General features: G+C 42.4%; 51 protein-coding genes, 1 tRNA gene and 10 pseudogenes (2 of these 62 running past the window's edge). 34 read left to right on the top strand and 28 right to left on the bottom strand.

Annotated elements, in window-relative coordinates:
* Together AC6IZ0_RS17430 and AC6IZ0_RS17425 are read left to right on the top strand one after the other, a co-directional pair.
* Positions 1-313: pseudogene (locus tag AC6IZ0_RS17430) on the top strand (TldD/PmbA family protein); it begins 1,161 nt to the left of the window's first position.
* 119 nt (positions 314-432) lie between these two features.
* Positions 433-1,773 carry a TldD/PmbA family protein gene (locus AC6IZ0_RS17425; protein WP_497724084.1) on the top strand — a complete coding sequence of 447 codons (1,341 nt, stop codon included), beginning with the start codon at positions 433-435 and terminating at the stop codon, positions 1,771-1,773.
* Positions 1,774-1,866: 93 nt separating this feature from the next.
* Here the strand turns inward: AC6IZ0_RS17425 and AC6IZ0_RS17420 are convergent.
* The 4 genes and pseudogenes from AC6IZ0_RS17420 to AC6IZ0_RS17405 all read right to left on the bottom strand — a co-directional run bounded on the left by AC6IZ0_RS17420 (position 1,867) and on the right by AC6IZ0_RS17405 (position 7,212).
* Positions 1,867-2,890 (bottom strand): annotated as a pseudogene (locus AC6IZ0_RS17420) (aspartate carbamoyltransferase catalytic subunit).
* 33 nt (positions 2,891-2,923) lie between these two features.
* Entirely contained in the window at positions 2,924-3,970 is a 1,047-nt protein-coding gene (locus AC6IZ0_RS17415; RefSeq protein WP_271735014.1) for an N-acetyltransferase DgcN family protein, read from the bottom strand.
* Positions 3,954-5,006, bottom strand: coding sequence for a dipeptide epimerase (locus AC6IZ0_RS17410; protein ID WP_497724080.1), 1,053 nt, complete (start codon positions 5,004-5,006; stop codon positions 3,954-3,956). Before AC6IZ0_RS17410 ends, AC6IZ0_RS17415 begins: the two co-directional genes overlap by 17 nt.
* Positions 5,007-5,832: 826 nt before the next feature.
* The gene (locus tag AC6IZ0_RS17405) at positions 5,833-7,212 is read right to left on the bottom strand and encodes an IS4 family transposase (RefSeq protein ID WP_497724078.1); all 1,380 of its coding nucleotides are present in this window, start codon (positions 7,210-7,212) and stop codon (positions 5,833-5,835) included.
* 326 nt (positions 7,213-7,538) lie between these two features.
* Here AC6IZ0_RS17405 and AC6IZ0_RS17400 point away from each other — a divergent pair, with 326 nt between their 5' ends.
* The 4 genes from AC6IZ0_RS17400 (at position 7,539) to minE (ending at position 11,185) form a co-directional block, all read left to right on the top strand.
* On the top strand, positions 7,539-8,864 hold the full coding sequence (locus AC6IZ0_RS17400) for a four-carbon acid sugar kinase family protein (RefSeq protein WP_497724076.1): 1,326 nt from the start codon (positions 7,539-7,541) through the stop codon (positions 8,862-8,864).
* 73 nt (positions 8,865-8,937) lie between these two features.
* Positions 8,938-10,002, top strand: a complete 1,065-nt coding sequence (gene minC / locus AC6IZ0_RS17395; protein WP_497724074.1) for a septum site-determining protein MinC — start codon at positions 8,938-8,940, stop codon at positions 10,000-10,002.
* A 44-nt stretch (positions 10,003-10,046) separates the two neighbouring features.
* Positions 10,047-10,853: a septum site-determining protein MinD gene (minD, locus tag AC6IZ0_RS17390; RefSeq protein WP_271735008.1), complete on the top strand. Its 807-nt coding sequence runs from the start codon at positions 10,047-10,049 to the stop codon at positions 10,851-10,853.
* A 32-nt stretch (positions 10,854-10,885) separates the two neighbouring features.
* Positions 10,886-11,185: a cell division topological specificity factor MinE gene (minE, locus tag AC6IZ0_RS17385; RefSeq protein WP_271735033.1), complete on the top strand. Its 300-nt coding sequence runs from the start codon at positions 10,886-10,888 to the stop codon at positions 11,183-11,185.
* 112 nt (positions 11,186-11,297) lie between these two features.
* Here the strand turns inward: minE and AC6IZ0_RS17380 are convergent, their stop codons facing one another.
* Positions 11,298-12,572 carry a hypothetical protein gene (locus tag AC6IZ0_RS17380; RefSeq protein ID WP_497724070.1) on the bottom strand — a complete coding sequence of 425 codons (1,275 nt, stop codon included), beginning with the start codon at positions 12,570-12,572 and terminating at the stop codon, positions 11,298-11,300.
* A gap of 939 nt (positions 12,573-13,511) precedes the next feature.
* Here AC6IZ0_RS17380 and fmt point away from each other — a divergent pair.
* Entirely contained in the window at positions 13,512-14,513 is a 1,002-nt protein-coding gene (gene fmt, locus AC6IZ0_RS17375) for a methionyl-tRNA formyltransferase (RefSeq protein WP_271735006.1), read from the top strand.
* 3 nt (positions 14,514-14,516) lie between these two features.
* Here fmt and AC6IZ0_RS17370 read toward each other — a convergent pair whose 3' ends face one another.
* Positions 14,517-14,882, bottom strand: a complete 366-nt coding sequence (locus tag AC6IZ0_RS17370; RefSeq protein ID WP_271735005.1) for a DUF6464 family protein — start codon at positions 14,880-14,882, stop codon at positions 14,517-14,519.
* Positions 14,883-15,293: 411 nt separating this feature from the next.
* Here AC6IZ0_RS17370 and psaC point away from each other — a divergent pair, with 411 nt between their 5' ends.
* From psaC to AC6IZ0_RS17350, 4 genes and pseudogenes are all read left to right on the top strand, one after another.
* On the top strand, positions 15,294-15,539 hold the full coding sequence (gene psaC, locus AC6IZ0_RS17365; RefSeq protein ID WP_271735004.1) for a photosystem I iron-sulfur center protein PsaC: 246 nt from the start codon (positions 15,294-15,296) through the stop codon (positions 15,537-15,539).
* Positions 15,540-15,759: 220 nt separating this feature from the next.
* Positions 15,760-17,657: pseudogene (gene glmS, locus AC6IZ0_RS17360) on the top strand (glutamine--fructose-6-phosphate transaminase (isomerizing)).
* A gap of 435 nt (positions 17,658-18,092) precedes the next feature.
* Positions 18,093-18,350 carry a hypothetical protein gene (locus tag AC6IZ0_RS17355; protein ID WP_271735002.1) on the top strand — a complete coding sequence of 86 codons (258 nt, stop codon included), beginning with the start codon at positions 18,093-18,095 and terminating at the stop codon, positions 18,348-18,350.
* Positions 18,351-18,629: 279 nt separating this feature from the next.
* A complete protein-coding gene (locus AC6IZ0_RS17350; protein ID WP_271735001.1) occupies positions 18,630-18,962 on the top strand; it encodes a helix-turn-helix transcriptional regulator in 333 nt (110 codons plus the stop codon).
* Positions 18,963-19,216: 254 nt separating this feature from the next.
* On the opposite strand, the gene AC6IZ0_RS17345 is transcribed toward AC6IZ0_RS17350, so the two are convergent.
* Positions 19,217-19,918, bottom strand: coding sequence for a polysaccharide deacetylase family protein (locus AC6IZ0_RS17345; protein WP_271735000.1), 702 nt, complete (start codon positions 19,916-19,918; stop codon positions 19,217-19,219).
* 70 nt (positions 19,919-19,988) lie between these two features.
* Here AC6IZ0_RS17345 and AC6IZ0_RS17340 point away from each other — a divergent pair, with 70 nt between their 5' ends.
* Positions 19,989-21,098: an acyltransferase family protein gene (locus tag AC6IZ0_RS17340; protein WP_497724066.1), complete on the top strand. Its 1,110-nt coding sequence runs from the start codon at positions 19,989-19,991 to the stop codon at positions 21,096-21,098.
* Between the two features lie 135 nt (positions 21,099-21,233).
* Here AC6IZ0_RS17340 and AC6IZ0_RS17335 read toward each other — a convergent pair whose 3' ends face one another.
* Complete coding sequence (locus AC6IZ0_RS17335; RefSeq protein ID WP_497724064.1) at positions 21,234-22,625, bottom strand: malic enzyme-like NAD(P)-binding protein; 1,392 nt, start codon at positions 22,623-22,625, stop codon at positions 21,234-21,236.
* A gap of 148 nt (positions 22,626-22,773) precedes the next feature.
* Positions 22,774-23,148: a c-type cytochrome gene (locus AC6IZ0_RS17330; RefSeq protein WP_271734997.1), complete on the bottom strand. Its 375-nt coding sequence runs from the start codon at positions 23,146-23,148 to the stop codon at positions 22,774-22,776.
* A 208-nt stretch (positions 23,149-23,356) separates the two neighbouring features.
* Here AC6IZ0_RS17330 and petG point away from each other — a divergent pair, with 208 nt between their 5' ends.
* Entirely contained in the window at positions 23,357-23,470 is a 114-nt protein-coding gene (petG, locus tag AC6IZ0_RS17325; RefSeq protein WP_200320785.1) for a cytochrome b6-f complex subunit V, read from the top strand.
* A 93-nt stretch (positions 23,471-23,563) separates the two neighbouring features.
* Here the strand turns inward: petG and rsmD are convergent.
* Positions 23,564-24,123: pseudogene (rsmD, locus tag AC6IZ0_RS17320) on the bottom strand (16S rRNA (guanine(966)-N(2))-methyltransferase RsmD).
* Between the two features lie 108 nt (positions 24,124-24,231).
* A complete protein-coding gene (gene hisH, locus AC6IZ0_RS17315) occupies positions 24,232-24,867 on the bottom strand; it encodes an imidazole glycerol phosphate synthase subunit HisH (protein ID WP_271734992.1) in 636 nt (211 codons plus the stop codon).
* A gap of 58 nt (positions 24,868-24,925) precedes the next feature.
* Here hisH and AC6IZ0_RS17310 point away from each other — a divergent pair, with 58 nt between their 5' ends.
* The 4 genes and pseudogenes from AC6IZ0_RS17310 to AC6IZ0_RS17295 all read left to right on the top strand — a co-directional run bounded on the left by AC6IZ0_RS17310 (position 24,926) and on the right by AC6IZ0_RS17295 (position 28,796).
* Positions 24,926-25,447 carry a peptidase C15 gene (locus tag AC6IZ0_RS17310; RefSeq protein ID WP_497724060.1) on the top strand — a complete coding sequence of 174 codons (522 nt, stop codon included), beginning with the start codon at positions 24,926-24,928 and terminating at the stop codon, positions 25,445-25,447.
* A 31-nt stretch (positions 25,448-25,478) separates the two neighbouring features.
* Positions 25,479-26,834, top strand: a complete 1,356-nt coding sequence (locus AC6IZ0_RS17305; RefSeq protein WP_497724059.1) for a DUF3370 domain-containing protein — start codon at positions 25,479-25,481, stop codon at positions 26,832-26,834.
* Between the two features lie 98 nt (positions 26,835-26,932).
* Positions 26,933-27,849, top strand: a pseudogene (locus AC6IZ0_RS17300) (bile acid:sodium symporter family protein).
* On the top strand, positions 27,849-28,796 hold the full coding sequence (locus AC6IZ0_RS17295) for a 50S ribosomal protein L11 methyltransferase (protein ID WP_497724057.1): 948 nt from the start codon (positions 27,849-27,851) through the stop codon (positions 28,794-28,796). Before AC6IZ0_RS17300 ends, AC6IZ0_RS17295 begins: the two are co-directional and overlap by 1 nt.
* A 94-nt stretch (positions 28,797-28,890) precedes the next feature.
* On the opposite strand, the pseudogene AC6IZ0_RS17290 reads toward AC6IZ0_RS17295, so the two are convergent.
* The 3 genes and pseudogenes from AC6IZ0_RS17290 to AC6IZ0_RS17280 all read right to left on the bottom strand — a co-directional run bounded on the left by AC6IZ0_RS17290 (position 28,891) and on the right by AC6IZ0_RS17280 (position 31,891).
* Positions 28,891-29,887 (bottom strand): annotated as a pseudogene (locus AC6IZ0_RS17290) (DnaJ C-terminal domain-containing protein).
* 175 nt (positions 29,888-30,062) lie between these two features.
* Positions 30,063-30,521 carry an AAA family ATPase gene (locus tag AC6IZ0_RS17285; protein WP_271734985.1) on the bottom strand — a complete coding sequence of 153 codons (459 nt, stop codon included), beginning with the start codon at positions 30,519-30,521 and terminating at the stop codon, positions 30,063-30,065.
* 80 nt (positions 30,522-30,601) lie between these two features.
* Positions 30,602-31,891, bottom strand: coding sequence for a glucose-1-phosphate adenylyltransferase (locus tag AC6IZ0_RS17280; protein ID WP_271734984.1), 1,290 nt, complete (start codon positions 31,889-31,891; stop codon positions 30,602-30,604).
* A gap of 509 nt (positions 31,892-32,400) precedes the next feature.
* Between AC6IZ0_RS17280 and AC6IZ0_RS17275 the strand changes: the two are divergent.
* The 4 genes and pseudogenes from AC6IZ0_RS17275 (at position 32,401) to AC6IZ0_RS17260 (ending at position 34,768) form a co-directional block, all read left to right on the top strand.
* Positions 32,401-33,845, top strand: a pseudogene (locus AC6IZ0_RS17275) (glycoside hydrolase family 13 protein).
* Positions 33,846-33,948: 103 nt separating this feature from the next.
* Entirely contained in the window at positions 33,949-34,200 is a 252-nt protein-coding gene (locus AC6IZ0_RS17270) for a DNA-directed RNA polymerase subunit omega (RefSeq protein ID WP_271734981.1), read from the top strand.
* A gap of 77 nt (positions 34,201-34,277) precedes the next feature.
* The gene (locus tag AC6IZ0_RS17265; RefSeq protein ID WP_271734980.1) at positions 34,278-34,643 is read left to right on the top strand and encodes a DUF1818 family protein; all 366 of its coding nucleotides are present in this window, start codon (positions 34,278-34,280) and stop codon (positions 34,641-34,643) included.
* A gap of 51 nt (positions 34,644-34,694) precedes the next feature.
* Positions 34,695-34,768 (top strand) — tRNA-Pro (locus AC6IZ0_RS17260).
* A gap of 67 nt (positions 34,769-34,835) precedes the next feature.
* Here the strand turns inward: AC6IZ0_RS17260 and csaB are convergent.
* A pseudogene (gene csaB, locus AC6IZ0_RS17255) lies at positions 34,836-35,866 on the bottom strand (polysaccharide pyruvyl transferase CsaB).
* Positions 35,867-35,902: 36 nt separating this feature from the next.
* Between csaB and AC6IZ0_RS17250 the strand changes: the two are divergent.
* The 5 genes and pseudogenes from AC6IZ0_RS17250 (at position 35,903) to AC6IZ0_RS17230 (ending at position 38,737) form a co-directional block, all read left to right on the top strand.
* Positions 35,903-36,247, top strand: a complete 345-nt coding sequence (locus tag AC6IZ0_RS17250) for a DUF2499 domain-containing protein (protein ID WP_271731883.1) — start codon at positions 35,903-35,905, stop codon at positions 36,245-36,247.
* Complete coding sequence (locus tag AC6IZ0_RS17245) at positions 36,244-36,537, top strand: DUF3593 domain-containing protein (RefSeq protein ID WP_497724055.1); 294 nt, start codon at positions 36,244-36,246, stop codon at positions 36,535-36,537. Before AC6IZ0_RS17250 ends, AC6IZ0_RS17245 begins: the two co-directional genes overlap by 4 nt.
* A 64-nt stretch (positions 36,538-36,601) precedes the next feature.
* Positions 36,602-37,354: pseudogene (hisA, locus tag AC6IZ0_RS17240) on the top strand (1-(5-phosphoribosyl)-5-[(5-phosphoribosylamino)methylideneamino]imidazole-4-carboxamide isomerase); the annotation flags it as partial.
* Positions 37,355-37,396: 42 nt separating this feature from the next.
* Positions 37,397-37,957, top strand: a complete 561-nt coding sequence (locus AC6IZ0_RS17235; protein ID WP_271763491.1) for a hypothetical protein — start codon at positions 37,397-37,399, stop codon at positions 37,955-37,957.
* Positions 37,958-37,966: 9 nt separating this feature from the next.
* Positions 37,967-38,737, top strand: coding sequence for an ABC transporter ATP-binding protein (locus AC6IZ0_RS17230; RefSeq protein ID WP_497724053.1), 771 nt, complete (start codon positions 37,967-37,969; stop codon positions 38,735-38,737).
* A 5-nt stretch (positions 38,738-38,742) separates the two neighbouring features.
* Here the strand turns inward: AC6IZ0_RS17230 and AC6IZ0_RS17225 are convergent, their stop codons facing one another.
* Positions 38,743-39,513, bottom strand: coding sequence for a response regulator transcription factor (locus AC6IZ0_RS17225; protein WP_497724051.1), 771 nt, complete (start codon positions 39,511-39,513; stop codon positions 38,743-38,745).
* 561 nt (positions 39,514-40,074) lie between these two features.
* Here AC6IZ0_RS17225 and AC6IZ0_RS17220 point away from each other — a divergent pair.
* Entirely contained in the window at positions 40,075-40,323 is a 249-nt protein-coding gene (locus AC6IZ0_RS17220; RefSeq protein ID WP_271731893.1) for a DUF6761 family protein, read from the top strand.
* Positions 40,324-40,594: 271 nt separating this feature from the next.
* Here the strand turns inward: AC6IZ0_RS17220 and grxD are convergent, their stop codons facing one another.
* The 3 genes from grxD to AC6IZ0_RS17205 all read right to left on the bottom strand — a co-directional run bounded on the left by grxD (position 40,595) and on the right by AC6IZ0_RS17205 (position 42,099).
* Positions 40,595-40,918: a Grx4 family monothiol glutaredoxin gene (gene grxD, locus AC6IZ0_RS17215; RefSeq protein ID WP_271731894.1), complete on the bottom strand. Its 324-nt coding sequence runs from the start codon at positions 40,916-40,918 to the stop codon at positions 40,595-40,597.
* 78 nt (positions 40,919-40,996) lie between these two features.
* Complete coding sequence (locus tag AC6IZ0_RS17210; protein WP_271731895.1) at positions 40,997-41,254, bottom strand: BolA family protein; 258 nt, start codon at positions 41,252-41,254, stop codon at positions 40,997-40,999.
* A gap of 248 nt (positions 41,255-41,502) precedes the next feature.
* On the bottom strand, positions 41,503-42,099 hold the full coding sequence (locus AC6IZ0_RS17205; protein WP_271731897.1) for a hypothetical protein: 597 nt from the start codon (positions 42,097-42,099) through the stop codon (positions 41,503-41,505).
* A 118-nt stretch (positions 42,100-42,217) separates the two neighbouring features.
* Here AC6IZ0_RS17205 and AC6IZ0_RS17200 point away from each other — a divergent pair.
* A pseudogene (locus AC6IZ0_RS17200) lies at positions 42,218-44,316 on the top strand (S8 family serine peptidase).
* 18 nt (positions 44,317-44,334) lie between these two features.
* On the opposite strand, the gene AC6IZ0_RS17195 reads toward AC6IZ0_RS17200, so the two are convergent.
* From AC6IZ0_RS17195 to grxC, 3 genes are all read right to left on the bottom strand, one after another.
* The gene (locus AC6IZ0_RS17195; RefSeq protein ID WP_497726089.1) at positions 44,335-45,045 is read right to left on the bottom strand and encodes a lysophospholipid acyltransferase family protein; all 711 of its coding nucleotides are present in this window, start codon (positions 45,043-45,045) and stop codon (positions 44,335-44,337) included.
* 99 nt (positions 45,046-45,144) lie between these two features.
* Positions 45,145-45,639 carry a tRNA adenosine(34) deaminase TadA gene (gene tadA, locus AC6IZ0_RS17190; RefSeq protein ID WP_497724049.1) on the bottom strand — a complete coding sequence of 165 codons (495 nt, stop codon included), beginning with the start codon at positions 45,637-45,639 and terminating at the stop codon, positions 45,145-45,147.
* A gap of 21 nt (positions 45,640-45,660) precedes the next feature.
* On the bottom strand, positions 45,661-45,969 hold the full coding sequence (grxC, locus tag AC6IZ0_RS17185) for a glutaredoxin 3 (protein WP_271731902.1): 309 nt from the start codon (positions 45,967-45,969) through the stop codon (positions 45,661-45,663).
* 218 nt (positions 45,970-46,187) lie between these two features.
* Here grxC and glpX point away from each other — a divergent pair, with 218 nt between their 5' ends.
* The gene (gene glpX / locus AC6IZ0_RS17180; protein WP_271731904.1) at positions 46,188-47,225 is read left to right on the top strand and encodes a class II fructose-bisphosphatase; all 1,038 of its coding nucleotides are present in this window, start codon (positions 46,188-46,190) and stop codon (positions 47,223-47,225) included.
* Positions 47,226-47,326: 101 nt separating this feature from the next.
* Positions 47,327-48,613 carry a glutamyl-tRNA reductase gene (locus tag AC6IZ0_RS17175; protein WP_497724045.1) on the top strand — a complete coding sequence of 429 codons (1,287 nt, stop codon included), beginning with the start codon at positions 47,327-47,329 and terminating at the stop codon, positions 48,611-48,613.
* A 60-nt stretch (positions 48,614-48,673) separates the two neighbouring features.
* Here AC6IZ0_RS17175 and AC6IZ0_RS17170 read toward each other — a convergent pair whose 3' ends face one another.
* Positions 48,674-49,033, bottom strand: a complete 360-nt coding sequence (locus tag AC6IZ0_RS17170) for an ArsR/SmtB family transcription factor (protein ID WP_497724043.1) — start codon at positions 49,031-49,033, stop codon at positions 48,674-48,676.
* Between the two features lie 151 nt (positions 49,034-49,184).
* Between AC6IZ0_RS17170 and AC6IZ0_RS17165 the strand changes: the two genes are divergently transcribed.
* The 3 genes from AC6IZ0_RS17165 to AC6IZ0_RS17155 are packed head-to-tail and all read left to right on the top strand — an operon-like array spanning position 49,185 to position 51,291.
* Positions 49,185-49,871 (top strand): MBL fold metallo-hydrolase, encoded by a 687-nt coding sequence (locus AC6IZ0_RS17165; RefSeq protein ID WP_271731908.1) that lies wholly within the window; start codon positions 49,185-49,187, stop codon positions 49,869-49,871.
* 32 nt (positions 49,872-49,903) lie between these two features.
* Positions 49,904-50,440, top strand: a complete 537-nt coding sequence (locus AC6IZ0_RS17160) for a rhodanese-like domain-containing protein (protein WP_271731911.1) — start codon at positions 49,904-49,906, stop codon at positions 50,438-50,440.
* Positions 50,440-51,291: a sulfite exporter TauE/SafE family protein gene (locus AC6IZ0_RS17155; RefSeq protein ID WP_497726088.1), complete on the top strand. Its 852-nt coding sequence runs from the start codon at positions 50,440-50,442 to the stop codon at positions 51,289-51,291. Before AC6IZ0_RS17160 ends, AC6IZ0_RS17155 begins: the two co-directional genes overlap by 1 nt.
* Before the next feature lie 53 nt (positions 51,292-51,344).
* On the opposite strand, the gene AC6IZ0_RS17150 is transcribed toward AC6IZ0_RS17155, so the two are convergent.
* Both AC6IZ0_RS17150 and AC6IZ0_RS17145 read right to left on the bottom strand, forming a co-directional pair.
* On the bottom strand, positions 51,345-52,127 hold the full coding sequence (locus tag AC6IZ0_RS17150; protein ID WP_497724040.1) for an ABC transporter ATP-binding protein: 783 nt from the start codon (positions 52,125-52,127) through the stop codon (positions 51,345-51,347).
* Positions 52,128-52,189: 62 nt separating this feature from the next.
* Positions 52,190-53,326, bottom strand: coding sequence for a branched-chain amino acid ABC transporter permease (locus AC6IZ0_RS17145; RefSeq protein ID WP_497724037.1), 1,137 nt, complete (start codon positions 53,324-53,326; stop codon positions 52,190-52,192).
* Positions 53,327-53,551: 225 nt separating this feature from the next.
* On the opposite strand from AC6IZ0_RS17145, the gene AC6IZ0_RS17140 reads away from it, so the two are divergent.
* Positions 53,552-55,141 (top strand): glucose-6-phosphate isomerase, encoded by a 1,590-nt coding sequence (locus tag AC6IZ0_RS17140; protein ID WP_497724034.1) that lies wholly within the window; start codon positions 53,552-53,554, stop codon positions 55,139-55,141.
* A 119-nt stretch (positions 55,142-55,260) separates the two neighbouring features.
* On the opposite strand, the gene AC6IZ0_RS17135 is transcribed toward AC6IZ0_RS17140, so the two are convergent.
* The 3 genes in view from AC6IZ0_RS17135 to AC6IZ0_RS17125 are tightly spaced (at most 34 nt apart) and all read right to left on the bottom strand, a layout consistent with a single transcriptional unit that may run on beyond the window.
* Entirely contained in the window at positions 55,261-56,727 is a 1,467-nt protein-coding gene (locus AC6IZ0_RS17135; RefSeq protein ID WP_497724031.1) for a DUF1802 family protein, read from the bottom strand.
* Between the two features lie 2 nt (positions 56,728-56,729).
* On the bottom strand, positions 56,730-57,365 hold the full coding sequence (locus tag AC6IZ0_RS17130) for a hypothetical protein (RefSeq protein ID WP_497724028.1): 636 nt from the start codon (positions 57,363-57,365) through the stop codon (positions 56,730-56,732).
* A gap of 34 nt (positions 57,366-57,399) precedes the next feature.
* Positions 57,400-57,671, bottom strand: partial view of a P-loop NTPase fold protein gene (locus tag AC6IZ0_RS17125; RefSeq protein WP_497724026.1) — the final stretch only. 1,006 nt of this gene lie beyond the right edge of the window; only the last 272 of its 1,278 coding nucleotides appear in the window; its start codon lies off the right edge, out of view; the stop codon is at positions 57,400-57,402.

Below are 57,671 nucleotides of genomic sequence, written 5' to 3'. Positions count from 1 at the left end.
CACTGAAGATTTATTTAACTCTGTTGATAAAGGTATTTACTGTAAAAAGATGGGGGGCGGTAGCGTTGGCGCTACAGGTCAATTTAACTTTAGTGTAGATGAAGCTTATTTAATCGAAAATGGCAAAATCACTAAACCACTAAAAGGAGCCATTCTCATTGGTGAAGCCAAGGAAATTATGAATAAGATTTCCATGTGTTCTCAAGATTTGGAACTAGCTCCCGGCTTCTGCGGTTCTGTTAGTGGCAGTATCTACACCACGGTTGGACAACCCCACATTAAGGTTGATTCTATCACTGTTGGCGGCAGATAGAAATTCCTGCGTGTCTTGGTGTTTTCGTGTTTAATACAACATGGAATACACCACCAAGGCACAAAATCACAAACCAAACTTTTGGCGCAACACAATCTCAAATACGAAATCCTTTGACTATGCCGAATATTACAGAAATTGCCAATAACGCCAAGGAAAAAGCTAGTAAACTTGGTATTAAAAAATTTGACATTTACGGCTCAACAATAGATGAAACTAGCGTCCAAGTAGACCAAGGTGAGCCGAAACAAGTAAAAGCCTCAAATCGTTCTGGGGTAACTGTTCGCGTCTGGAATGATGAGAATACAATGGGTGTTACCAGCACCACAGATGTAGATCCCAAAGGCCTAGAATTAGCTTTAAAAACTGCCTACGAGGCGAGTTTTTTTGGTGTGAAGGAAAATGTCCCGGATTTTAGTCCAGAGTCCACTGTTCCTATTGCCTATACACCTCATGATAAAGCGCCCCAAGCACCTGTGGCTGAGTTGATTAACAGTCTACTGGCGGCTGAAAAGGAACTTTTAGCGGCTCATGGGGCAATTAAGGGTGTTCCTTATAATGGTTTAGCTCAAAGAGATATTGATAGGTTCTATGTCAATAGTGACGGTGCTACTAGAACTGAATCTCATTCTTTAGCATCGATTTATCTTTACAGCAAAACTGAGGAAGATGGCAAAAAACCACGCAGTGGTAGCGCTTTTAGAGTTGATCGGAGTTTAAATAGTCTCGACATTAATGGTTGTGTCCAGGAAACAGCCCAGAAAACTATTAGTCACCTGAACTATGAAAAAATCCAGTCTGGTAAATATCTAGTTGTTTTCTCTCCTGATGCTTTTTTAAGTTTATTGGGTGCTTTTTCTAACCTGTTCAATGCTCAAAGTATTCTGGATAATCAAAGCTTGTCTAATGCCGATGATTTAGGTAAGCAAATTGCTTCACCTTTGCTTTCAGTTTATGATGATGCACTACACCCAGCTAACGTGGGTGCGGAAAGTTTTGATGGTGAAGGAACTCCGACTCGCCAGGTGTCCCTGATTGAAAATGGCGTTTTAAAAAGTTTTCTTCACAGTGCGGGTACTGCGAAAAGAATGAATACCCAGCCGACTGGTAATGCTAGTATTGGGGCAAAAGTCAGCGTTAGTCCTAACTTCTATCATGTTTTTGCAGCTACATCACCCGCACAGGAGTTGAGCTTAGAAACTGCGGAAAATGTGGTTTTGATTGATGATTTACAAGCTCTCCATGCAGGGGTTAAATCTTTACAAGGTTCGTTTTCTCTGCCTTTTGATGGCTGGTTAGTTAATAATGGTGTGAGAACTAGTATTGAATCAGCCACTGTTGCGGGTGATTTCTTGGAACTCCTGAAGTCGATAGTTTATGTGGAAAAAGAAGTCGAGCTTACCCCTGGTGGAGTTTGTCCCAAAATTTGGGTTGACGGACTTTCTATTACTGGAGAGTAACAGTTAAGGGAAGTTATGGGTTGTTGATCAGCCTCTTCTCTTCGGTTGTAGTATATTGCTTTGCGGTCAGTGGGGGACTTAAGTCCCCCACTACTAAGCTGAATCTTTACCACTACCTAATAAATACAACAGTGCCATACGAATAGCGATACCACTGGTAACTTGGGACTGAATTAGGCTAAATTCTGGATCATCCATCAAATCTGAGCTAATTTCTACACCACGGTTGACTGGCCCTGGATGTAAGACTTTAACATGAGGCTGGCACAGTTGTAGTTTTTTGCGTGTAATGCCAAAGGTCTGATGATATTCTCGTAAACTTGGGAGTAGGTGAGCTGTCATGCGTTCCTTTTGCAGGCGCAAGGTCATGACTAAATCTGCATCTTTTAAGGCTGGTTCTAATTCCCAATGTAAAAATAGTTGACGGTTAAGTTTTGGGGATGAGTCAGTTTGACCGCTCTCTAAAACAAAGTCTTGGAATAACTGAGGTAGAAGGGTGGGCGGTGATGCTAGATGGACTTGAGCGCCACTGGCTGTTAAACTCCAGATATTGGATCGGGCGACGCGGGAATGTAAAATGTCTCCGACGATGGCAATTTTTTTATCTTTTAAGAGTTCTAGTCGGGGATGACTGGGGTCAATCAATGTACAGATAGTAAATAAATCTAGCAGTGCTTGGGAAGGATGCTCATGTTGACCATCACCAGCATTGAGCACGTTAACTCTTACTCCCAGACGATCCATTTCTTGCGCGATCGCATTGGGTACTCCTGCTTCTCGATGACGGATGACCATAATATCAGTTCCCATAGCCAAATAGGTTTTGGCTGTGTCAAGAATTGTTTCTCCCTTAGTCATGGAAGAACTGGCGGCGGTGAAGTTGAGGGTATCTGCACTCAGGCGTTTAGCGGCCAGTTCAAAACTGCTGCGGGTGCGTGTGGAGGGTTCAAAAAATAAATTCGCCACCACCTGTCCTTGTAGACTTGGTACTTTTTTTGTCCGCCGTGACAGCACCTCTTGAAAACTAGCAGCAGTTTGTAAAACTGTATCGTATTCATTGGTTGTGAAGTCAGTCCAGGGAAAGAACGTGATGACGATTCCAGGTGCTACTAGGCATAAAATTGTTTTTAATATTTAAATTTCGAGTTCCTTAATTATTCATAATCGCATCTAACAAAATCCCAGCCCCAAAACGCACAGGGTCACTGCAAGGTAAACCAGTTTCGGCTGTGGTTTGCGCGATCGCATCTTGAGCTGTCAAGTCGTCTAAATGAGCCGTATTCAAAGCTATACCCACCACAGGAACATCCCCAAAAGCACCTGCTGCACTAGCGACACTTTCATACAAGCGAATTACCTTGGATAAAGAGGGAATCACAACATGGGGATGATTACGCACTTGAGCCTGTCCCGCCCGATGTGCCAAAATTAATTGTGTTGGTTGGGAGCCACGAATTAAAGGCAAAGTAGCAGTAGAACCAGGATGCAGCAATGAACCTTGTCCCTCAATATAGAGAATGTCGTAGTCGTTACCACAACCCATCACCATTTGTTCCACAGCACCGGCCGCAAAATCTACCCGCACAGCATCTAAGGGTATCCCCTCCCCTGCTAACATCACCCCGGCTTGACCTGTAGCTAAAAATTTAGAACGCCACCCCCGTCGCTGTGACTCCCAATGTAATTCTAGGCTAGTGGACATTTTACCAATTGCCATATCAGTTCCCACAGTCAGCACCCGCCGACAGGGAAGAGTACTAGCCAAACCGCTACCAACGCCTAAATTAGCCGGTTCTTGACGTACATCCCAAATTAATTGTCCCGGTTTGAGCAGAGCATTTAACTCTGGTATATTTGCCAATGGTGTGTGTAAACCATTTACCAAAGACATCCCGGCTTGTAAGGCATTTTTAATGTCTTCCCAGTAATCATCCGGTAAGGCCCCACCTTTAGGAGCAATACCAATTACTAGTACTTCCGGTTTGTACTTGAGTGCTGCGGTTAATGATGATACAATTGGCACATTGTTCTTGATCCCAGTTAATTCTAACAAAGATTTGCCCGCACATTGGCGATCAATTAAGGCAACGATGGGGGCTTGACAGTAGCGTAAAAGTGATAGCCCGGTTTTACCCTGAGTTCCCGTAATTCCTTCATGTAGCAGAATTGCTATTTTTTGATTAAGCAGCAAACGCACTGTATTGTACCCCCAAGCCAGGTAAATCGTTTGGTAAAACTCTCCCCTCTTGCAGCAATGCACCGGTAAAGGGGTCATCAATTAAGTTAAGGTGACTGTCTAAATCTAAATAATCAGCTAATGGTGCTAACTGTGCTGCGGCTGTATTTGCTAGTGTACTGTCAGAATAGCAACCGAACATCACTTGTAACCCATAAGATCGGGCTGTATGTACCATACGCATAGCCTCTGTGAGTCCCCCTGATTTCATGAGTTTGATATTTATACCATCCACATAGTTTGCTAAATCAGGAATATCGCTGTTGGTAAAGCAACTTTCATCCACAAATATTGGTAAAGGGGATTTTTCTTTGAGTGAGGCTAAACTTGTTTCTTGCCCTCGTGGTAATGGTTGTTCTACATATTTTATACCCAAATCAGCTAGCCAATTACACATATAAATGGCATCTTCTAAACTCCAACCCCCGTTTGCATCTACGAATAATTCTAAATTTAGTGCTTCTTGTTGCACTGCTAACAGCATTTTCCGATCAGCCTCGATCCCATCAGGATTACCTAATTTTACTTTGAAAAGGCGAACATCCATAAATTCTAACCAGTTCCGCGTCCTCGCCCTGGCTGCGTCCGGTGAATTAATTCCAATTGTGACAGAAGTTGGAACTATAACATTAGGGTCAAATCCCCAAATTTGCCACAGAGGTAATTCCACAAGCTTACCTGACCAGTCACATAGAGCCATATCCAGCGCTGCCCTCACCGATGAGGGAGCCTGCCGTTGTGTTAAAATTACCTCAATTTGCTGTCGTTGTAACGGGCTAAATGTTTTTAATATTGGTGCTAGTTCCTGCAAATGCTGTTTAATCAGAACAGTAGATTGGGCATGATTACCTACACCAAATGGCGATGCTTCCCCCCAACCCTCAATGCCATCGTGTAAAATCTTTACCCATAGGTTTGTTGTTTGGGATGTTGTTCCGCGACTAATAGTCAAGGGAAACCTTTTATTGACAGTAAATGGTTTTATTTCTAGTTGCATGAGCAATATTGGCACAAAACAATTTATTAGCAATATCATATGATAATCGTGTTAAAAATACTAACGAAATACATTGATTTTTAGCTAAAATTATGACTAAAAAACCGAAGCCAGAAATTACATAGCACAGAAGATATTCAAAATCTTTTAATTCATTAACAAACACTTATATAAGAAATCATTCAATCATAAAATTATGTATTAGCCTGAGTCGGATATGCAAATATTTTCAGAAGATTAAAAAAATCTTTCAGATCAAGGTATGTACAAACTACTAAGCTACGTAAACCATAAATGTGATAAAATTAATTTTTTATCCTTCATAAAACTGATAAATGCTGTATTATTATATGTGTGTCAAGAAATCTCGAATATCAAAAAAATACCAGCAAATAAAACAACTTTAATAGTAAATATCCAAATTCCGTACTATCACAGCAACTTTTATTTAAGTCAGGTACAATAGTGCCGACAAAAGTTATAAGATTCTTAAAGGTTGTTTGATAAGTTTTAAACAGGTAATTTTTATCTTAGGGAACACAGGAAAACACCGAACACACCGAACAGGGAATGGGGAATGGGAAGGATTGCGGAACACACCGAACACACAAAAAACAATAAAATCCAGTCCCCTTCCCTTACAAGGCTATCCATTACCCACATCTTTCTTAACATTGCTGGAAGGCAAACACAATAAAGGTTGTAGAGATGTGCATAGTGGGGAGGATTGACAAAAAAGAATAAGTATGGACATTGAGAAAACCCAACAGGTGATTGAGTTTTTGAATACAGGGGCGAGGGGCTACCCCTCCGCCATAGGCGATCGCTAAATATCAAGATGAGATGGGGAATCGGAGTGAAGTAATTGCCAAGTAGCAGCAATATCGTGTAAGCGTCGTAGCCCACGCCAAATGGTTTTCACACCCGGTTCACCATCACCTTTGCGACCCAAAAAACCACCAAGAGTGGCAATCATTCGCACAGCATCATGCAAAGAAGGTGGCTGGTCTGGAGGAATAGGATTTTTGTTGATAGTGGCACATAAGGACTGCCATTCACTGTTTTCCAAAACAACATCACAAGGTAAATCAGGATGAACTCGTGCTTGATAAGTAAGCCATAACAATCGCCAAGCGACAATAGTATAAGTGGCTAGTGCCATGTGAATTCGGTCAGCAGTTTCCAGTTGTAATTTCTCGATGCCACAGCCACTTTTTAATGTGTAATGATAACGTTCTATCAACCAACGGTAAGTGTACCATTGAACACAACATGCAGCATCTTCTAGACTGTTAATTTCTAAGCTAGTAATTAATAACCAACTAATGGGATTTGTTCCTGGAGGTGGATTTTCCTCTTCTGCCAAAATTACTTGTAACCTGACAGGTTTTAGCTGTAAACGTCCAATATGGTGTAATGGTACTTGAATATCAAAACTCGTGAACCTAATTGTCAGTCTCGCCTGTCTGGAACTATGTTCTGGAGACCGTTTGACTTCTACAGTCACTGTTCCAGATGCTTCGATTTGACGAATGGCAAGATGTAGATATTTGCCACAATGGTCTACTTTACGATTATGAGTCCCACGAATTAGTAAGTGTGATTTTTCTCGACGTTGCTGGCTAAAAAGGTCAAATATATCCGCTTCTGAGTCACATATTGTTATTACTTCAATTTCTGAGGGAATCAAATTTTGTGTAGTCTGCAACCCATCCAACCAACGTTGACTTTCTTTTTCTTTTGTCTCTCGTTGACGACGTTTTTTAGCAATACCTAAATTCTCTTGTTCTCTTGCCCATACTTGCTGCTCAATAATTCCTAACGGTACTCCATTACTTGTGGCTGCAAGTGTTGAATGTACTTTTAATCCTGATGATTTTCTGTGGTCAAGATAACCTACTCCTTTTGTGGCTGGGTGCGATGTCAAATCTATGTTTGTTGTATCTTGTATTGCCAATACTATCTCATGTTTTTTGATTCTTTCTATGGTGCTGGATGTGTGGGCAGCACGAATATCACTTGCTTGAAAATGTGGTGATTTCCAAAAATTATATGCCGCCTTTGTTGCTGCTATATTTCCACAAGCAAGTGGTACACTACTATCTGGTTGTGCTGCTAAATCTTCTACTATCCTGATTAACCGCTTGTTTCGACGTGCATCCCCTAAGTTTACCTGTGCCAATTCTTTCGCTGCCCACTTTTCCATGATGCCATTACCCACTCTCCTCTTTCAAAACTATAGCCATCAAGGCTTTCACTGTGATGTTAAGTCTTTTGTTTAATTGTTAAGAAAAATGTGGGTAATGCATAGCCTTACAAGGGGAGGGTTAGGGAGGGGTAAAACAATATTTGATACACTAATCATAAATTGACAAACATCCTCTAAGAGTACCGCTCTATAATGTAATATGGGGTATCTGTGTTCATTTGTGTTGATGATCTGTGGTTAAATAAAAAATCTTCTATCAGTAAAAGTTACTGCCAACGCATTTTGCGGGATAATAAAAAAATACTTGTAAATAAAACACATTTATGAATAATAGACCCAAAATTATTGTTTTAGATGATGACCCCACAGGCTCGCAAACTGTCCACAGTTGCTTACTGTTGATGCAGTGGGATGTAGATACTTTACGCCTCGGCTTGCGAGATGATTCACCAATATTCTTTGTCCTGACAAATACGAGATCCTTACCGCCGGAGTCAGCAGCTGCCGTGACTAGAGAAGTCTGTCAAAAGTTAAAACAGGCGTTAAGAGAGGAAAATATAACTGACTTTTTAGTTGTTAGCCGTTCCGACTCAACACTGCGAGGACATTATCCCATAGAAACGGATGCGATCGCCCAAGAACCTGGACCGTTTGACGCTCATTTTCTTGTCCCGGCATTTTTTGAAGGTGGTCGCATCACCCGCGACAGCGTACACTACCTGATGATTGATGGTATACCGACCCCAGTACATGAAACAGAATTTGCCCGTGATTCGGTATTCAGCTACCATCACAGTTACTTACCCAAATATGTAGATGAAAAGACTCAGGGGCGTATTAGTGCGGAATCTGTAACCCGATTTTTACTGGAGGATATTCGCAGTGGTAGTTTAGAACGCTTATTGGGACTGAGTAATAATCAGTGCGCCGTGGTAGATGGTGAGACACAAGCGGATCTCAACTCCTTTGCGGTAGATGTGCTAACAGCAGCAAGTCAAGGAAAACGCTTTTTGTTTCGCAGTGCTGCCAGTATTCTAACAGCTTTGGCGGGCTTACCTCCTCAACCCATTGCCGCTGAAAACATGGCGGAATATGTGCGGGACGGAAAACCGGGTGCAGTAATTGTCGGTTCCCACGTGAAAAAGACCACTCAGCAGTTGCAGTCGTTATTGCAAGTGGAGGGGACGGTGGGAATTGAAGTAGATGTAGCACGATTACTGGATAATGGGGTGAATGAATCGGCTAAACTGCTAACCGAGATTGTGGAAACTACAAAAGCGGTACATAATGGTGGGAAAACACCAGTAGTTTATACCAGTCGTCAGGAACTAACTTTTCAGGATATCAACAGTAGGTTAGAATTTGGGCTGAAAGTTTCGGGTTTATTGATGGATATTGTCCGGGGTTTACCATCTGATATCGGATTTTTAATCAGCAAGGGTGGGATAACTTCCAACGATGTCTTAAGTACCGGACTGTGTTTAAATTCAGCCCGGTTACTGGGACAAATTTTAGCTGGTTGTTCAATGGTGATCACCACTGCGGAACACCCTCAGTTTCCCAATTTACCAGTGGTGCTGTTTCCTGGTAATGTCGGCGATGCTGATGCCTTGGCGACAATTTACAGAAGATTAACTAGAAAGCCATAGGTAAAAAAATTTTTGGATTTTACAACTGACTTAATATTGATAATTACTCGGTGTATCTTTTGGTTGGTGCTGCATGACTTCTGATTCTCATATCCCCAATTTAGAGTCAAATTCTGCACTCCCTGATGCAGGATTAACGTCTCATATTCCGGATTTAGAGGTAAATCCTAGCTTTGCAGAGGGTGGGTCGTTGAAGTCCGGTAATATTGAGACTCCTTCTGATAATATTATCCCGGATGCAGAACTAAATTCTGTTATCCTTTACTTACAGTCAAATTCTGAATCGGATGATCTAGATTCAAACTCTATTCCTACTGATGTAGATTCTCTGTCTCAGTTGGATGATATAGATTTGGATAGTGACCCTCCTGAGTCATTAACAGCAGAGAATAGTTTAAAAAACCATATCCAAGTGCAGTTAAAAAGTGAGGGAGAAAGACTGTTGGTAGTTTTGCCAGATGAATCTCAAATACCAGCTTCAGAACTCGCCTGGTCTGAGATTTGGCAACAATTAAAGTTGCGCTTAAATGTCAGCGAACGCTTTCGCAGATCTAGCAGACCAGTACATTTAATCGCTAAAGACCGGTTGTTAGATGGACGACAACTACAAGAATTCGCTGAGGCTTTGGGTGAGGCGCAACTGGATTTGAAATCTGTAGCCACCAGTCGTCGGCAAACGGCGATCGCCGCTGTCACCTCTGGTTATTCAGTCGAACAGATTGCACCAGAAAGTTCTCTCAATTCCCAGTCTAAAACTGCTATACCCACCTCAGCAGATGCCCTATATCTAGAAATGACAGTACGTTCCGGGACTGAAATTCGTCATCCTGGCACAGTAGTTATTTTAGGAGATTTAAATCCAGGTGGTATCGTAGTTGCACAAGGAGATATTGTAGTATGGGGAAGATTACGTGGAATTGCTCATGCGGGTGCCGGAGGCAATCGTCAGTGTCTGATTATGGCCTTGCAAATGGAACCAACCCAGTTGCGGATCGCGGATGCTGTAGCTAGGTCTCCAGAGAAATCACCAATGCCGACTTTTCCAGAAGTGGCTCACATTACCTCCGAAGGAATTCGCATCGCCAGGGCTAATGATTTTTCCAGAAACCAATTAAATAGGTTAAATCAGGTGCTATAAGTATTTACTATATTTCCTGAACCCTCATCGGGCGCAACTCTATCATGACTCGGATTATTGTCATTACCTCCGGTAAAGGAGGAGTGGGTAAAACCACAGTTTCAGCAAATTTAGGCATGACTTTAGCCAAAATGGGGCGTCAAGTAGCTTTAGTTGATGCGGATTTTGGTCTGAGAAATTTGGATTTGTTACTGGGACTAGAAAACCGCATAGTTTATACTGCGGTGGAAGTTCTGGCTAGGGAGTGTCGATTAGAACAGGCCTTGGTTAAAGATAAGCGACAGCCCAATCTTGTATTACTACCAGCAGCGCAAAATCGTTCTAAAGACGCAGTCACTCCGGAACAAATGAAATTGCTAGTGAATGCACTAGCCCAAAAGTTTCAGTACGTGATTATTGACAGTCCGGCTGGTATTGAAAATGGGTTTAAAAATGCCATCGCCCCGGCAAAAGAAGCCCTAATTGTCACTACTCCTGAAATTTCCGCAGTTCGCGATGCTGACAGAGTAGTGGGGTTATTAGAAGCACAAGGAATTAAGCGTGCTCATTTAATCATTAACCGCATCAGACCAGCAATGGTGCGAGCAAATGATATGATGTCTGTGCAAGACGTTCAGGAACTTCTGGCAATACCCCTCATCGGGGTGATACCGGATGATGACCGTGTTATTGTCTCTACCAATCGCGGCGAACCTTTAGTATTAGGGGAAACCCCCTCTTTAGCTGCCATAGCCTTTGATAATATTGCCCGTAGATTGGAAGGAGAAAAGGTCGATTTTCTTGATCTGGACTCACCCCACGACAGCCTCTTCGCCCGTCTGCGAAGGTTGTTATGGACAAAGATTGTTTAATTCATGTTCCAGTCTCCGCAAACCTATTGGCAATGATTCTCGAACTTATAGAACGATTATTTTTACGTAGTCCTGACAGCAGTCGCACACAAGTGAAACGTCGCTTGCAACTGGTGATTGCCCACGACCGCGTTGATTTAGACCCGCAAAAGTTAGAAAAAATGCGACAGGAAATTCTAGAGATAGTTTGTCGCTATGTGGAAATTGAGGCAGAGGGACTAGAGTTTTCTTTAGAAAGCAACCAACGCACCACAGCCTTGATTGCTAATTTACCTATCCGTCGCGTCAAACAAACCCTGAATCAATTAGAAAACAGTGAAAAGTTAGAATAGTAGTAGTTAGGTAAATCACTAAATAGAAAAATTTATTCTATAGCTTTAATTGTTGTAAAAAAAATCCCGTTGTGATTATATGACAACGGGAGTCAGGCTGACCATTTAGAAGCTATCGAGAAGCAAATTGTGGACCTGGCCAAACTTCTGTAATTTTTTGACCAAAAGTAATAGGCTGATCTGCATCTGTTGTATCTAAAGTCTGACCATCGGTAGTAACTTGCACCAAAGGCCAGTTTTCTTCTCCCATTTCTCCTGAACGGAAAAGTGCATGATCAGGTTTGTTTTTACTCCAACCCAATAATACGGCTATCTTCTCATGCTCATGTGCCTCACGAGCAGGAGCAACAGTATTAATGTAATTTTTTTGCAGGTCCCAAATGACTGCATGGTCTGTAGAATCGCCTGTGTTGAACTTACCTTTAAATTTACGTGCTAAAAAGCGATCGCCTTTTTCTGACCAGCTAACAGGAACTAAAACCCCAATTTGACCACTCATACCAGTATCTGCTACCACTGATGAGTCCTTTGTGTTCAACAAAGGATCGCTTATCGGACCTGTTGAAAGCATCACCCGCAAGGTTTTAGCTTGCGTATCTTCCAGAAACATCACACTGGTAACTTTGCTGTTATACATTTCTGGTTTTACTTCTAGCTGCACCCTACTGTAAACAATATATCTACCATCTGGAGAACTCACAGGCACACTGCGGTAATAGCGAACCCCCGAACCACCGTTAGCACTAATCGCCTCATGGGTAGCGAGAATCCATTTCCAAGGAATGGGATGGGGGCTTCCTATGGGATCAATCTCTCCTACTTGCGCTTCATCCAGTTCTTCAATCACAGGTGTTTCTCGCCTGAAAATTTCTGGCAATTGTTGAGGAGTTTTTCTCAATGATTTAGCCATCAGCAATTCATTAGGGAACTGTGCATGAAGGCTATTCCCAGGCTGTGGGAATTGTTGCCCTAAATTAAATTTACTCACAGGAGTTTCTGGAATTACTACTAGTTCTCCTCCTGTGAATGGTGAAACATGATGGGACTCAATATCTGTTAGCAAAGAGTAAGCCCCGTTTTGTAATCTTGACTGTTCCCCAAGAGAAGCCATTAACAATGGCATAGTGCGAGATTTTGCCGTCAAAGAGATGATGGGAGATGTTGTTAATGCTTCAACTAAATAAGGTTCATTTATACTAGCCACTGTCAAAGGAGCAGAGTCAAACTCTGACCGTGCAGTGGCCATATTTGTGACTGCTTTTGATTGTTTTGCTGAGGTAGAGTGAACCGATACAGCAACTAAGGGGGTGATCAGCATCACCAGAACAAAATAATTGAGAAATGGTTGGAGGCGGAACCATCCTGATAGCAAGAAGGGTTTGAGCATATGTGGACTCTCTAGGGAGGAGGGCGTGCTGTGTGAAGAGCAATACCTAGGCAGCAAGGAAGCAGACGATAATTAGATAATTAAAGATATAACTACAAATTTCTACATTTAACGATTTAAACTGGATAATTTGTTGAAACTTTGCAGAACTTGACAAAAGTTTAGTATCATAATAATTTGCACCTGTTTACAGAGAGATTGTAATTGTGTTCCTGGAGGTTTGCCATCAAAAATTCATGCAGAGTAACTCTATAGTTATTAGCTACATACAATATGGTACATTTCCTTACCCTATTGATTCCTGCTACAAGAAAGCAGAGCCTGATCAAGGTAAAATTCAGGCGTTAGTTCAAAAGTTGAGAAAGATGATGCACAACTCAATAAAACTAAGAAAACAGCTTGACCATCTACCCTAAGATAGAAACTAATATTTCTGGAAAAATTGAGGCATCGCCATCTCATGAGTTCGATAAACACAACTAAACTCTTAACCAAATAGGGGTTAAACCCATCACACAGATTGATTCAGTCAGCCTAAAATGACTGGTTGTGAAACATAGCCAAATAGGAAGACTAATACTGCCGAGAGTTCACACCAACTGATTAGCTGCTTAACCCACTATATATAGTCTATCAAGGAAACTTGATTTTCGCCAATATGAAACCACTTTAACATCAAAAAAATTCATTTTGCAGTGTTACTGCTAATAAGCTTGGTTCATGGACACCGTACCGTCGGGAACGGGGTGATTTATCAGGACATGTAACGCCAGATTATTTATCCGTGTTTTGATTTATTACGCAACTACTACTAAGTACATCAGTGGGCGAAAATCCTATAGAATTATCTAAATTGGTTTTGAGTCAGGACTTTATTTGTATTTTGTCCTGGGGGAAAGACAAATCATTTCAGATGACCTACGTAACAAGTAATAACTAATGAAAATAGTATTTTTTGGAACACCTCACTTCGCCGTTCCTACCCTAGAAAAATTATTAAATCAACCAGAGTTTGAGATTTTAGCAGTTGTCACCCAACCTGATAAACGCCGTGAACGGGGAAATAAATTAATCCCTTCCCCCATCAAAACCGTTGCTATTGACCATAACTTGCCTGTATGGCAACCACCACGGATTAAAAAGGATACTGAGACTTTAACCCAACTTCAACAGTCTGATGCAGATGTCTTTGTGGTCGTGGCCTATGGACAGATTTTGTCAGCAGAAATATTGGATATGCCTAGGTTAGGTTGTATTAACGTCCATGGCTCGATTTTACCTAAGTATCGTGGTGCAGCACCAATTCAGTGGTGTCTCTATAACGGTGAAAAGGAAACGGGAATCACCACAATGTTAATGGATGTAGGAATGGATACCGGAGCTATGTTATTGAAGGCAAGCACACCGATTGCATTGCTAGATAATTCCCAGGATTTAGCTCAGAGGCTATCTGTAATGGGTGGAGATTTATTAGTAGAAACTTTATTCCATTGGCAAAATCAAGAAATTGAACCTGTTCCTCAAGATGACTCAGAAGCGACTTACGCGCCTTTGATTACAAAGCACAACTACACATTAGACTGGTCAAAGACTGCTATTCAATTACACAACCAAATTAGAGGCTTTTACCCCAATTGTACAACCACCTTTCGTGATCAAGGAATAAAAATTATTGCCTCTATTCCCATTGGGGATGCTTACTGTGACGATTCGACAACTGAAATAAAAGAAATATACGAAAAATTACCTGATTTATCAACCAGATCAGGGAGTATAGGAGAAGTGGTAAGCATCGCCAAGGGAATTGGCCCTATTGCCCAAACTGGTCAGGGGTTGCTACTTTTACGAGAGGTTCAGTTAGCCGGTAAACGTCCCCAGTCGGGATGGGATTTTGTCAATGGTAACCGTTTAATTGTGGGCGAAGTATTAGGGAATTGTTGACACCTAACTTCTCACTTCTATTTTTTCGTAGAAACGACAAGACTCACACGGTCCGTCCGGGTTGACAGCACAGCGGATGATTTCTGACTGTGCATTATAGATACAGGTAGCATCACCTATTACCCAACGTCCCTTGACTAAGGTTTTCTCTGTTGGTCTTTTGGCTGACTGTACGTAAAGGGCTATATTCCGCAAGTGGTAACGTCCCGATTTAAATTGGTATCTGTGGCGGCGTTCTAATACCGCATAAGTTTTACCTTCAAAATCGACATAGTTTCCTGGTTGGGGTGTCCAATCAAGTTGGACTCTACCGAGTGACTGGTGACCATGTGTCAGAATCACCTCAGTTGCTAAAGACTCTGGCTCCATAAATAAATTTATGTGATGTGATTTACATTATACAAATCCTATCGCAGTAAACTACTCTAGCTGACCAAATCACCGCGATCGCTGGCGATCGCCGATCACTATTTGCTTTGCTGTAATAGTCTATAATTACTATGGAGAAATCCCAGATTGACTTGATTTGTGTTGACTTTCACTTCATATAAGTTTACAAATAGCAGGGCTTTGAGCCGGCATAAAAGTAAATACACCCATTGATTCTCATTGATATATAAGCAATAGAGAGATTTAGCAAATATAAAATTTCCCCAGTGGCTATTACATTGTTTAAAGTTATGTAGCCTTTTGATTACGGACGATAAGCTACTGCTGTAAACTATGCTTTGATATATGATTCTTTTGCAGAGAAGAACACTGGAAAGGAGCCTTTTTTCAATGTCTCATACCGTAAAAATCTACGATACCTGCATTGGCTGCACCCAGTGCGTCCGCGCTTGTCCTACAGACGTGTTGGAGATGGTGCCCTGGGAAGGCTGTAAAGCCGCTCAAATTGCCTCTTCACCGCGCACCGAAGACTGCGTGGGATGTAAGCGTTGTGAAACAGCCTGCCCTACTGACTTTTTAAGCATTCGAGTCTACTTAGGGGCTGAGACAACTCGCAGTATGGGTCTAGCTTATTAAGGAATTGACTTTAAATTCCTGATTTGGTTGACAATTTACGATTGTAGGGTGGATATGTTCACCCTACGACATTTTTATTTTTTTTTAGGAAAAGTAAAAAACCATTACCATAGCTGGTAGCATAGGGAGCTAATTGCTCCTTTTTTTTTGGGAGAGAATGCCGCTGTTCTGCTGGCAACTAGACTAGATTGCAGTATATTGAAACCAGGTGGTGTCAGTCATGTGTGGAATCGTTGGGTATATAGGCACTCAATCAGCAACAGATATCTTACTGGCAGGGCTAGAAAAACTAGAATATCGGGGATACGACTCCGCCGGTATAGCCACCGTATGGGAAGATGAGGTAAAATGTGTTCGCGCCAAAGGAAAACTACACAACCTGCGTTCTAAACTCGAACAAATAGCAACTCCTGCCCAAATTGGTATCGGTCACACCCGCTGGGCGACTCATGGTAAACCGGAAGAACACAACGCCCATCCCCATATGGACAATAACATGCGTGTGGCGGTGGTACAAAATGGCATTGTCGAAAACTACCGGGAATTGCGCGAAGAACTTAAACAAAAAGGACACCTGTTTGTTTCCGAAACTGACACCGAAGTAATTCCCCATCTCATAGCGGAATTTCTAAAGCATCCCCCAACGCCCATCTCCCTACCTCCCCATCTCCTTTATTAGAAGCAATTCGCCAAGCCGTTAACCATCTTCAGGGTGCATTTGCCATCGCAGTTATTTCTGCTGACCACCCAGATGAGTTGATTGTAGTGCGTCAACAAGCCCCCTTAGTGATTGGCTTTGGTCAAGGTGAGTTCTTTTGCGCCTCTGACACTCCAGCCATTGTGGCTCATACCCGTGCTATTTTACCGCTAGAAAATGGCGAAATCGCTAGAATGACACCATTAGGCGTAGAAATTTATAACTTTGCCGGGTATAGGTTGAGAAAACAACCCCGGTTGCTGAATTTGAATCCCACGATGGTAGAAAAGCAGGGATTCAAACACTTTATGCTCAAAGAAATCCATGAGCAACCGGGGGTAGTTAGAGCTAGTTTAGCTGCTTACTTTCGTACTGGTACTAATTTGACTGAATCAAGGTCACCAATTAACCTCAACTTACCTGATGAATTTTACACAGACCTAGAACAAATTAATATTGTTGCCTGTGGTACAAGTTGGCACGCAGGATTAATCGGCAAATATTTAATTGAACAACTGGCAGGGATTTCTACTCAAGTACATTATGCTTCTGAGTATCGCTATGCACCTTCACCCTTAACAGCGAATACGTTAATTATTGGTGTTACCCAATCTGGTGAAACTGCGGATACACTGGCGGCTTTAAGTATGGAAAAAGACCGTCGTCAAGGGAAAGAAGACAAATATCAAGCCCGACTTTTAGGTATTACCAATCGTCCAGAAAGCAGTTTAGGTTTAATGGTTCCCCATATGATCAACACCTTAGCAGGAATTGAAATTGGGGTGGCAGCAACCAAAACTTTTACCGCCCAACTGATGGCATTTTACGCTTTAGCTCTAGATTTAGCAGCACGTCGCCAGACAGTTTCACCAGAGAGGCTAGCAGAAATTATTCACGGGTTGCAGCAAATTCCTCAACAAATTGAGGGCACTTTGACAAGTCAGGAAACTTTAACCGAACACTTAGCACATGACTTTGCTGAAACCAAGGATTTTATCTTTTTGGGGAGGGGGATCAACTTTCCCGTTGCTTTAGAAGGAGCTTTAAAATTAAAGGAAATCAGCTATATTCATGCTGAAGGTTACCCAGCGGGGGAAATGAAACATGGCCCCATTGCTTTATTAGAGGCGAAAGTTCCTGTAGTGGCGATCGCTGTTCCTGGTAGTGTTTATGAAAAGGTGCTTTCTAATGCCCAAGAAGCCAAAGCCAGAGATTCCCGCTTAATTGGTGTAACTCCCATCCATGATGGGGAAGCTGGGGAGATTTTTAACCATCTGCTCCCCGTTTCTGAGGTAGATGAGTTATTATCGCCTATTCTGACAGTGATTCCTTTGCAATTGTTAGCCTATCATATTGCCGCCCGTCGTGGTTTGGATGTCGATCAACCTCGTAATCTCGCTAAGAGCGTGACGGTGGAATAATTTTCAATCGGGTTCAGTTAATGCTGTGGAAACATCAGCCTTTGGTGTTGTCTCTAAGTCAACCGCATCCGGTAACCTCAATCAGCAAGTGATTTCTAGCCGACAGATATCAGCAGATGGTTGAATTTATCAGTTCATTAATGCTAAAATGCATTTTTTGGGTAAGGCTTTGTCCAGTGGGTGAGGCAATGTAGCAGGATTACTGCCTGTGATTATTGATTTAACCCATAATCTCCCGTGATTAATGCGCGGGAGAGTGGTTTTAACTGCAATTGCTTAGATCAGTAATTGTCAAGTAAATTTTTTACCCCAAAGTTAATAATATCTTTTTGCGGATATCTCTGACGATGCTTGAAGGACTACAAAGGTCTCTTTCAAAATCGATATCAAGATTTTCGTTTTTTATTGTCCAGGTTTGCAATTCTTGAACTTAATATGAAACTAATCAAAAAATCTGAAAAGCTTCTCCTCGATAAAATCAAGTTGATGGAGGAAGCAGAAGAACAAGGTTTTCCAGCAGACACTGTTAATGTCTCAGAAGCTGTGGTTGAGGAATATCCGGAATATATAGAGAATGGACAGATTAACTACATTCCTGTACGTACTCATCCCATAGTCCAATCTCTTGGTAACTCAGGTTGGCAAGTTTCCGATATTTGGAAGGATGTCAGGGTAGATAACTTTTCCAGTTGAGAGAAGCAGTAATTAAATCTGTGCATTTGTCCCACGCCTATAAGGAGTGGGTTTCCGGCTCTTATAGGCGCAAAAGTGTTGATTTTACTTATCCATTACCGCTGAAATTTCTGGGGAAATATGGTTGTGTATATTTTATTAAAGCTTTTATAGATAGTCTCAGCAAAAACAATTAAGTATATATAGTGTAAAGAAAAAAAATTAGTAATTTTCTAGGCTTTATTTTCTTTTGGTGATAGAATATACGACTGATATAGATAAAATAAAAGTGCTGTAGCTGTGAAAAAGAAGCCAAAACCAAGGATAGCTTCGCTCCGTGAAAAAGCAGGGCTAACTCAACTTGAACTCTCTCGTCTTGTAGGCGTAACTGAAAGCACGATTCAGAACTGGGAAAGCGGTAGAACTGGGATAGAGCATATTGAAAGAATTATTAGGTTTTGCAAAGCTTTGAATTGCCAAGTTGAAGACCTGATTGAACGTGGGAGTGATTCACCTCACAATTTTACAGATCAACCAAATTCATTACGTGAAATCCATAATCTGCTGGGTACTGAAGATTCAGCATACCCTTCTTATCCTCTTAGTGAAGAGGAAGCAGCCAATTGGAAATAGTTGGCTTTGTATCCTAAGTTCATAAAAATATCGCGGTAAGCGGGAAACTCAGCGGCTTTAGCCCTGAGAGGGAAGCGACTTGGTGGTTAAAACCACCGTGGTCTTTTCTGGTCAAAACTAGCGAGTAAGCTAGGGTTCAGACTTTAGCCGACTGGGTAGACGGTGTTTGACCATCGTAGCGAGAGTAAGACTGTGGGGTTAGACCTAAAGTTACTCTGTCAGCAGAATCTCAGTGTCTTTAGACCATCAGAGTGTCAAACTGAATTCTTGGCTGTGAAGTCATGGTTGTTTTTTTGCTCCCAAAGAGTATCAATAGTCACAAATTCATAGCCTTGATGTATTAATTGCGGAATTAGTGCTTGGATAGTGACAGCAACATCTTGTCCACCACAAGCACCATCATGCAAAACAATTAGTGAACCGTTCCGCACTTGTTTAAGAACTCGTTGGACTACAGTAGCTCCTCCCGGCCTTACCCAGTCTTCTGGTACAACACTCCACATAACTGGGCGGTAATTCCATTTAAAGAATAATTGTAAAGTTTGGGGTGTAAACAAACCGTTGGGGGGTCGAACATCACACACTTGTTCGGGTGTCAATTCACAAGCATTGTAGATCGCAGCTTGAGTTCTTTTTAAACTTTCTTGCAGTTGATTTGGGGAGAGGGTGGGAAAAGAACGATGATCATAACCATGTAATCCGATCCAGTGTCCGCGATCGCATATGGCTTTGACAATAGCTGGGGAACGATTAACACAAGCACCCAAGCAAAAAAAGCTGGACTTGACATTGTAGCGGTCTAATACTGCCAATACCTGGGGTGTGTATTCCGGGTGAGGTCCATCATCAAAAGTCAGAGCGATCGCTTTATAATCACGATTACCACTCCAAAGACAGTTAGGAAAACTGGGTTGGAGAATGCGATAAAACAACGGGAATAGCGGAGCTAACTGCATCTTAACTTACTTGTAGCTTCTGCTAATCTAGCGTGTAAAAAATCAAATATTCATATATAAAATCTACCCTATGCGCCTGTTCTCACTGGATGTGTTTCGCGGTATTACCATTGCTGCGATGATTTTAGTCAACATGGCAGGAGTAGCGGGTAAAGTATATCCTCCCCTAGCTCATGCTGATTGGCACGGATGCACACCGACAGACCTAGTATTTCCCTTTTTCTTGTTTATTGTCGGTGTAGCAATGTCATTTTCCTTGTCAAAGTACACCGCAGGGGTTTACCGGCGCATCTGGCGTCGTACTGCCATACTATTTGTCCTAGGCTTACTACTAAACGGCTTTTGGAATCAGGGGATTTGGACTTTTGATTTAAGTAATATCCGCATCATGGGAGTATTACAGCGCATTAGTTTAACATACCTGCTCGCCGCCCTTGCAGTCCTCAAACTACCAGCCAAAGGACAGTGGATACTAGCAGGAGTATTACTCATCGGCTATTGGCTAATCATGATGTATGTCCCAGTTCCCGATTATGGGAGGGGTATACTGACTCGCACCGGTAACTTTGGCGCTTATATTGACCGCTTAATTATTCCCCCAGATCACCTATATGCAGGTGACGGGTATGATAACTTGGGAGACCCAGAGGGACTATTTAGCACCATTCCCGCAGCCGTTAGTCTTCTGGGCGGCTACTTTGCCGGTAGATGGATACGCAATCAACCAGTAAAAACACGTACAAGCGTAGGATTGGGATTATTTGGGCTTGGTTGCTTAATTATTGGTGGGGTGTGGGGTTTAACCTTTCCGATCAATAAAAAACTATGGACAAGTTCCTACGTGATGTTTAGTACTGGGTGGGCTTTACTATTCCTAGCAGGTTGTTATGAATTGATAGAAGTAAGGCTAATTCGACGCTGGAGTAAACCCTTTGAAATAATGGGCTTAAATGCGATCGCCCTGTTCACAGCATCGATTTTACTAATTAAAATCTTAGTGAGAACCAAAATCGGCACAGATGAAACCACCATCAGCACCTACAACTGGATTTACCAAAACATTTTCGCATCTTGGGCGGGTGCGCTCAACGGTTCATTGCTATTCGCCCTAGCCACACTCTTATTTTGGTTAGCAGTGAGTTATCTCATGTATCGCCAACAGTGGTTTATTAAAGTCTAAGCCTCCCATAGTGGGGGTGGCGTAGCCATAGCAATAGCTCAATTGGATGAGAAGCATACACTGAATTTCTCAAAGAAATTCAGTTACGGGAGTATGTCAGATTACCTATCTACCTGCAATGTGCTGTAAGTCCTGTTAACTGTGAGCAATTCCTTCTTGACGGGCTGCTTGTTGGACTGCAGCAGCAACAGCAGGAGCAACGCGTTTATCAAAGACTGAGGGGATAATATGTTCCCGATGCAAGTCTGAGGGTTTAACTAAAGATGCGATCGCACTAGCTGCTTCTAAATACATACTGGTAGTAATAGACCGGGCGCGACAATCTAAAGCACCACGAAATACCCCCGGAAAAGCCAAAACATTATTAATTTGATTCGGGTAGTCACTCCGACCGGTGGCCATCACAGCGACCAATTTACTTACTAGTTCTGGCTGAATTTCGGGAATGGGATTAGCCATAGCAAAAACAATGGGGTCTTTAGCCATTGCTTGCACCATTTCCACTGTCAATACACCCGGGGCGCTCACACCGATAAACACGTCTGCGCCCTGCACTGCACCTGCTAAAGTTCCCTGAGCCTTAACGGCAAATTCCTGTTTCTCTGGGGTCAAATCAGTGCGGTTAGTCGAGAGAATTCCTTTAGAGTCGCACATCCAAATTTTTTCGGCTCCAGCTTTGCGAAGTAACCGAGCGATGGCTACCCCAGCAGCTCCCGCACCATTAATCACAATGCGGATTTGTGCAATGGACTTGTTTACCAGTTTTAAAGCGTTAAACAAGGCTGCTAAGGTGACAATGGCTGTACCGTGTTGGTCATCATGAAACACCGGGATATCTAATTCTGCTCGTAATCTCTGTTCAATTTCAAAGCAACGAGGAGCAGCAATGTCCTCTAAATTAACACCACCAAAAACCGGCGCGAGGTTTTTCACCGTCCGCACAATTTCATCTGTATCTTGGGTATCAAGACAGATAGGAAAAGCATCAAGACCAGCGAATTCTTTAAACAGCATCGCTTTACCTTCCATCACTGGTAAAGCCGCAGATGTCCTGAGATTTCCCAAACCCAAAACGGCACTACCATCAGTCACAATAGCTACAGTATTTTGTTTGATAGTTAAATTGTAAACTTCTTCGGGAGCTTCGGCGATCGCAGTACAAATGCGACCTACTCCTGGGGTGTAGGCCATAGCTAAATCCGAAACACTCGTCAGGGGAATGCGACTGGTAATGCTAATTTTGCCCCCACGGTGCAGGTTAAATGTGCGATCGTAAACACTTAGCACCTGAATATCTGGTAATCCTTTCACGGCTTGCACAATAGTCTCAGCGTGTTCGGTACTAGCCGCATCTACAGTAATATCACGTATAGACTCATGGCGTGTTTGTTGGATTAAATCAATTTGTCCCAGATTACCACCGCTGATGGCGATGGCCTGGGTAATTGATGCTAACATTCCCACACGATTGGGAATTTGCAACCGGAGGGTAACACTAAAACTAGAATTAGGAGTTAGCTTTGTCATTGTGATTTTGGATTTTAAGTTTGATATTTTATATCGAATTGTCCGGAAATCGTAGCTAATTTTACCTCATTTAACCAATAATCCCACAGCTTCAAGCAGTGGGAGCACGAAGACAGCCGCCAAGTCTAGGATTATCCGCGCAATCTGACTATAGACTCTCCAAATAATTCAATAGGTCTGCCATTTCGTGAGCGCTAGGTTGAAATTTTGGCATTGGAGGTGTTTCGCCACTAATTACTTGGTGAATTAGCTGGGATGGTGATTTGCGCTTTGAAACCCCTTGTAAACTAGGTCCTACTAGTCCGTCCGCTTCTATTCCATGACAACCAGCACAGTTGATCTGAAAGATAGCATTTCCTTGAACTGGGTTTCCTTTGAGGGAAAGGACATTCTTCACATAAGGATCGGAAGCTCGAACCATTTGCACACCAAAAATGCCCAAAGGAGCTGCTAGTAGTATCGCCAGAGCTAACAAGGCGATCCACTGTATTTGAGTTTCGGGTTTGGTAATCTGGTTATCCAAAAAGTTTGCCGTAGAAGTCGAGGTTACTAAAAGTTTTGCATTTCCTACACATAGCTTAAAATTTCTTGATGGTGTCTGCAAGCACTAAATATAATTTTTTCCTGATGATTTATGGACTAAAAACATTGTCGAGGGCGGGATTCATCCTCAATTTGATAGAATGAACAGCAGCATCCTATATCTAACATTTGCTAACAGGAGATTTAAAGTGGTTGAACCCCTGCTCTCAGGTATTGTCCTTGGTCTGATTTTTGTCACCCTTTCCGGGCTATTTTACGCTGCCTATAGGCAATACAAGCGCCCCACCGAGTTGGGCGGTTAATATTTCTCAGTAGAGATGCGAGTAATCGCATCTCTATTTTTGTATTAATTTACTTATATTTTATAGTGGAACATATTTAATTAGCATATAATTTTAAACGAGTGCATTAATTTTAACATTTGTATAAAAAGTTAGCGCTGTATTACCGTAAACCTTTTGGCGGCAAATTTCCCAATTGCTAATGATTGGAGGCTTCCAACCTTGGGGATTGTGTTCTACAGCTATTTCACCATTCACAGCTAATAAATTGTTATCAGCGATCGCTGCTAAAACAGGCTCATATAATCCACTAGCATAAGGCGGATCAAAGTAAATCTTCTCAAATTGTTTCCCTGATAACTTTTTTAACTGGTGAATGACATCACCTCGCAAAACTTGCCATTTTTGTTCACTACGGCTCACCTGCTGCCAGTTTTGCTGAATGATGGCACAGGTCGGCTAGATTTTTCGATTCCTACTACTAAACTGGCTCCTCTACACAAAGCTTCTGCACCCATGGAACCACTACCAGTACACACATCTAGCCAGCGACAATCTACAATTTCCCCTTGCCAAATGTTGAATACTGCCTCCCTGACCCGCGCACTCGTGGGTCTGGTAGCTTGCCCTGGTAAAGTTTTAATTTGGCGATTCCCGTAAATTCTCAGTGTCATTGTTCATAAGTCATAAGTCATAAGTCATAAGTCATAAGTCAACAGTCAAGGGAAAAATCATGACAAAGGACAAACAACAAACGACAAAATCTCAAAGTTACAGTTGGATTATGCAGCAATTTTTTCGCGGACTTGTGCAACAAAATTAGACAGGATTTGCAACCCGATATTAGAAGATTTTTCCGGGTGGAATTGCACTGCTGTCAGGTTTTCATGGGCGATGGCGGCTGTGATGGTCTGAGAACCGTGAGTCACAGTGGCTGCACGGACTTGGGGGTCACTGGGGTCAACATAGTAAGAATGAACGAAATATACCCAGGGACTGGCTGGTAAATGCTCCCACAAAAGGCTGTTTGGTTGGGTGAACTCTAGTTGGTTCCATCCCATATGAGGAATAGTAATCCCTGGTTCGGGTTGAAATCGGCGCACCTTTCCGGGGATAATTCCTAGCCCTGGTTGGGTTCCTTCCGCACTGGATTCAAATAAAATTTGCAATCCCAAACAGATACCTAAGAAGGGTTTACCAGACGAGATCGTATCTTTAATGGGTTGTTCTAAGCCGAGCGATCGCAGGTGTTGTACTGCGGGGTCAAATGCTCCCACACCCGGTAATACAACTGCATCCGCCAGTTCTAAATCTTTAGCAGCATGAGTAATCTGAGGAGTTGCTCCTACTTTTTCTAAACCTTTGCAGACTGAGTGCAAATTTCCCATATCGTAATCTACGACTGCAATGACTGGCATTGACCTGCTCCTTGTAAGTTTATTATGGAGGGTGTTTCTATTCTAAATAATATTTCTTATGCGGAAAAGAATACTATTAACTTCTTTTGAGATTTGGTTGAGTGAGCAACAGTCAAATTCTTCTGATGATTTATTAATGGAAGTGATCAAAGTTCACGCCCTTCCTCATGATTTAAAATTTTTACGGCGTTTACCTGTGGATGCAGATCTGGCCAGTTCCCAAGTCAGGCAAAAAATTTCTCAACTCCAACCCAATTACATTATTTGTTGTGGTATGGCTGCTGACCGGACAAAACTAAGTCTGGAAGCGGTTGCTAGCTGTGGGGAAAGTCTTTTGCAGACAACTGTTAATTTAGAGAAAATAGTAGCAGGTACAACAGTAGTTGAGATTAGCCACGACTGCGGTAAATTTGTTTGTGAGAGTCTTTACTATTCAGTTTTACATTACTTGTACCAAAATCAACTGGCAACACCATGTATTTTTGTCCATGTTCCAGCGTTAAATCCAGATAATTTGCCGGTCATATTGGCTGATTTCTTATTAATTATTCACAATTTGGCACTTTTATCAAGTCGTTAGCGTCTCTAAGGTCAATATTTCTCTGGTTTTTATGTTTGATTTTTTACTCAGTTCTATAATTGCCCAATCAACACCTAGTACCGCACCCGCGCCAGAAGCAATACAGCTTCAAGAAGTGCGTCCTTTACCAGGAAAACTGGATACTGTGCCTGTATTTAACAGCAATAGTCCAGAATTGGTATTAAACGAAGGAATTTTACTTTCTACTTTTCCCGCAGATGACAATAAAACGCCAGCAGCACATTTAAATTATCCGTTTCAAGGGCGATTTGATGTTTTTGCCCACCATGTTGCTAAGGCTGAACCACCAGAGGATTTACGATCGCTCTATCTGGGGATCATGTTGCATAACCCCGGAACTGAACCAGTAACAGTCAATATTTTGCAAGCAGCAAGTTATTTGAGTCAACCGGATGCACCATTTATTCAGTTACCATCTGTCAGTCAGAATATATTGGGTGATATTTTTGCCGGACCTGGCGATCGCGCTGTATCTGATATCTTAAGAGGAAGGCGGCAAGAAATTTTCCCACCCCAAATTGTCATTCCCCCAGGGGAAAATCAGATGTTATTAAATCTCCCTATTCCCGTCAAGGAACTGACACCACCTTTAAATGGCCGCTCTACCTTAATGCGGTTACACAGTACTGGCCAAGTTTATGCCGCTAGTATGGCTTTATTTGCGCGTCAAAATCCCGATGGTACTGAGGGTGAGCCTACTTTACAGGATTGGGAAAATTTACTCAAAAATGGAGAATTATCAACCCCACGCGATCGAGTCCCCACACCCCTAGAAGCAACTAAACAACCCCAAATTTATGGGCGTGTCGCCGGAGTGGCTCAAGGTTCTCAGTGGAAATCTTTAGTTTTAGATCATGCAGAAGCTAGATATTTGACAATTCCCAAAAGTGGGCAAGCATTTTCCTATCCTATAAGTAGTTTGCACGGCGGTACTTTAGGAACTACTCAAATTCAAGCAGCCCCCATGTTGGTGCGTTATCCTGATACCGCCTATCGCGCTCATGGCAACTATGGTATTCAATATAGTTTACATTTTCCCCTGCATAATAATACTGAAAATAATCAAACAGTTACTGTATCTCTACAAACGCCAATCAAAGAAGAGAATTTGCTAAAACAGGGCTTACGCTTCTTCACAACCACAGCACCCCAAGTATTCTTCCGGGGGTCAGTACGTTTACGTTATACAGATGACCGAGGTCACGCCAAAACTCAGTTTACCCATTTAGTCCAAAGGCGGGGTCAACCTGGAGAACCCTTGATATTATTGAATATGCCACCAGGCGATCGCAGATTGGTAGAAGTAGACTTGATCTATCCCCCAGATGCTACACCGCCCCAGGTATTAACGATATCAACTCAATAGACATCTCTTGACACTCCCACGGATAGAAGCACGTGGGATTCTTGCTTCACCCAGCCAACTGATCGAGAAAAGTTTCCTCATCTAAGCACCTGTGGGCAATGTATAATCTGGACGTAGTTTGCTCCTTACCAATACAGATGCAAGAAAATTTTCTCACTGCTGTTTTTCTGCCCCTAGCTTTATTTATTATTATGTTGGGCATGGGATTATCTTTGACCATAGAGGACTTCCGGCGAGTTGTTATCTATCCTAAATCAGTGGTAATTGGCTTAGTTGCACAGTTAATTATTTTACCAATTGTCGGTTTTGGCATCGCGTCACTGTTTCCCCTGGAGCCAGCATTAGCCGTAGGTATAATGATTTTAGTAGCTGTCCCGGTCGACCTACTTCTAACATGATTACACTCTTGGCCGGGGGAGATGTTGCTTTGTCCGTTACTCTCACAGCCATGAGTAGTTTAATTACGGTTTTTACTATTCCTCTGGTAGTGAATTTTTCAATGCAAGCATTTTTGGGAACGGGGACAACGCTACAGTTACCTTTTATCAATACTGTTTTGCAAATTGCAGTCATTACCCTTTTACCTATATCAATGGGAATGTTAATCAATCGCTATGCACCCGGAATAGCTACAAAAGCAGATAAACGGGTAAAGTGGCTGTCTTTATTTTTCCTGGCCCTGGTGATTACTGGGGTGCTGTTGCGGGAAAGAAATAATTTTATTTCCTATGTGATTGACGTGGGTTGGGTGACTCTGGTTTTAAATGTGCTAACAATGGCTTTGGGTTTTACCATCGCTACTTTCACCCAATTAGGTGAAAAAAGCGCTATAGCAATTACAGTGGAAGTAGGGATTCAAAGCGGAACTCTAGCGATCGCGATCGCCTCTTCCCCCACATTACTGAATAACCCCAGAATGGCTATTCCCGCGGCTATTTATAGTCTGCTGATGTTTGTCACTGGTATTGGGTTTGCGTCCTGGGTCAGTCGAAAACAAAAAATCATCTCAAAATAATGTCTTGGATAGAATTAAAAGTGAATACAACCCATGAGGGCGTAGATTGGTTTTGTACTCTCATAAGTGAAAGTATTGATATTAATAATATTTACATTAGTGAATATACCGAAGCAACTGCGGCTAATTCCCATTGGAGATTGACAATTCGCTTATATTTACCCTACGATTTCAGCGGGCGAGTAGGTTTAGAAAATATTGAGAATCTGCTTTACCCTTTGTATCGCACTGGAATGACCACAGCCATTGAGACTACTTTGGTTGAAAAAAAAATCACAGATGGGCCACAAGCACCTCTACATCAAATAGGCGATAAATTTATCATAGTTACTTCCAACACACCCCCTCAGTCTGAGATACCAGAGAAAATTCCCCTGAAAATACAGAAAACCCTCGCCTTCGGTAGCGGTTTGCATCCCACAACCATTCTCAGTCTCCGACTGCTAGAACGATACACAACCCCTCAAATGCAGGTGCTAGACTTTGGGTCAGGTTCAGGGATTTTGAGCGTAGCTATGGCGAAACTGGGAGCTAATGTCTTAGCTTTAGACAATGACAGCATAGCTGTACAAGCAACTCAGGAAACAGTATTTCTTAATGGAGTAGAGCAACAAGTAAAGGTAATGTCAGGTAGCCTGGGCTGTGGCTGTGAACTGGGGCATTGGATGGGTGGAAACACTGTACATGATGGGTCACCAATTGCACTAAAACAGACATTTGACCTAATAGTTGCCAATATTTTCGCACGGGTACATATTGCCCTTGCAGATGATTTTAGGCGATCGCTACGTCAGACTGAAACCCCAGCGGGGCTACTAATTACATCGGGGTTCACCACAGATCATGAAGAAAACGTTACCAAAGCCTTAAATACAGCCGGCTTTGAAGTGATAGACTGTGAACGATTAAACGAATGGGTCGCCCTTACCCACCAATATAATGCCTAATTCGTCCACTAGTTGCTCCAGTCTTGTTTCGGTAATTCAGACGGGTCTATCTATCTTGGAGAAGTTCCGCACGAACGCCCCTACCTATCAAAGCTCAAAACTTAAACTGCTGTAGATGACTCCGGGGATTATAGGTACGTATAGCCCGAATTTTCTCATAGTATTCTCGTTCTTGTGAACTGAGATCCTTGGGAGGAACAATCGCCACTTTTACCAACTGATCACCACGTCCCCCCTTAGCTAAAGGCCAACCTTTCCCCCGCAACCGCAGGGATTGACCAGAACGGACTCCCGCAGGTAACTTGACATTTACAGAACCATCGGGAGTGGGGACATCTATTGAGGCTCCCAAGGTGGCTTCATCAGGGGTGATGGGAACTTCACACAGGAGATTATCACCTTCAAATTGGAAGAAAGAATGTGGTTGAAGTTCAACCTTTAAATATAAATCGCCCCGTTGTTGAGTCATGGGGTTCAATTGACCTTTACCCCGCACCCGTAGGCGAGTCCCAGTTTTAGCACCCGATGGGATGCGAACTTCAATAGTTTCGTTACCTAAACTAAAGCGTTTCTGCACACCAGTGAAGGCCTCGGCAAAAGTTAAAGTAATTGCAGCTTCTGAATCTTGACCTCCACCCCTACCAACATCTTGAAAACCAAAATCATTAAAGCCACCATAACCGCTGGGTCTGCCCGTGGAAGTACGATAAGAGTAGCCAGGCCTTCCACCACGGGGGCTAGGCCTGACCAAAACGCCCTAATAACTCGTTGACAAATTCATCAAAACTCCCGTACTGACTGAAGTCAACACCACCCATATCCACACCAGCACCGCCGCTAGGGAAACCTTCCCCCACTTGTTTCCAGTATTGACCAAATTGGTCGTACTTCTTGCGCTTATCAACATCTGACAAAACTTCGTAGGCTTCATTGACTTCTTTAAACTTGGCCTCTGCTTGCTTGTTACCTGGGTTGACATCAGGGTGATATTTACGAGCTAATTTCCGAAAAGCTTGTTTAATTTCTTCTGGACTGGCGGTTTTACTGATTCCCAAAATTGCGTAATAGTCTTTGAAATCGGTTGCAGTCATCTACCAGCCTCCTATAAAGTATTTTTTTTATGTTTTTTTCGTAAAGTGTGAAATTGGTTTTTTGCTGGGGAAAATCCCCAAGATAAAAAACTCTGATTTTAAATTAACAGACATTAAGGCAATTCAAGTGTGGTTCCCGCTCACTCCAGCGGCGCAATTTCCGTACTCTCTGCTTTTAGACAAAATAAATCAGCCGGTCTATTCCTTCTTCTAGACTAGGGGGCGCATCCCGGATTTGACGATACATTCTGAAAATGATTTCTTCGGGAACTTGACGCTGACGCTTTTGATTGCGTGCTAAACACAGCCAAACAGGGGTTCTCACCCATAATCCTGTAATGTGGGTAAAACCGACCCCCCGGGCTAAAGCGATGATTTCACCGCGCTGGCGTCTTCGAGCGTTGGTAGCATCGAAGATAGTTGTCTGATTGGCGGTTACTGCTTGTTGGAATTGCCGTTCTATTTCTCCCCAAATCAGCGGCCACGGACCCTGAGTTGCTTCCGAACCAAAAAGTTGCCCCCGAATCGCATCCGTTGAAATCAGCTGCATCTGGGGGCTTTGTGCCATTAATTGTTGCGCTAAAGTTGACTTTCCACTACCAGGAAGACCAATTAGTACAAATATTTGTGTCACTTTTTCTGCATCCGTTGTCAGTGGTCAATTAGTATTGAGTAATTATTTATGACCCATGACTAATGACCAATGACCAATCACTAAATTATTGTTCCGTCGGGAATTACAGCATTTTTCATCACTACAATAATGCCACTGCGGATGTAAAAGCCTTGATTTTCCCGTTCTGCTTCTTGCACGTTATCTTTATTGATGATTTTTACATCATGACCGATACGGGCATTCTTATCAACGATAGCACGGCGAATAATCGTGTCTGTGCCAATACCTACGGGAATGTTTCCTTTATCTAAGTTACATTGACGTTCTACAAAAGGTTGATAAAAGTCTGCCCCCATGAGGAGAGATTCTTCGATTACACAGCCAGATTCAATGCGCGATCGCACTCCTAAAACTGAATGCTGAATCCGACAATCTTTGAGAATACAACCCTCGCCAATAATCGACTCTGTGACTGTGCAATTTAACAGTTTACTTGGGGGTAAATAACGAGCGCGAGTGTAAATTGGTGCTTCTTCATCGTAGAAGCTAAACGGTGGTAAAGGTTGTTTAGTTAATGCTAAATTGGCATGATAAAAAGCATCAATTGTACCAATATCTTCCCAGTAATCATCAAATAAGTACGCTTGAACATTGTAATCTTTACTGGCATCAGGAATAATTTCTTTGCCGAAATCAGTCCTTTCCAAAGATTCTTTCAACAACTTGATCAGAACATCTTTTTTAAAGACATAAATCCCCATGGAGGCGATGTAGGGTTGTAATTGGGCTTGGTCTGGTGATAATCCCAGCACTGTAGTATCGACCTGCATCTTATCTAATGCTTCGCCCTTGGGCTTTTCGCTAAAGTCAATCACCCTACCGGACTGGTCGATTTTCATTAAACCAAAGTCCGAAGCCCGGCTTTTATCTATGGGGATAACTGAAAGGGTAATATCAGCATTGGTTTCTTTATGGCGCTGGATAAACTGGCGGTAATCCATGCGGTATAGATGGTCTCCGGAGAGAATCAAATAATCTTCCGCATCCCATTCTTCCAATTGCCATAGGTACTGACGCACAGCATCAGCGGTACCTTGGAACCAGTTGGGGTTTTCTGGGGTTTGCTGTGCCGCTAGTACTTCCACAAACCCCTCGTTGAAGCCAGTAAAATTATAGGTACGGGCTATATGGCGATTCAAGGAGGTTGAGTTAAATTGTGTCAGCACATAGATTTTGTAGATTTCTGAGTTTATACAATTACTGACAGGAATATCTATTAAACGATACTTTCCTGCCACGGGTACTGCTGGTTTGGCACGTAGTTTCGTTAGGGGATAAAGACGAGTCCCCGCACCACCACCGAGAATGATTGCTAATACTTTTTTCACAGAGTTTCTCCCGACTGCCTTTTTAATATCACCTTAAGTTTAGGACTGTGTGAGACTGCTGGTAAGGGGGGATCACAGATTCATAATTAGTTAAGTTGACACAATTCTCTTGGTAATGAATGAATTACTTAGTATATATGTATGCAATATTACTATTATTACTTAATCATGGTAATATTGCTGTGATTGATTGCATACTCAAAAACTCTTAAAAACAAGGTTTTATTTTCTCTCAGCGTAGATAAATATTGATAAATTATGACACATTCAATTGACACTCAATTCAGTGTTATAAGTTATTCAAATTCTTTATGCTGAGGCGATACAAGTATCTTACATTACAGAATAAAGCCAGTAACTATAGTTGCTCCCACAACAGTTTCATGGTATTTGGTCAAAGTTTTAAAAGGGCTGGCAATTTTTGATCCAACCTACAATCAAACTATCAAATTTTTGCCTGGTCATTACCTATCATTGGAGAGAAAGCGTCAAGTATAAAAAAATAATTCATGGAAATTCAAACACCAGACTGGGTTAAGCACGCTGTTTTTTACCAAATCTTTCCAGACCGCTTCGCCAGAAGCAAACAGTCTCACAAAGGACTGTTGCATAATCCCCGTTGGGAAGCTTGGGAAGCTATCCCCACACTCCAGGGTTACAAAGGTGGTGACCTATGGGGGATTATTGAGCAGTTAGACTATATCCAGGATTTAGGAATTAACGCTATTTATTTTACTCCCATTTTTCAATCAGCCAGTAATCACCGCTATCATACCCACGATTATTATCAGGTTGATCCATTGTTGGGGGGTAATCAAGCATTTAAGGAACTACTAGAGGCGGCTCATCAACGGAATATTAAAGTTGTGCTGGATGGGGTGTTTAACCATGCTAGTCGGGGGTTTTTCTTTTTCCACGATATTTTAGAAAATGGTCCTCATTCCCCTTGGGTGGATTGGTTCAAAATTACAGATTGGCCCCTGGCGGCTTATACAGGAGATTTACCGGCAAATTACGAGAGTTGGGCTGGTAATCGGGCTTTGCCCAGTTTAATCATGATAATCCTGAAGTACGGGAATACATCATGGAAATTGGCGAATACTGGCTGAGATTCGGGATTGATGGTTGGCGTTTAGATGTACCATTTGAAATCAAAACACCAGGGTTTTGGCAAGAATTCCGCCATCGCATCAAAGCCATTAATCCCCAAGCTTATATTGTCGGGGAAGTTTGGGGAGATTCCCGGGAATGGCTCGATGGTACCCAATTTGATGGCGTGATGAATTACCTATTCGCCGTCCCGACCATTGCCTTTACCGCGGGCGATCGCGTAGTTTTAGAACAGGTACAAAGCCGCGACTATCAACCCTACCCACCTTTATTCGCTGCTGAATACGGGAGCAAAATCCAGGAATTACTCCAACTTTACCCTTGGGAAATTCAACTCACCCAACTTAATTTATTAGGTAGTCATGATACAGCCAGATTAATTACCATTGCAGGCGGCGACCAAGCTACTCTGGAATTAGCAACTCTACTATTACTCACCTTTCCTGGTGCGCCTAGTATCTATTATGGTGACGAAGTGGGTTTACCCGGAGGTATTGACCCTGACTCAAGACGTGGTTTTCCCTTAGAAGCTGATTGGAATCAACAAATCCTCAACATTCACCGCCAATTAATTACTTTACGCCACAAACACCCAGCCTTACGCACGGGGGACTACCAAGTTATCTTCGCCCAGGGAGAACTGTACATTTTTGCCCGGACTTTAGACACAGACAAACTCATCATTGCTGTTAACGCAGGGACTGCAAAGACAACAGCAAAATTAGATATTACCAGGTTGCCGACTCAACCCAACCAGGTTGTATATGGTGCGGCGGAATTTGAGTGGCGTGGTGAGCAGTTTTCCTTAACTGTTCCTGGACGCACTGGCTGCATTCTGGGTTAAGTTCCCGCAACCATTGAGGTTACTGGTAATTCAACTCTTAAAATCCCAACCAGTGAACTGTTAGTACTGCTAAACTGGGTAATGACCTCATGAACCACTGACTATGCTAAAGCGTTCCAAGTTCGAGACTACCCAGTCTCAAATCATGTACCGTGCTGAAGATTTGATTAGTGCGGCTTCCAATCGCTACCGCATTACAGTTCAGGTGGCAAACCGTGCCAAGCGTCGGCGTTATGAAGATTTTGACAGCCCATCGGATGATATCATGATGAAGCCAGTACTGAGGGCAATTATTGAAATGTCCGATGAACTGACCCAGGAAGATATCATTGGCGATGAGAAATCAGGATATTAATCTTATCTTGACATTCCCCGGTCTGATAGCTGACATGGCGTGGCCATAGACCCGGGGATTTTCAAAACAATTAATCTATGGAACATCTGATTAAAAGCGGTGCCGGTTGGCGAATTGGCTGGAAGCCCAACGCAGCCACATTCAAAGGATTAGTAGGTACAGATGATTGGGCAATAGAATTAACCGAAGCCGAGTTAAATGATTTTTACCGACTATTGGCACAGCTAGCGGACACAATGAAACAACTGGCGGCGGAATTAATGGATGAAGAGAAAATTGCCTGTGAAGCCGAAAGTGATTTATTATGGATGGAGGTAGAAGGCTATCCCCATAGCTATAGTTTACGCCTCATCCTGAATACAGGACGGGGTGTAGAAGGTAAATGGGATAGTGTCGCCGTGCCGGAGTTATTGCAAGCAGCTGGGATGCTAAAAGTTTTTTAAATTCACCCCTTGATTATTCCAGAGATTTGCAGTAGAATGATAATTCTGAATCGGGGCGTAGCGCAGCTTGGTAGCGCGCCACTTTGGGGTAGTGGAGGTCGTGGGTTCGAATCCCGCCGCTCCGATAAACACAAGACCTAACCTGCTAGTTTTTGATTAAAGACTGGCAGGTTTTTTAATAGGTAGCTGGGCTCACAAGGCGGTTAAGATATCTTTGTGGATGAGGGCGCGATCTACTAAAGACTGAATTTGCTCAGATGATAGGCGAATGCCATTGTGATAATGTTGCACCCAAGTTCTGGTAATTACATTGGGGTCATCTGGTAAAGTGGCTAAATCCCACCCTGGCATTTCTAATTCTTCCATGAGGCGATTGACTTTGGGGTCATAACTCAGAGCAAAGCAGCGACAACCTTCAGCCGCAGCCATGATTAAGCTGTGTAGACGCATCCCAATAGCCATGTCCACACCTTGATAAACACCTTTTAATAATTGCGGATCTTGTAAAAGCAGAATTTGGCTCACATCTGGTAATTGGGGTTGAATAGCCGTTGCAATTGGTAAATCTTCACTCTTGTGAAATGGCAACAGTAAAATAAAGGCTTGGGTAGCTTTTTGGAAGTCTACTAAAGCACGGGTCAAGTTAGCCAAACGTTGGTGTGTGAGTTGGGGGTGGTTTCTTAAAGTTACAGCCACTCTGGCCCTGGTAAATCCTCGAGCCCTGGTACTGGCTTACTTTGCAAAGCCCACACCGGGTCAGGGGCGACTAAACAGGGAATTTGCCAATCTCCTAATAACGCACCACTAGCGCGATCGCGCACGGTAACTGTGTTGCAATGTCCGAAGGAGTATTGTGCTAACCAGCGAGTTTGTGGACGTAGTAACGGACCTATACCTTGCGCCCAAGCAATAGTTTTTAAACCCATTTTCTGAGCCAATACCATTAATCCCCCATAATAAAATGGACTCATGGTACTGGTGACATCTTGAATTAAACTCCCCCCGCCCCAAATGAAAATATCACTGGAACGGAGGGCTTGCAATACAGGCGCAACAGCCATGCGATTGTGAGATTCGACATGATAACGATGGCCGGTTTCCTCTGGATTGCCAGAAAGCACCACAGGTGTAACATGAGGTGGTAACATTTGCACAAGGGTAGCCAATAAAGCCTCGTCACCACCATTACCTTTACCATAATACCCAGACAATAACGCCCGCATCTTTGTCATTTGAAATTACTTAGTTTTTAATTACTTATGCACGCTCTTTCTATTCCCACCTGGATTATTCATGTTTCTAGCGTTATTGAGTGGATGGTCGCCATTTGGTTAATCTGGACTTATGGAGAACTCAGCGGTAATCGCACATGGTGGGGATTATCTCTGGCTATGTTACCAGCTTTAGTGAGTGCCATGTGTGCCTGTACCTGGCATTATTTTGATAATGCAGCATCTTTAGAATGGTTGGTCACGCTGCAAGCTGCCATGACCTTAATTGGTAATTTTACACTTTGGGCTGCTGCAGTTTTAATCTGGCGTTCTACTAGGTCACAGGAGAAAACTGAGACTGTCCCTACCCAACTTACTGAATCAAAGTCATGATTTCTAAAGAAACCCTATTTGCTCTTTCCTTGTTTCCCTACTTAGGTTTTTTGTGGTTTATGAGTCGTACTCCCCAAACGCCACGTTTAGCCCTTTATGGATTTTACGGAACCCTGGTGTTTGTTGCGATTACCATCCCGGCGGGAATTTACTCGCAATTACATTATGGGGTTTCCTTGGCTAATGTGGATTGGTTACATGGAGGTGCAGAAGTTTTTTTAACCCTTGCTAACATTCTGCTAGTGTTGGGTTTTGCCCAAGCGGTGAGAGAATTAAAAATGAAAAATTAACGCCATCAGCAGATAACACTCGGCAAAAATGCCAATACCATTAATAATTTATAGACATAGATAAATGGAAGTAATACCAGCAATTGACTTACTAGAAGGACGCTGTGTTAGACTTTATCAGGGAGACTACTCGCAATCGCAAGTTTTTAGCGAGAACCCGGTGGATATTGCTAAACAGTGGGTTGACCAAGGCGCAACCAGATTACATTTAGTTGACTTAGATGGGGCTAAAGCTGGTAAGGTAGTTAACTTGAAAGCTATTGCAGCCATTGCTGAAGCTGTATCTGTACCCATTGAAATTGGTGGAGGGTTACGCGATCGCACTAGCGTTCAACAAGTATTTAATTTAGGAGTAGAGTGGGCAATTCTGGGAACCATAGCCGTAGAACAACCCCAACTAGTACAAGAACTCTGTACAGAATTTCCCGAAAAGATTATCATTGGTATTGATGCTCGTAACGGACTAGTAGCAACTCGCGGTTGGTTAGAAACCTCGGAAGTTTTAGCCACCCAGCTAGCCGTGCAAATGCAAGAACTGGGTGCAGCAGCCATCATCTACACAGATATCCACCGTGATGGTACACTCATAGGACCCAATTTAGCAGCCTTACGAGAACTAGCACAAGAAATTTATATCCCCATCATCGCCTCTGGTGGAGTGAGTTCTGTGAGCGATTTATTGAGTCTCTTGGGTTTAGAAACACAGGGAGTAAAAGGCGTAATTGTGGGTAAAGCCCTATACACTGGCGATATTTCCCTCACGGAGGCAATAAAGGCTGTGGGACCGGGGCGTATTCAAGATGTCCCCCCAATCTTGATTCGAGCTTCGCTTAAAGAACTATTATACCTTAATTCAGCCGTGAACACAACATCAGCCAACAACTCAACGTCGGTTTTTCGTCTGTCTCCGTTAATTCGGCTGACACTATTAAGCCTATACATAGCACTCACCATCCCATTACCGTTTTTATCCCAGGTAACAGCAGCGGCCATACCCCCAGTATTATTGTGGGTAGGAATCAGCATTGGCTTTGTAGGTTTATATGCGGTATTGACAGAGCGAGTAATTGTAGATGACCAGGGGATTCAAGTTACCTACCCCTCCTGGGTTCCTAGCTTCTTTCGCAAAGGATGGATTTTATCTTGGTCAGATGTGAAAGACTTAAAACCCCGCTCCACTGGTCAAGGGGGACTAGTTTATTATTTTCTCAGTCGGGATGGAAAAGCTTATTTATTACCCATGCGCGTAGCTGGATTTTCCCGCCTGGTGAAAACAGTAGAAACCAGAACCGGGATTGATACTACAGATGTTCGCACCTTAGCACAACCGTGGATGTATTTAGTTTTGTTAGTATTCACCCTCCTGCTGTTACTGGTAGATGCTTGGACTATTAATACAGCCTTAGTCATTGGTCATTAGTTATTGAACTTGGAAAATCACAGCCACACCACCCAAATCAGGCTAGAACAAGTTAACTTGTTTGCCAAGCTGAAACCCCAACTTCAGGTATACCCCATACTACAGGATATCTCCTTTGGGGTGTTTCCAGGCGATCGCATTGCCATTGTCGGTACATCGGGTGCTGGTAAAACCTCCTTGTTGCGGCTGATCAACCGCCTGTGTGAACCTACTAGAGGTAAAATTTATCTAGGAAATCAGGAATATAACCAAATTCCTATTATACAGCTACGCCAGGATATCACACTGGGATTACAAGAATCAAAACTGTTAGGAATGACAGTGGGGGAGGCTTTAGCTTATCCTTTATTTTTGCGTGGTTGGTCTCAAGAAAAAATTGAACCCAGAATTAACCATTGGATAGAACAACTCCACATTCCTAGTGAATGGTTAACAAGGACAGAATTACAACTTTCTACCGGACAGCGACAACTAGTAGCGATCGCCCGTGCTTTAGTTATCCAACCACAAGTTTTATTATTAGATGAACCCACCTCTGCTTTGGATGCTGGTAAAGCAGCCAATCTCATGCAAGTATTAATTCAGCTAAATCAAACTCATCAAACAACAATTTTGATGGTAAATAACCAGCTTGACTTAGCCCGGGTATTCTGCACCCGATTATTATACTTAGAGCAAGGTCAGTTATTGACAAATCAAACAGCATCTGAAATCAATTGGATTAACCTAAAAAAACAGTTGACAGAATCGGAAACCCAAGCAACCCAAGAATGGATTTAATCCCATTAAGAACGTTGACTAATAACTGTAGAGCGTGACTGAGTGAATCTTTCCTTGGTTAACTTAGTTGGCGGTTGCGGAACATTGGATTTTAAACTTTCCATATTAAATCTATATCCCACATTGCGGATAGTTTGAATCAAACTAGGTTGACGAGGATCAAGTTCCACTTTTTTGCGTAACGACAAAACATGAGTATCAATGGTGCGAGGGTTATCAATCGCATCAGGCCAAGCACGACGTAGTAATTCTGCACGACTCAGAGCTACTCCCCCAGCCTGTGCCAAAACGTACAGTAAACTAAACTCTTGAGGCGTTAAATCAATAAACTCACCTTGGAAACGCACCCGGCGCTGTACCAAATCAATTTGCAAACTGCCATAATCTAAATAAGCTGGTGCAATAGGTGTGCGTTTGCGGCGAATTATTGCCTCTACTCTAGCTAAAAACTCCTGCATTCCAAAAGGTTTACTAAGATAGTCATCAGCCCCGGACTTTAAACCTGCTACAATATCAGCCTCATTAGTACGAGCAGATAGCATCAAAATTAAACATTGTTGTTGCAAATGCAACCAGCGACAAAATTCAATACCATCACCATCGGGTAAATCAGCATCTAGAATTACCAATGTTGGTTGTTGGCTTAAAAATAATTCCCTTGCTTGATAAATGCTGGCGGTTTGATGGACACGATATTCCAACTGTTGCAAGTGCCATCCCAGCAATGACCTTAGATGGGGATTTCCCTCAACGATTTCAATACAAACCGAACCCACAGCGGCAATACCCCTTAGCGTTGATGAATTTCAAAGTAACAAGCCCATGTCCAAGGTTTTGTATTCTTCGTTACTTACATTGGGATTAATTTTAGATTTTTTCATCCTCAAGGTAGTAAAATACTAAACTCATGCCTTACCCAAAGCTAAGTTAGTTATATTCTTTAATTTATTCTTAAATTTTTGTTACAGTGGAAAAAACGTGTTTTTCTATGAATATCCTCCCAGGTAGGGGTGTATTTTACCCACAAACCCTAAACAGGGTGAGATTAAGTTAACCTATACCTAAGTTTTTGGTGTTTTCGGATTAAATCTGTTGAAAATACATGACTGCATCCGGTATTGAATATGGAAACTTACCCCAAGTAATTATAAAAATAGCTTATAAAACTATCGGGTTCTAAATTTTATGGAATAACATGGGATTACCTTCTGGGGGGATGATCTAGCCTCAACTAGATATTGCGTCATTGATTTGAAGCGAGAAATGTGAAAGTAACACTTCACATTTGAGCGTGAATCGTTTACAATTCTCATTCTAAAGAGATTAACATAGCAGTTATGCTCCAAGACACACAAACCATCCGCTATTACCAAAGAGTGACTGACGCCTTCGTCGAGCTATGGAATCGCGGTTATCGGACGGACGATATGCGGATGTATTTGGATGGGTATCTAGCCGCACTGCGACAAAGCAACGCTATTGAACCTATACTGATCCACCGCCTAGAAGAGGAAGCTAGCCGCTACCTGTACGATCCATCGAATTTTGCCAGGACCCAACCAGAACGACAACTTGATTACTATTAATGGCTTATTTAATCCCTTATACCCTGCCCCTAATAGTTGCCTTAATCGTCAACGCTGTCAATTATATCATGTTTCCAGCGTTTGTCAATCTTTTATTGGTGTGAAATTCTCGTGACATTTTGTCTATCAGACAAAGGAAGGATCTCCGCCGTTTTACGGCGGGGAGTTGCCAATGATCACGCTTACATACCCAACCATAAGGATGTGCGGTCGCAAACGTGATCAATAAAATGGGCAACCCCATCAAGAATGGGGAATTACCGGGGATGACCTAAGAAGCAAGTGCCACTTCGACCAGTTGCTGCAACTCACCGTTTTGGTACAGTTCAATCAAGATATCTGAACCGCCCACAAATTGACCGTCAATATAAACTTGGGGAATTGTCGGCCAGTTGGAGTATTCTTTAATACCTTGACGAATTTCCGGGTCTGAGAGAACGTCAACTGTTTCAAAGGGAACCGCCAACGTGTTGAGAATCTGGACAACGTTGTTAGAGAAACCACACTGCGGCATCAACTTGTTTCCCTTCATGAAAACCATGATTTTGTTTTGTTGTATCAAATTATCAATTTTTTCTTTGGTTTCTGGGGTCATGGACTTTTTGTTTCCTATATTGCTAATAGCCAAGATATCAATAGTCAGTGTCCCGGTGGCAATCTGAACTTATTCATTTTAGGAAGCTGCTGTTGCTTCCCACGCTGCGGGAGTGTAGGTTTTTAAGGCCAAGGCATGAATTGCTTCAGTGGACATAGCTTGTCGCAGTGCACCATAAACTAACTGGTGTTGTTGTACCAGTCCTTTATCGGCAAACTGTGATGAAACCACTGTTACCTGATAGTGGTCACCGCCACCAGTCAAGTCTTGAACCTGAATTTGGGCATCTGGCAGTTCTGCCTTAATCATTGCCTCAACCTGCTGCGGATTAATCATCGCAATTCCTGAAAGACTTACTTTTCTATTATTAACAGATACAGGTAGGCAACATATGTTTCAGGTTTCAGGCAGACTGACGATCAACGCGGCTCTAACTTAGATATAGCATTTCCCATGCTCGTGAGGTACAATTTTTTTTAGTTTGAGGGAACACACCGAACACCGGAATAGGGAATTGGTGTGTACTTCATGAGCCTGAAAAAGGCTATATTACCATTTCAGACTTCTTTGAAGATGTGCGGAATTTATTCACTTTGAGACGAGCTGGCACCTTGTCTGGGAAAGGGTGCATCCACAAAACCCAATTCAAATAACTGCTGATAAGCCTTCTGTCCTAAATCCCGCGTGGGATTTTGACTCTTAATAATCTGAATGAACAAAGGGACAGCTAACTCCGGTTGATTTTGCGCCCGATGTACCAGTGCTAACTGATAGGTGGCTTCGTCTCGCTTTTGGGCTGTTTCTAAGGCTTTTTGGCGCTGGGAATCGGAAATGCGAGGATCAATACCCGTAAAACTAGAGTTTAACTCTTGATAAAAATTAGATAACTGATTATAAAGTTGACGTGCATCTTGGAGTTTTTTCGCTGCTAAAGGGTAGTTTTGAGCAGAAACAGCTGCGGCGGCTTCTGCCATCAGCCGTTCACCGCCCTCTATACTCAAAATGCTGTTACTTTGTGTAGGACGCAGAGTATTGGGATCGTTGGGTTCAATGATTTGTACTTGACTATAGAGACTGGGTAGCTTTTGTACCTGAGCATTGACAGGTGACAGCAGGTTAAGGACTGCTAGGAATGATAAAGCCGTGGGGCTAATTAAAGAAGGAACAGCAGCGGATTTCATGGGATCAAGTAGTGCAACTATGTAGAAAACATGGAAACTTCTAGGTTTCTCTGATTTAGACTGAAAATCGGCGCAAGTGAGTTCCCATTCCTCCTGTATACTAACCAAAATCGCCCCTATGAACGATCAAGCTAATTCCTCTGATTTTTCCCAAACAGGTTTGCCAAGCAATTTAGGAATGGTTTTACAACGGGCCGGTGAAGAGTTGATTTTAGAAAAGGTTTTAGACCGCTTCACTGTCCGTCCCTCAACTAAATTTACTTCCCAACAATTATCTCAGGTTAACTGGGGTATTTGGCAATTTAGCATTCCTCAAGCAAATTTAGAAGTTTTCACAGTGGCAACTAACCAGTTAGACTCGGCCATGTCTCAAGCACGGAGTGCGGAAAGTGTGGCTTTTGCTGGCCATGTTTACACAATTCAAGATAATCCGGGAACTTTCGTTTACCTGAATGACCAAATTACTATTCAATTTGCCTCTTGGGTAGATTCTGCCACAATTGAGGCGATCGCGTCTAGATTTGGTTTAGTTGCACAAAAACCCGTCCTGGGTATTCCTAATACTTTTGTGTTTCTGGTGAGCAAACAAGCCAGAGAAAATCCCCTGAAAATTACTAATCAGTTACAGGGGTTCTCGTTCGTGTTAGTTGCTGAACCTAATATCCTCATTAAAAGTGAATTACATTACAGACCCGGTGAACCCCTATATCCTCAGCAATGGTATCTTTACCACAATGGGGGTAACCAGTTGGTAGCTGGTTCTCATATTTGTGTAGAACCAGCTTGGGACATCACTCGCGGTGTGCGTTCTGTAGTTGTGGCGGTTGTAGATGATTCTTTTGACTTGAACCATCCGGATTTACAAGGTAGTGGCAAAATTGTTGCTCCTAGAGACTTAAGGAAAAATGGTTTTTTACCTATACCCGGTGAGAGAGAAATCAGTCATGGGACGGCTTGCGCAGGAATAGCTCTGGCTGAAGAAAATGGTCAGGGAATTGTGGGGGTTGCTCCTGGTTGTGCATTGATGCCGATTCGTAGTACTGGTTTTTTAGATGATGAATCCATTGAGGATATGTTTAACTGGGCGATTAACCAGGGGCCAGTGTGATTTCTTGTAGCTGGGGAGCTGGTGCTGTATATTATCCCTTGTCTTTGCGCCAACGGGCTGCTATTACTCGTGCTGCTACTACAGGACGTAATGGTAAAGGTTGCGTGGTATTGTTTGCTGCGGGAAATGCTAACCGGCCCATTAGCGGTGTGGTTTATGAGCAGAATTGGCCAGGAAATTTATTACAGGGAAATACAAGTTGGTTAAATGGATTTGCCGTACATCCTGATGTGATTACCATTGCAGCTTCCACTAGTTTGAACAACAAAGCTGCTTACAGTAACTGGGGCACTAATATTACTTTGTGTGCTCCTAGTAATAACGCCCCACCGGGATTTTCATTTCAGGGTCGGGGTTTTGTCAATACACAACCCGATATTACTACCACTCTTCACGGACGAGGAATTTTAACTACTGACCAAGTAGGCGAAGCAGGTTATGATCCTGGTGATTTTATCAATAATTTTGGCGGTACTTCTAGCGCTACTCCTATAGTCGCAGGTGTGGCGGCATTAGTTCTGTCAGCAAATCCTCACTTAACGGCGCAAGAGGTAAAGTTAATTCTGGAGGAAACTGCTGATAAAATTGTGGATTCTCGCCCTGACCCTCAGTTGGGTATTCAAGCAGGTACTTACGACAATAACGGACATTCTCAATGGTTTGGTTATGGCAAAGTGAATGCAGCTAGGGCGGTGGAAGCTGCCGCAAAACTACGTAGTTCTTTGTTATCTGCTCAGTTACAGGTCAGGGGTGAGAATTTCCGTGAGTTAAGTATTCCAGATGATAATCCAGAGGGGGTCAAAAGTGCGATCGCCATTAATGAATCCCGTCCCATTAAAGATATTCAAATAACAGTTAATATCACCCATGATTTTTTAGGCGATTTAGAAGTTTATTTAATAGCTCCCAATCATCGACGGGTGTTATTACAAAGCCGCACCTTAGGCCGCCGCACTAATTTACAAACAACGTATACAATTAGCTCCCACCCAGTCTTGAAACAATTACTTTCCCTTTCATCTCAAGGAATTTGGGAGTTATGGTTAATCGACTATGTCCCACAAGATGTGGGAAAGCTGAATAATTGGTCATTAGTCATTGGTTATTAGTGAAAAAGTTTCTGCTCTCTATGATTCTTCATTGCTTAGTTCTTGTAGAGCTAGTGCTAAATCCGATGTGAGTTTTTGGGCATTTTGTTTGAGATTTCCCTTAGTGTAATAACTTACATTTAATCCAGTTCCAATATTAATTATTACATCTGTACCCCACTGAGGATAAGGTTGGCTGTACTTAATATTTATAGGTATAATTTTGATATTTACTCCTGACTGACTAGATTCAGCAGTCAAAGAGAGACGACCAATTCCTGGTTTTAATGGGTGAACTTGACCATCGCGATAAATATCACCTTCTGGATAAATCACTAATATTTCGCCTTGTTGAAGCAATTCAACAGCATGACGGAGACTAGCAATAGCTGGACGCTGAGGATCCACAGGAAACCCTCCCATACTTCTGATTAACCAGCCTTGTATTCCTTGGCACTCATCAATACTAGCCATAAAGCGTAGATCCCGCCCTGTGACATAGCGACCACCAGCATAGGGTAAAAGCAGTGAATCCCAACGTGACCGATGGGTAGGGGCTAGGATCACAGGGCCATTCAAGGGAATATTTTCCTGTCCCGTGATGTCAATTTTGCCAAAGAATAATGGTAAAAGAAGGTGTCTCCCTAATAGATACAATAAAGGACTTAACCAGGGAGATATCCGCGAGGTAGTGTCAGCTATCCGAGTATTTGCCGTGGTAGCTGTTTGTTGGTAAGTATAAATTTCCATAAACATGGTAGCGGCCGATTGTCCCATCAGCCAATAAATTGTTGATTAATTAAACAGTAGTTTTTCTTTGGTAAATTGTCTTAGGACTAATGGACAGTTTTATATCTGTCCATGATTTTGCTGACGACGACCTGCAAACCAGGTTTGTAATTGTTGACGACAGGTTGATTCTAAAATACCTCCCATGACTCGTAGACGATGATTAGAAGCAGCGCCATCAGGGATATTGGTAACAGTACGAACCGCGCCAGTTTTAGGATCGTCCACTCCATAGATGAGTATTCCTAAACGTGCTTGGACAATAGCACCTGCACACATGGGACAAGGTTCTAGGGTGACATACAGGGTGCATTGATTTAAGCGCCAATTTTTGCAAGTTTTAGCAGCTGCTCGCAAGGCGATAATTTCTGCGTGAGCTGTGGGATCTTGGTCACGTTCTTTTCTGTTTTCGCCTGAAGCAATCAAATTTCCAGTAGCATCAACAATCACAGCACCCACAGGAACCTCACCAGCATCGCCGGCGATTTGTGCTAAGTCTATGGCGCGACTCATCCATTGGCGATGTATCAGATATTCTGGATATTCAATTAACATTTTTCCATGGCTACTGGGTGATCACACAGTGGCTAATAGTGAATCGAGTTGAGCTTCTTTGTCTAGCTGATAAAGGTCATCACAACCACCAATGTGCTGATTATTGATGAAAATTTGTGGTACTGAACGGCGGCCATGAGCGCGTTCGGCCATTTTTGCTCTAGCTGCTTCGTCGCCATCGATTTTGTACTCGGTGAATCTTACACCTTTCCACCACAGCAACATTTTGGCACGGATACAATAAGGACAGGTTTGCCAGGTGTAGATTTCAACATTTGCCTTAACACGTTCTGGATGGCGACCAAGAAGGGGGTTAAGAAAATCCAGCATATTTTTTCTGAGGGAATTTTTTCACAAGTATATCTTTTATCTGACCATGGCAGGTCACAATAGTACTAATATACTATAAACCAGATAGTCAAAGCAGCAAAACTTAACACTTGTCTTAGTAGATAGTATTGTCCACGTGTATCCGCACTTTGGTAGACTTGAAGACTGAAATAGCCAAATAACAAAAAGCTAAGTCAAGCACTTAAGAGGGTGAATCTGTGGAAAATACACTGGGATTAGAAATTATTGAGGTAGTAGAGCAAGCAGCGATCGCGTCTGCAAAGTGGGCAGGTAAAGGCGAAAAGAACACTGCTGACCAAGTAGCCGTGGAAGCGATGCGGGAGTGCATGAACAAAATGTATATGCGCGGTCGCATTGTGATTGGTGAAGGGGAGCGTGACGAAGCTCCTATGCTCTACATTGGGGAAGAAGTTGGCATCTGTACTAAACCGGATGCTCAAAAGTACTGTAACCCTGAAGAACTAATTGAAATTGATATTGCTGTTGATCCCTGCGAAGGCACAAACCTAGTCGCCTATGGTCAAAATGGCTCAATGGCAGTTTTGGCGATCGCCGAAAAAGGTGGTTTATTCGCTGCGCCTGACTTTTACATGAAGAAGCTAGCAGCACCAGCTGCGGCCAGAGGTCATGTAGACATCAACAAGTCAGCAACTGAAAACCTAAAAATCCTGTCTGAGTGCTTAAACCGCGCAGTTGAGGAATTGGTGGTTGTGGTCATGGATCGTCCCCGCCACAAAGGACTCATTCAAGAAATTCGCAATGCCGGTGCTAGAGTCAGACTCATCAGTGATGGTGACGTTTCTGCTGCCATCTCCTGCGCTTTTGGTGGTACTAATATCCACGCTTTGATGGGCATCGGTGCTGCTCCTGAGGGAGTCATCTCTGCTGCGGCTATGCGATGCTTGGGAGGTCATTTCCAAGGACAATTGATCTACGATCCAGAAGTCGTACAAACAGGTTTAATTGGGGAAAGCAGAGAAGGCAATCTCGCACGGTTGAAGGAAATGGGCATTAATGACCCGGACAAGGTTTATAATGCCGAGGAATTAGCCTCTGGTGAAACTGTTTTATTTGCGGCTTGTGGTATTACCCCGGGTACTCTTATGGAAGGTGTCCGCTTCTTTAAGGGTGGTGCAAGAACTCAAAGCTTGGTGATTTCTAACCAGTCCAATACGGCACGTTTTGTCGATACTATCCATATGTTTGACCAACCAAAGAATCTGCAATTACGTTAGAAACTTGAGGGGGTGGGGACTGGGGAAGAATCTTGTTCATCTCTGGGACCTCATCCCCAACTCTGAATAATCAATAATCCATTACCAATTACCGATAAATAATGAATATTATCGTGGTGGGGTTAAGCCATAAGACCGCCCCAGTTGAAATCCGGGAAAAGCTGAGTATTCCAGAACCACAGACCGAAACAGCCATCGCTCATCTGAGTAGCTATCCCCATATTGATGAGGTGGCAATACTTAGCACTTGCAACCGCCTAGAAATATACATTGTGACCAGTGAGACGGAGCGAGGGATTAGGGAGGTGACTCAGTTTCTCTCTGAACACAGCCGCTTACCTATACAGTCTCTACGTCAACACCTGTTTATGTTGTTGCATGGTGATGCTGTTATGCATCTGATGCGGGTAGCAGCTGGTTTAGATAGTTTGGTACTCGGAGAAGGTCAAATTCTAGCTCAGGTGAAAAATACTCATAAACTGGGACAGCAGTACAGTGGTATAAAAACAATTCTCAACCGATTATTTAAACAAGCTCTGACAGCCGGTAAGCGTGTGCGTACTGAAACTAGTATTGGTACTGGTGCGGTTTCTATCAGTTCCGCGGCTGTGGAGTTGGCACAAATGAAGACCACTAATTTATCAGATTGCCGAGTCGCAATTATTGGTGCTGGCAAAATGTCACGTTTGTTGGTACAACACCTGATTTCTAAGGGTGCTACACAAATTAGCATTGTTAATCGCTCTCAAGAACGCGCCCAGCAATTGGCAAATCTTTATCCCGATCAGCCTATATATACTTATGCGCTATCAGAAATGATGGCGGTAATTGCCAAAAGTGATTTAGTATTTACAAGTACTTCTGCTACTGAACCTATACTTGACCGCAGCAGGTTAGAAAAAGTTTTAGACTCTCATGGCTGCTTGATGTTATTTGATATTTCTGTGCCGCGTAATGTGGATGCGGATGTAAATGAACTTTCCCATGTCCAAGCCTTTAATGTGGATGATTTGAAGGCTGTTGTGGCACAAAACTATGAAAGCCGCCGCCAGATGGCTGAAGAGGCTGAAAAACTTTTGGATGAAGAGATTTTAGCTTTTGATCTTTGGTGGCGATCGCTAGAAACAGTTTCTACTATCAGTTGTCTGAGAAATAAGATTGAAACCATCCGCGAACAAGAATTAGAAAAAGCCTTGTCTCGATTAGGTGCCGAATTTGCTGACAAACATCAAGAGGTGATCGAAGCTTTAACAAGAGGAATCGTTAATAAAATTCTACACGATCCTATGGTACAATTGCGGGCACAGCAGGATGTTGAAGCCCGGCGCAACTGTATGCAAACCCTGCAAATTTTGTTTAATTTGGATGCAGAGCAACAATTTAGCTAATTGAACTATCCCGCCTTCCTGGACTAGGACAAATGGGAAAAATGATCATCAATCACAAAATTATCCCCTTTGTCCCATACTCCACACCTTACTCCCTAGCTTTTCCAGCTGTTGGGTTTGTTCTTCAAGTCGCACCGCTAGGCGATCGCACACTAGATCACATAACTGGAATAATATCGGGTCAGTAATTTCATAAATTACATTCACGCCATCTGGTGTTCTTTTAACAATTCCCGCTTGTGCTAAAACTTTGAGATGCTTGGATACATTAGCCTGTCCTAGTCCAGTCTCCCCAATGATTTGTGTAACATTTTTAGATCCAGTTTTTAAACAACATAACACTTGTAGGCGACTCACTTCTGACAAGACTTTGAAATAGTCCGCAACTTGACTGAGAGCGTCTGGAAATATCTCTGACATATAAGATTAATTGTTTTGTGGTTTCTTGTTGACTATTTTACCATATACTCATATAATATGACAAAGGCGATGGAAAATATCAGAAACTAATATCTAACTACCGATAAAATTTTCTGCTTTTAGCCTAGTCCGTTGATATGGAGAAACTAAAATGTTATTCCGCCAACTGTTTGACCATGATACAAGTACATATACTTATCTGATTGCCGACAAGACTAGCAAAGCAGCTATTCTAGTAGATCCGGTGATAGATAATGTAGAACGCGATCGCCAATTAATTAGAGAATTAGGTTTAACACTGCACTACTGCTTAGAAACACATATTCATGCCGATCATATTACAGGTACTGGTAAGTTACGTGAATTAACTGGGTGTTTAGGAATTGTACCAGAAAACGCCTCAGCCAGCTGTGCTGATCGGCAAATTAAACACGGGGAAATTCTCAAATTAGATGAAATTACCATAGAGGCCATAGCCACTTTAGGACATACAGATAGTCATATGGCCTATTTAGTTAATGGTGAAAAACTATTAACAGGAGATTCCCTATTGATTCGTGGTTGTGGTAGGACTGACTTTCAAAGTGGTGATGCGGGGAGTTTATTTGACGCAATTACCCAACGCCTATTTACACTACCCGATGAAACCCTAGTTTATCCAGGACATGACTACCGGGGACATACCGTCTCTACCATCGGCGAAGAAAAGCAGTTTAACCCACGGTTCCAAGGACGGACGCGAGATAACTTTATTGAGTTCATGGCCAGTTTAAACTTACCAAATCCCCAAAAAATCATGGAAGCAGTACCAGCAAATCAACTTTGTGGTAATGCTTAAATAGTTTAAAATTAACACCAGCAGGTAACAATATGATTTCAGAGACTAAATTACAATTAATTGACGCTTCCACCCTCAAAGACTGGACGGAAAAACAACAAGTACAACTGATAGATGTGCGGGAACCTGGAGAATATGCAGCCGAACATATTCCCGGCGCTAAACTTGTGCCCCTGTCTCAATTCCAAGCAGAAAAAGTAGATTTTCACCGTCACACTAAAATTGTGCTGTATTGTCAATCAGGAAAACGCTCCCACCAAGCAGCACAAAAACTGATGACTGCGGGTTTCTCAGAATTTGCCCAACTTCAAGGAGGAATTACAGCTTGGAAGCAGTTAAATTATCCCACTAAAATTAATAAAAACGCCCCCATTAGTTTAATGAGACAGGTGCAAATTGTAGCCGGCTCATTAGTATTTACAGGGACAATTTTAGGTGCTTTTGTTTCACCTTGGTTTTTAATTTTGAGTGGCTTTGTCGGTGCTGGTTTAGTATTTGCTGGAGTCAGTAATACCTGTGCCATGGGAATGTTATTGGCGAAATTACCCTACAATCAACGTGTGCAATGATTACATGGATATTAGGACATATCCTAGCAGCCGGGATTGGTATTAGCTTAGGGTTGATTGGCGGTGGTGGATCAGTTTTAGCATTACCAACTTTAGTTTATGTCATGGGAATAGAGCCGAAATCTGCTGTAGCCATGACCTTAGTAATTGTAGGAACCGTAAGTTTAATTGGTGTAATTCCCCATTGGAAACAGGGAAACGTCAATTTAAAAACAGCATTTATCTTTGGTTCTGCTACGATGTTGGGGGCTTTTGCTGGTGCTAAAATCGCCAATCTGCCATTTATTACAGGTAGTTTGCAAATGCTCCTATTTGCAGTCATGATGTTGCTAGCTTCTGGGTTAATGATTCGGCGTGGTGCTAAATCAACAGCGAAACAGCCTGACATATCAGAAATTTACACCAAGCCCATTTGTAAATACTGTTGGTTGTGGCTAGTCAGCGAAGGCTTAGGGGTGGGTATATTAACAGGATTAGTGGGAGTTGGGGGAGGATTTGCGATTATACCCGCTTTAGTTATATTGGGAAATATACCAATGAAACAGGCTATTGGTACCTCCTTAGTAATTATTGCTGCTAATGCTGTATCTGGGTTTTTAGGCTATTGGGGAGAAGTGACTTTAGACTGGAATATTATCGCCTCATTTATTATAGCAGCCAGTATTGGCACTGTTCTAGGTGCTTATCTATCTCAATATGTTGATGGCAAAAAATTACAAAAATATTTTGGTTATTTTCTATTGGGAGTGGCGGCTTTGATTTTATTCCAAAACCGCGGTATTCTAGAAGAGTTTAAGACCAAAAAAGCCGCTGGGCACAATGCAAATTATCAACAAATACTGCGTATTTGATTTGAGGTAGGTAAAGAAAATACCGGCAGAATAACTAATTAGTTAGACTGATATTACTGTCCTAAATAGGCTTCTAATACTTGGGGATTACTTTGTATTTCTTTAGGGGTTCCCTCAGCTAAATTTTGACCCTCCGCCATCACCCAAACGCGATCGCACAAGGACATAATTACATCCATATTGTGTTCAATAATTAAGAACGTCATACCGTCTTGGCGGTTCCAGGTACGAATGCGATCGCATATATCATCTATTAGTTTGGGATTGACTCCGGCGGCTGGTTCATCTAATAAAATTAACTTAGGATTGGTCATTAACGCCCGTCCCATTTCTAATAACTTCCGCTGTCCACCAGATAAACCACCAGCATATTCATGGGCTTTTTCCGCCAGTCCTACAGATTCTAGTAGTGACATTGCTTGTTCTTGGAATTGCTTTTCTTCCTGAGCTACGATATGAGGCTGTAACTGCACTCCCCAAAACTTTTCTCCTGTTTGTTTTTGTGCAGCTAGCAGCATATTATCTAACACCGACAACCGGGAGAGAGTCCGCGCCACTTGAAAAGTGCGGACTAGTCCCTGCTGGGCGATTTTGTATGGTTCCAACTGCTCAATAGGTTCCCCATCAAAAATCACTCGTCCCTTATCTGGGCGAATGAAGTTAGATAGTAGGTTAAACAAAGTAGTTTTACCAACCCCATTAGGACCAATCAAGCCAGTAATACTACCTTGATTAACTTCAATTGTGGCATCCTTGACAGCTTTCAAGCCACCAAAGCTTTTACAAAGTCCGCTAGCTGCAAGTAGTGGAAGTGGGGAAGATTGATTATTTACCATAAAAAATTGACTGATAACTGTTAACTAATGTTGCAGAATCTCAACTAGTCACTGTGAAGCAATTACTTACCCAGGGTGAGTTCCTCTTTTTTCCCTAAAATACCTTGAGGTCGCCAAATCATCAGTACCATCAAAATCAGACCAATCACCATGATGCGAAATGCGCCCAATTGGTCAGAAGATAAATTTGTAAAAATTCTCGGTAAAAATTCTCTGGTCATGGCATCATAAGTAAAGAAAATTACCGCACCTAAGATGGTGCCAATATTATTACCAGAACCGCCTAAAATTACCATAATCCAAGCATCAAAGGTTAGTTGTGGTTGAAAATTATCAGGGTAAATAGCGCTAAGTTGCCAAGCAAAGAAAGCCCCAGCGATACCAGCGATCGCACCTCCCAACATCAGGGATTGTACTTTATACCAAAAAACATTTTTACCCATGGCTTTGGGAACCTCTTCATCCTCACGGATAGCTTTAAGCACCCTTCCCCAAGGCGATCGCACTAGAATTTCTAACCGCCAGAATACAAATCCTAATACCAACAGTGACAACAGCATCAAACCGGCGGCGGGTTTATAATCATACAAGCCAATCAAACCAGAAATATAAATTGCTGCTGTCAGCAGGGCGAATATAATTCCCACTCCCCAGCGCGAAGCTAATTCTTGCTTTTTACTGTCAGTTTTGCGAGAATCGGCTAACAGAGATTTGTGAGCGGCGCGAACCCATCGCCACAAACACCAAAAAGTAGCCAGCGCCAACACTGTGAGCAATCCCATCATCACCAGTCTAAAAAACAAATTGGGGGGTGTGGATAAGGGTATAGGGTAACTTTGGACACCAAACGCCCCAGATATCCAGGTATCCCGCACAGGTAATTCTTGATTGTTCACCACTAAACGAATTAATTCCCCCACGCCAATGGTGACAATGGCCAGATAATCTTCCCGTAAGCGCAGAGTAGCAAAACCAATAATTAAACCTAATAAAGCTGCTACTATTGCTCCTATGATTGCTGATATCACTAAGGGGATACCCTGGAGACTTAGCAAAACTGTGGTATAAGCCCCCAGAGTCATAAAAGCAATATGACCAAAGTTAATTAACCCTGTATATCCCCACTGTAGATTGAGTCCCAAACCAAACAGGGCGAAGATTGTGGTAGAAATTGCTAAAAAAGTGAGATATTCAACCATAGTAATTTATTTAATACAATATCACCATGTCTTACTCCATAACTCTGCCCTATGGTAGGGAAGGGTGAACGGTAAGGTACAATAATTTTGGGAAGCATCACTAATTAATTGGATTAATGGGATGCTCCATACCCAAGATTGAAAACTGTATAAGGCTAGGCACCGGATGGCTCTGACCTTACATTAAACTTGTTTTTGAAGCAATACTTTATTTGAGATTTCCCTATGGATGCGAAGGCACTTTGGCAACGATACCAAAACTGGTTATATTTCCACAAGGGATTAGGACTCTACTTAGACATCAGTCGCATGGGTTTTGATGATGCTTTTGTGGATTCGTTGCGGCCGAAGTTTGACAAAGCGTTTGCGGATATGGCGGAATTAGAAAAGGGTGCGATCGCAAATCCTGACGAAAGCCGCATGGTAGGACATTACTGGTTGCGAAATCCTGATTTAGCACCCACACCAGAACTTACCCAAGAAATTGTCCAAACCCTAGAGCAAATTGAAGCCTTTGCGGAAAAAGTCCACACAGGTGCTGTTCACCCTCCCCAAGCCAGTCGGTTTACCGATATTATATCTGTTGGTATTGGTGGTTCTGCCCTCGGTCCGCAATTTGTGGCTGAGGCCCTCAGTCCTGATTTTCCACCCCTGAACCTTCACTTTATCGACAATACAGACCCCGCAGGTATTGACCGTGTTCTGATTCGGTTGCAAAATACCCTAGCTACAACTTTGGTTTTAGTCATCTCCAAATCTGGGGGAACACCGGAACCACGCAATGGGATGATTGAAGTTAAAGCCGCTTATGCAGCCCAGAATTTAGACTTTGCTCAATACGCTGTTGCGATTACTAGCGTTGATAGTAACTTAGATCAAGTCGCCAAAAATGAAGGCTGGTTAGCCAGATTTCCCATGTACGACTGGGTCGGAGGACGCACATCAGAAATGTCCGCCGTGGGACTAGTACCGGCCGCATTACAAGGCATTGACGTTCACGCTATGCTAGAGGGTGCGAAAGAAATGGATGACGCTACCCGCGTCCCAAACTTGAAAAATAACCCAGCGGCTTTGTTGGCTTTGTCTTGGTATTTTTCCGGTAATGGTAAGGGTGAAAAAGATATGGTTGTCTTACCTTACAAGGACAGCTTGTTGTTATTTAGTCGCTATTTGCAACAGCTGGTAATGGAGTCTTTAGGTAAAGAAAAAGACCTGGACGGTAAGACTGTTTATCAAGGGATCGCTGTTTACGGTAACAAAGGCTCCACAGACCAACACGCTTACGTCCAGCAATTACGTGAGGGTGTCCCGAATTTCTTTGCTACTTTCATTGAAGTGTTAGAAGACCGTCAAGGAAAATCTTTAGAAATTGAACCTGGAGTTACATCGGGAGATTTTCTCTGTGGGTTTCTCTTAGGAAGTCAACAAGCGCTGTACGAAAATCAACGGGATTCTATTACAGTGACTATTCCCCAAGTCAACCCCAAAACAGTGGGAGCGTTAATTGCTTTGTATGAACGTGCTGTTGGTTTATACGCCAGTTTGGTAAATATCAACGCCTACCATCAACCAGGAGTAGAAGCTGGTAAAAAAGCTGCTGCGGCTATTCTGGAGTTACAATCAAAGGTAGTGGCTGTGTTGCAACAGCAAAAAACAGCCCTGTCTCTCGAAGAAATAGCCGAAAAAGCTGGCGCATCTGAGAAAGTTGAGGCCATTTACAAAATTGTCCGGCACTTACACGCAAATGAGCGCGGTGTATTAGTACAAGGTGACCCAGGTAACCCAGCTAGTTTAAAGATTTCCGCCGCCAAATAAACTTAGATTCATTGGACTATTGTATCACATAATTGTTGTATCTGCAACAATTTTTTTATTCTCTAGCATCTTAGATCACATCTATCTAGGATGCTTGGCAGTTATGGGCAAATATTAAGTTACTCAGCCGTAGTTACTAAGTCTCGGAGGAAGTAAAAGCGATCGCTTTTCCAATCTTGACCTTTAACTCTTCCTAAGTAACCGGTCAGGGGTGAGGAAAGTTCTATTAAAATTTCGTGCATTTCTTGTGGTTGCAGGGGTTGTGGTGGATTTGAGCCGAAATATGCACCGTGTAGGGCTTCTACCCCTGCTAAGTCTATCCCTGAGTTTTGCTGATAATTTTTTACTAGTTGGATAATGTGCGATCGCAAATTGATATCTGTGTAAACTTGATTGATATATTTTTTCACTTCTGCATCACATTCACCTGCTTTTAAATATTCTTTGAGTTTAAATAAATCTACTGAGTTACGATAGTTATTTTGGAGTTTGACTAATTTTTCAAGTGTTTCAGGATTAAGAATAGCCATACCTTGTATTTTTGCAGATTTTTGTAGTTGGTTTGTTGGTTTACCCGCACCAATGATAATTTTAGTAGCTTGATGAAAAACCTCTGGTTCGCGTAACATTCCCAAATTCAACAGTTGTACTGCGCTATCATTAGGAATTCTTTTCCCGGCTTTACACTCACCAAATAATGGGTATGGTTGGGAACAAAATAAATCTAAACCACCAGCACCGCCTTTATGACTATAATCAACGGTAAATCCTAAAAATTCCAAGCTATGACGCACCACATTTTCAAAGTCCGTCCCGGCTTGATAGTTAGTTTTACCCTCATCTTCTTGTATACTGCGATCGCCTAACGCGGCAATATTATTTATCCAACCTAAATCCTCACCAAGTCGATGATTATCCTCCTGACTACTCCAACCTAAAAACCTTTTGATATCATTGTCTAATGCTTGCGCCCCTGGGTTGCTCATACTCACAGACACTATTGCAGTTTGTAAATCTTCTAGTTCTCGGTGTTTGGGTGGTTCGAGGTTTTGTAGTTGCTTTTGGCGTTGAGCGAAAATGCGATCGCTCAATACTGGTTTTGCCTCCCCAGCAGTAATATTAGGTATACCGACAAATTTACCAATTTTGCCCTTAATATCGGGGATGAGTGCAACTTGACAAGGCTCAGATAAATGATAAACTCGCAGGTAAGCTAAAAAAATATGTTGTTTTTCTAAGATTTGTTTCAGGGTTGCTGTTGTCCAGATTGTTAACTGAGATAAAACTTCTAACGGCTGAGTCTTGTCGAACATTCCGCAAAGTTCACATCTCGCCCAAGCTTTAATAGTAACTTTTTCAGAGTTCACTTGTTTGATAGCACTTTCAGCAATGGGTAAAAAATCCGGGCGATAGTATTGCTCAATTCGCAACTGATGTATTGAAGAATTAACAGGGTAAAGAGCAAATTTATCACCCCTATTCAATAATTTACGAGGTATAGCTGCAATAATTCGCCCTTGTACTAACGCTTCCACATCGCCACTGGGTAGACAAAGGGCTTTATAAATTAAAACTGATTGGCTCATGATTAACTAAACAAATCGCTTAATTCGTCTGACTCGTCTGATTCATCTGTTTCACTTAAATTTGTAGGATCAAATAGTTCATCTAAAATATCGCTATCATCAGCATCTGGTAATATGCCTGATGGATCGCTTAAAATCTCTCGTAATAGAAGATTATCAATGGTAATTTTATTTTGAGTAATGATATCGAAAATTTGTGCCTCTGTTAAATCATAGTTTGAGCACTTTTGGTAAATAGAGTAAATTGCGATCAGTGGGCGAATTTGTTCTTCTATTAAATCGACGTGTTCCCCACCTTTTTTATCAATGAGTTCCTCCAGTAATTTATATGCTTCAGAATTTTTATTCATTTTTTCGATTTTGTCTTGTGATCGCACTAAACAACCACGAGTCAAATCAAATGTTTGATAATCAATTAAACGTTTTAATCCAGCACATAATGCAGTTCGAGAATCCTGGATTACAGACACGCCAATTTTCACCGCTGCGCCATTCTCAGTACCAACAATTTTAAACTTTATCCAATTTTTATTCTGTGATTTAGGCTTGATATCCCGGATAATCTCCTCAATTTTTACTCCTTCTAAGGTATGATTGATCAATGTCTCAAAACCAAAACATAGAGCCTCAGCCAGCATATTATTATCCTGTAAGTAATCTTCAGCATTGAGATTACTTTCTTTTGTAATGCCAGTTCAAACCGTGAAAGTGGTCCGGGGGTAGCTCATCTACCTTAAAATTCTTGGCGCACCATTGCAAAGCTTCTCTGACAGTTGGTTTCTTGTTTTTGCCGTATTCTCTCAGTTCACCTTCTGTAAATGGGTAAAGTGGATGAGGAGGAATTAATTGTTTTGAATGATAAAATTCCTGAAGCCAAACAGTAACTAAGTCCACCATAGAATCGCTACTAACATATTTTAATTCTATTGGTTTTCTTTGAGTAA

The sequence above is a fragment of the Anabaenopsis sp. NIES-4685 genome, assembly GCF_059725405.1.
This window is presented reverse-complemented; position numbering and strand designations above follow the sequence as displayed.

Bases quoted from the DNA above. Each gene is read 5' to 3' on its own strand.
- AC6IZ0_RS17425 (WP_497724084.1), top strand. From the start codon at position 433: ATGCCGAATATTACAGAAATTGCCAATAACGCCAAGGAAAAAGCTAGT.
- AC6IZ0_RS17410 (WP_497724080.1), bottom strand. From the start codon at position 5,006: ATGCAACTAGAAATAAAACCATTTACTGTCAATAAAAGGTTTCCCTTG.
- AC6IZ0_RS17405 (WP_497724078.1), bottom strand. From the start codon at position 7,212: ATGGAAAAGTGGGCAGCGAAAGAATTGGCACAGGTAAACTTAGGGGAT.
- AC6IZ0_RS17400 (WP_497724076.1), top strand. From the start codon at position 7,539: ATGAATAATAGACCCAAAATTATTGTTTTAGATGATGACCCCACAGGC.
- minC (WP_497724074.1), top strand. From the start codon at position 8,938: ATGACTTCTGATTCTCATATCCCCAATTTAGAGTCAAATTCTGCACTC.
- minD (WP_271735008.1), top strand. From the start codon at position 10,047: ATGACTCGGATTATTGTCATTACCTCCGGTAAAGGAGGAGTGGGTAAA.
- minE (WP_271735033.1), top strand. From the start codon at position 10,886: ATGATTCTCGAACTTATAGAACGATTATTTTTACGTAGTCCTGACAGC.
- AC6IZ0_RS17380 (WP_497724070.1), bottom strand. From the start codon at position 12,572: ATGCTCAAACCCTTCTTGCTATCAGGATGGTTCCGCCTCCAACCATTT.
- fmt (WP_271735006.1), top strand. From the start codon at position 13,512: ATGAAAATAGTATTTTTTGGAACACCTCACTTCGCCGTTCCTACCCTA.
- AC6IZ0_RS17370 (WP_271735005.1), bottom strand. From the start codon at position 14,882: ATGGAGCCAGAGTCTTTAGCAACTGAGGTGATTCTGACACATGGTCAC.
- psaC (WP_271735004.1), top strand. From the start codon at position 15,294: ATGTCTCATACCGTAAAAATCTACGATACCTGCATTGGCTGCACCCAG.
- AC6IZ0_RS17355 (WP_271735002.1), top strand. From the start codon at position 18,093: ATGAAACTAATCAAAAAATCTGAAAAGCTTCTCCTCGATAAAATCAAG.
- AC6IZ0_RS17345 (WP_271735000.1), bottom strand. From the start codon at position 19,918: ATGCAGTTAGCTCCGCTATTCCCGTTGTTTTATCGCATTCTCCAACCC.
- AC6IZ0_RS17340 (WP_497724066.1), top strand. From the start codon at position 19,989: ATGCGCCTGTTCTCACTGGATGTGTTTCGCGGTATTACCATTGCTGCG.
- AC6IZ0_RS17335 (WP_497724064.1), bottom strand. From the start codon at position 22,625: ATGACAAAGCTAACTCCTAATTCTAGTTTTAGTGTTACCCTCCGGTTG.
- hisH (WP_271734992.1), bottom strand. From the start codon at position 24,867: ATGCCAGTCATTGCAGTCGTAGATTACGATATGGGAAATTTGCACTCA.
- AC6IZ0_RS17310 (WP_497724060.1), top strand. From the start codon at position 24,926: ATGCGGAAAAGAATACTATTAACTTCTTTTGAGATTTGGTTGAGTGAG.
- AC6IZ0_RS17305 (WP_497724059.1), top strand. From the start codon at position 25,479: ATGTTTGATTTTTTACTCAGTTCTATAATTGCCCAATCAACACCTAGT.
- AC6IZ0_RS17295 (WP_497724057.1), top strand. From the start codon at position 27,849: ATGTCTTGGATAGAATTAAAAGTGAATACAACCCATGAGGGCGTAGAT.
- AC6IZ0_RS17270 (WP_271734981.1), top strand. From the start codon at position 33,949: ATGCTAAAGCGTTCCAAGTTCGAGACTACCCAGTCTCAAATCATGTAC.
- AC6IZ0_RS17265 (WP_271734980.1), top strand. From the start codon at position 34,278: ATGGAACATCTGATTAAAAGCGGTGCCGGTTGGCGAATTGGCTGGAAG.
- AC6IZ0_RS17250 (WP_271731883.1), top strand. From the start codon at position 35,903: ATGCACGCTCTTTCTATTCCCACCTGGATTATTCATGTTTCTAGCGTT.
- AC6IZ0_RS17245 (WP_497724055.1), top strand. From the start codon at position 36,244: ATGATTTCTAAAGAAACCCTATTTGCTCTTTCCTTGTTTCCCTACTTA.
- AC6IZ0_RS17220 (WP_271731893.1), top strand. From the start codon at position 40,075: ATGCTCCAAGACACACAAACCATCCGCTATTACCAAAGAGTGACTGAC.
- grxD (WP_271731894.1), bottom strand. From the start codon at position 40,918: ATGACCCCAGAAACCAAAGAAAAAATTGATAATTTGATACAACAAAAC.
- AC6IZ0_RS17210 (WP_271731895.1), bottom strand. From the start codon at position 41,254: ATGATTAATCCGCAGCAGGTTGAGGCAATGATTAAGGCAGAACTGCCA.
- AC6IZ0_RS17205 (WP_271731897.1), bottom strand. From the start codon at position 42,099: ATGAAATCCGCTGCTGTTCCTTCTTTAATTAGCCCCACGGCTTTATCA.
- AC6IZ0_RS17195 (WP_497726089.1), bottom strand. From the start codon at position 45,045: ATGGAAATTTATACTTACCAACAAACAGCTACCACGGCAAATACTCGG.
- tadA (WP_497724049.1), bottom strand. From the start codon at position 45,639: ATGTTAATTGAATATCCAGAATATCTGATACATCGCCAATGGATGAGT.
- grxC (WP_271731902.1), bottom strand. From the start codon at position 45,969: ATGCTGGATTTTCTTAACCCCCTTCTTGGTCGCCATCCAGAACGTGTT.
- AC6IZ0_RS17175 (WP_497724045.1), top strand. From the start codon at position 47,327: ATGAATATTATCGTGGTGGGGTTAAGCCATAAGACCGCCCCAGTTGAA.
- AC6IZ0_RS17170 (WP_497724043.1), bottom strand. From the start codon at position 49,033: ATGTCAGAGATATTTCCAGACGCTCTCAGTCAAGTTGCGGACTATTTC.
- AC6IZ0_RS17165 (WP_271731908.1), top strand. From the start codon at position 49,185: ATGTTATTCCGCCAACTGTTTGACCATGATACAAGTACATATACTTAT.
- AC6IZ0_RS17160 (WP_271731911.1), top strand. From the start codon at position 49,904: ATGATTTCAGAGACTAAATTACAATTAATTGACGCTTCCACCCTCAAA.
- AC6IZ0_RS17150 (WP_497724040.1), bottom strand. From the start codon at position 52,127: ATGGTAAATAATCAATCTTCCCCACTTCCACTACTTGCAGCTAGCGGA.
- AC6IZ0_RS17145 (WP_497724037.1), bottom strand. From the start codon at position 53,326: ATGGTTGAATATCTCACTTTTTTAGCAATTTCTACCACAATCTTCGCC.
- AC6IZ0_RS17140 (WP_497724034.1), top strand. From the start codon at position 53,552: ATGGATGCGAAGGCACTTTGGCAACGATACCAAAACTGGTTATATTTC.
- AC6IZ0_RS17135 (WP_497724031.1), bottom strand. From the start codon at position 56,727: ATGAGCCAATCAGTTTTAATTTATAAAGCCCTTTGTCTACCCAGTGGC.
- AC6IZ0_RS17130 (WP_497724028.1), bottom strand. From the start codon at position 57,365: ATGCTGGCTGAGGCTCTATGTTTTGGTTTTGAGACATTGATCAATCAT.